The 57671-nt window shown below is 37.8% G+C and carries 57 protein-coding genes (2 of these 57 cut by a window edge); 24 read left to right on the top strand and 33 right to left on the bottom strand.

Annotated elements, in window-relative coordinates:
- Positions 1-453, top strand: partial view of a hypothetical protein gene (locus tag ACTJIV_RS18815; RefSeq protein WP_146897151.1) — the 3' portion only. 222 nt of this gene lie to the left of the window's left edge; only the last 453 of its 675 coding nucleotides appear in the window; its start codon lies off the left edge, out of view; it ends in the stop codon at positions 451-453.
- An 87-nt stretch (positions 454-540) separates the two neighbouring features.
- Entirely contained in the window at positions 541-2649 is a 2109-nt protein-coding gene (locus tag ACTJIV_RS18810) for a prolyl oligopeptidase family serine peptidase (RefSeq protein ID WP_440629122.1), read from the top strand.
- Between the two features lie 57 nt (positions 2650-2706).
- Here ACTJIV_RS18810 and ACTJIV_RS18805 read toward each other — a convergent pair whose 3' ends face one another.
- The 5 genes from ACTJIV_RS18805 to ACTJIV_RS18785 form a co-directional block, all read right to left on the bottom strand.
- Positions 2707-3627, bottom strand: a complete 921-nt coding sequence (locus ACTJIV_RS18805; protein ID WP_440629121.1) for a hypothetical protein — start codon at positions 3625-3627, stop codon at positions 2707-2709.
- Between the two features lie 213 nt (positions 3628-3840).
- On the bottom strand, positions 3841-4176 hold the full coding sequence (locus ACTJIV_RS18800; protein ID WP_223557762.1) for a helix-turn-helix domain-containing protein: 336 nt from the start codon (positions 4174-4176) through the stop codon (positions 3841-3843).
- Complete coding sequence (locus ACTJIV_RS18795) at positions 4152-4580, bottom strand: helix-turn-helix domain-containing protein (RefSeq protein WP_440629120.1); 429 nt, start codon at positions 4578-4580, stop codon at positions 4152-4154. The genes ACTJIV_RS18800 and ACTJIV_RS18795 overlap by 25 nt, the downstream gene beginning before the upstream one ends.
- Positions 4581-4597: 17 nt before the next feature.
- Positions 4598-4834, bottom strand: coding sequence for a hypothetical protein (locus ACTJIV_RS18790; RefSeq protein WP_440629119.1), 237 nt, complete (start codon positions 4832-4834; stop codon positions 4598-4600).
- 146 nt (positions 4835-4980) lie between these two features.
- On the bottom strand, positions 4981-6594 hold the full coding sequence (locus ACTJIV_RS18785; RefSeq protein ID WP_440629118.1) for a helix-turn-helix domain-containing protein: 1614 nt from the start codon (positions 6592-6594) through the stop codon (positions 4981-4983).
- A gap of 332 nt (positions 6595-6926) precedes the next feature.
- On the opposite strand from ACTJIV_RS18785, the gene scpA reads away from it, so the two are divergent.
- From scpA to ACTJIV_RS18745, 8 genes are all read left to right on the top strand, one after another.
- A complete protein-coding gene (gene scpA / locus ACTJIV_RS18780; protein WP_111958441.1) occupies positions 6927-9044 on the top strand; it encodes a methylmalonyl-CoA mutase in 2118 nt (705 codons plus the stop codon).
- Between the two features lie 56 nt (positions 9045-9100).
- On the top strand, positions 9101-9601 hold the full coding sequence (locus tag ACTJIV_RS18775; RefSeq protein WP_336378105.1) for a hypothetical protein: 501 nt from the start codon (positions 9101-9103) through the stop codon (positions 9599-9601).
- A gap of 457 nt (positions 9602-10058) precedes the next feature.
- Positions 10059-10793: a hypothetical protein gene (locus ACTJIV_RS18770; protein ID WP_223557758.1), complete on the top strand. Its 735-nt coding sequence runs from the start codon at positions 10059-10061 to the stop codon at positions 10791-10793.
- A gap of 25 nt (positions 10794-10818) precedes the next feature.
- Entirely contained in the window at positions 10819-12210 is a 1392-nt protein-coding gene (locus tag ACTJIV_RS18765) for an RtcB family protein (protein ID WP_440629117.1), read from the top strand.
- Between the two features lie 195 nt (positions 12211-12405).
- On the top strand, positions 12406-12954 hold the full coding sequence (locus tag ACTJIV_RS18760) for a hypothetical protein (RefSeq protein WP_440629116.1): 549 nt from the start codon (positions 12406-12408) through the stop codon (positions 12952-12954).
- Position 12955: 1 nt separating this feature from the next.
- On the top strand, positions 12956-13654 hold the full coding sequence (gene prfH, locus ACTJIV_RS18755) for a peptide chain release factor H (RefSeq protein ID WP_440629115.1): 699 nt from the start codon (positions 12956-12958) through the stop codon (positions 13652-13654).
- On the top strand, positions 13641-14144 hold the full coding sequence (locus tag ACTJIV_RS18750) for a hypothetical protein (RefSeq protein WP_440629114.1): 504 nt from the start codon (positions 13641-13643) through the stop codon (positions 14142-14144). The genes prfH and ACTJIV_RS18750 overlap by 14 nt, the downstream gene beginning before the upstream one ends.
- Before the next feature lie 72 nt (positions 14145-14216).
- Positions 14217-15206: an enolase C-terminal domain-like protein gene (locus ACTJIV_RS18745; RefSeq protein ID WP_440629113.1), complete on the top strand. Its 990-nt coding sequence runs from the start codon at positions 14217-14219 to the stop codon at positions 15204-15206.
- Positions 15207-15358: 152 nt separating this feature from the next.
- Here the strand turns inward: ACTJIV_RS18745 and ACTJIV_RS18740 are convergent, their stop codons facing one another.
- The gene (locus tag ACTJIV_RS18740) at positions 15359-15646 is read right to left on the bottom strand and encodes a cytochrome C (RefSeq protein ID WP_111958717.1); all 288 of its coding nucleotides are present in this window, start codon (positions 15644-15646) and stop codon (positions 15359-15361) included.
- Positions 15647-15667: 21 nt separating this feature from the next.
- Positions 15668-15958, bottom strand: coding sequence for a c-type cytochrome (locus ACTJIV_RS18735; RefSeq protein ID WP_223557752.1), 291 nt, complete (start codon positions 15956-15958; stop codon positions 15668-15670).
- Between the two features lie 141 nt (positions 15959-16099).
- Between ACTJIV_RS18735 and meaB the strand changes: the two genes are divergently transcribed.
- Complete coding sequence (gene meaB / locus ACTJIV_RS18730; protein ID WP_336378112.1) at positions 16100-17083, top strand: methylmalonyl Co-A mutase-associated GTPase MeaB; 984 nt, start codon at positions 16100-16102, stop codon at positions 17081-17083.
- On the opposite strand, the gene ACTJIV_RS18725 is transcribed toward meaB, so the two are convergent.
- Positions 17080-17631, bottom strand: a complete 552-nt coding sequence (locus ACTJIV_RS18725) for a DUF4251 domain-containing protein (protein WP_440629112.1) — start codon at positions 17629-17631, stop codon at positions 17080-17082. The genes meaB and ACTJIV_RS18725 overlap by 4 nt on opposite strands.
- 108 nt (positions 17632-17739) lie before the next feature.
- Here ACTJIV_RS18725 and ACTJIV_RS18720 point away from each other — a divergent pair, with 108 nt between their 5' ends.
- Together ACTJIV_RS18720 and ACTJIV_RS18715 are read left to right on the top strand one after the other, a co-directional pair.
- The gene (locus tag ACTJIV_RS18720; protein WP_111958463.1) at positions 17740-18546 is read left to right on the top strand and encodes a M48 family metallopeptidase; all 807 of its coding nucleotides are present in this window, start codon (positions 17740-17742) and stop codon (positions 18544-18546) included.
- Positions 18547-18640: 94 nt separating this feature from the next.
- Positions 18641-18949 carry a hypothetical protein gene (locus ACTJIV_RS18715; protein WP_111958465.1) on the top strand — a complete coding sequence of 103 codons (309 nt, stop codon included), beginning with the start codon at positions 18641-18643 and terminating at the stop codon, positions 18947-18949.
- Between the two features lie 33 nt (positions 18950-18982).
- Here the strand turns inward: ACTJIV_RS18715 and ACTJIV_RS18710 are convergent, their stop codons facing one another.
- The 12 genes from ACTJIV_RS18710 to ACTJIV_RS18655 all read right to left on the bottom strand — a co-directional run bounded on the left by ACTJIV_RS18710 (position 18983) and on the right by ACTJIV_RS18655 (position 30097).
- On the bottom strand, positions 18983-19597 hold the full coding sequence (locus ACTJIV_RS18710) for an outer membrane beta-barrel protein (RefSeq protein ID WP_111958467.1): 615 nt from the start codon (positions 19595-19597) through the stop codon (positions 18983-18985).
- Positions 19581-20396, bottom strand: a complete 816-nt coding sequence (locus ACTJIV_RS18705; protein ID WP_111958469.1) for an ABC transporter ATP-binding protein — start codon at positions 20394-20396, stop codon at positions 19581-19583. Before ACTJIV_RS18705 ends, ACTJIV_RS18710 begins: the two co-directional genes overlap by 17 nt.
- The gene (locus ACTJIV_RS18700; RefSeq protein WP_111958471.1) at positions 20396-21148 is read right to left on the bottom strand and encodes an MlaE family ABC transporter permease; all 753 of its coding nucleotides are present in this window, start codon (positions 21146-21148) and stop codon (positions 20396-20398) included. Before ACTJIV_RS18700 ends, ACTJIV_RS18705 begins: the two co-directional genes overlap by 1 nt.
- A gap of 118 nt (positions 21149-21266) precedes the next feature.
- Positions 21267-22637, bottom strand: a complete 1371-nt coding sequence (locus ACTJIV_RS18695) for an exopolysaccharide biosynthesis polyprenyl glycosylphosphotransferase (protein ID WP_223557749.1) — start codon at positions 22635-22637, stop codon at positions 21267-21269.
- A gap of 178 nt (positions 22638-22815) precedes the next feature.
- The gene (locus ACTJIV_RS18690; RefSeq protein WP_223557748.1) at positions 22816-23445 is read right to left on the bottom strand and encodes a 7-carboxy-7-deazaguanine synthase QueE; all 630 of its coding nucleotides are present in this window, start codon (positions 23443-23445) and stop codon (positions 22816-22818) included.
- 7 nt (positions 23446-23452) lie between these two features.
- Positions 23453-24337 carry a bifunctional 5,10-methylenetetrahydrofolate dehydrogenase/5,10-methenyltetrahydrofolate cyclohydrolase gene (locus ACTJIV_RS18685; protein ID WP_260541710.1) on the bottom strand — a complete coding sequence of 295 codons (885 nt, stop codon included), beginning with the start codon at positions 24335-24337 and terminating at the stop codon, positions 23453-23455.
- A 22-nt stretch (positions 24338-24359) separates the two neighbouring features.
- Positions 24360-25184, bottom strand: coding sequence for a class I SAM-dependent methyltransferase (locus ACTJIV_RS18680; protein ID WP_440629111.1), 825 nt, complete (start codon positions 25182-25184; stop codon positions 24360-24362).
- A gap of 3 nt (positions 25185-25187) precedes the next feature.
- The gene (gene pgi / locus ACTJIV_RS18675) at positions 25188-26828 is read right to left on the bottom strand and encodes a glucose-6-phosphate isomerase (protein ID WP_440629110.1); all 1641 of its coding nucleotides are present in this window, start codon (positions 26826-26828) and stop codon (positions 25188-25190) included.
- 206 nt (positions 26829-27034) lie between these two features.
- Positions 27035-27643, bottom strand: coding sequence for a hypothetical protein (locus ACTJIV_RS18670; RefSeq protein ID WP_440629109.1), 609 nt, complete (start codon positions 27641-27643; stop codon positions 27035-27037).
- Entirely contained in the window at positions 27633-28142 is a 510-nt protein-coding gene (locus tag ACTJIV_RS18665) for an RNA polymerase sigma factor (protein ID WP_111958485.1), read from the bottom strand. Before ACTJIV_RS18665 ends, ACTJIV_RS18670 begins: the two co-directional genes overlap by 11 nt.
- Before the next feature lie 25 nt (positions 28143-28167).
- Positions 28168-29037, bottom strand: a complete 870-nt coding sequence (locus ACTJIV_RS18660) for a TraB/GumN family protein (RefSeq protein WP_440629108.1) — start codon at positions 29035-29037, stop codon at positions 28168-28170.
- A gap of 157 nt (positions 29038-29194) precedes the next feature.
- Complete coding sequence (locus tag ACTJIV_RS18655; protein ID WP_440629107.1) at positions 29195-30097, bottom strand: DUF4349 domain-containing protein; 903 nt, start codon at positions 30095-30097, stop codon at positions 29195-29197.
- 208 nt (positions 30098-30305) lie between these two features.
- Here ACTJIV_RS18655 and ACTJIV_RS18650 point away from each other — a divergent pair, with 208 nt between their 5' ends.
- Positions 30306-31664, top strand: a complete 1359-nt coding sequence (locus ACTJIV_RS18650; protein WP_440629106.1) for an acyl-CoA dehydrogenase family protein — start codon at positions 30306-30308, stop codon at positions 31662-31664.
- Positions 31665-31760: 96 nt separating this feature from the next.
- Here ACTJIV_RS18650 and ACTJIV_RS18645 read toward each other — a convergent pair whose 3' ends face one another.
- Positions 31761-32138: a DoxX family protein gene (locus ACTJIV_RS18645; RefSeq protein ID WP_440629105.1), complete on the bottom strand. Its 378-nt coding sequence runs from the start codon at positions 32136-32138 to the stop codon at positions 31761-31763.
- A gap of 157 nt (positions 32139-32295) precedes the next feature.
- Here ACTJIV_RS18645 and ACTJIV_RS18640 point away from each other — a divergent pair, with 157 nt between their 5' ends.
- Entirely contained in the window at positions 32296-32535 is a 240-nt protein-coding gene (locus ACTJIV_RS18640) for a bacteriocin-like protein (RefSeq protein WP_111958495.1), read from the top strand.
- Positions 32536-32601: 66 nt separating this feature from the next.
- Here the strand turns inward: ACTJIV_RS18640 and ACTJIV_RS18635 are convergent, their stop codons facing one another.
- Positions 32602-33714 (bottom strand): AI-2E family transporter, encoded by a 1113-nt coding sequence (locus ACTJIV_RS18635; RefSeq protein WP_440629104.1) that lies wholly within the window; start codon positions 33712-33714, stop codon positions 32602-32604.
- 240 nt (positions 33715-33954) lie between these two features.
- Positions 33955-36360 (bottom strand): endopeptidase La, encoded by a 2406-nt coding sequence (gene lon, locus ACTJIV_RS18630; RefSeq protein WP_111958499.1) that lies wholly within the window; start codon positions 36358-36360, stop codon positions 33955-33957.
- Between the two features lie 260 nt (positions 36361-36620).
- On the opposite strand from lon, the gene ACTJIV_RS18625 reads away from it, so the two are divergent.
- The 9 genes from ACTJIV_RS18625 (at position 36621) to serS (ending at position 47275) form a co-directional block, all read left to right on the top strand.
- On the top strand, positions 36621-38774 hold the full coding sequence (locus tag ACTJIV_RS18625) for a peptidylprolyl isomerase (protein WP_336378120.1): 2154 nt from the start codon (positions 36621-36623) through the stop codon (positions 38772-38774).
- A 126-nt stretch (positions 38775-38900) separates the two neighbouring features.
- Positions 38901-39851, top strand: coding sequence for an MlaD family protein (locus ACTJIV_RS18620; protein WP_111958719.1), 951 nt, complete (start codon positions 38901-38903; stop codon positions 39849-39851).
- 7 nt (positions 39852-39858) lie between these two features.
- The gene (locus tag ACTJIV_RS18615) at positions 39859-41202 is read left to right on the top strand and encodes a 4Fe-4S dicluster domain-containing protein (protein ID WP_440629103.1); all 1344 of its coding nucleotides are present in this window, start codon (positions 39859-39861) and stop codon (positions 41200-41202) included.
- A gap of 71 nt (positions 41203-41273) precedes the next feature.
- A complete protein-coding gene (locus ACTJIV_RS18610) occupies positions 41274-42059 on the top strand; it encodes a (Fe-S)-binding protein (protein ID WP_111958505.1) in 786 nt (261 codons plus the stop codon).
- 101 nt (positions 42060-42160) lie between these two features.
- Positions 42161-42649: a hypothetical protein gene (locus tag ACTJIV_RS18605; RefSeq protein ID WP_440629102.1), complete on the top strand. Its 489-nt coding sequence runs from the start codon at positions 42161-42163 to the stop codon at positions 42647-42649.
- A 377-nt stretch (positions 42650-43026) separates the two neighbouring features.
- On the top strand, positions 43027-44163 hold the full coding sequence (locus ACTJIV_RS18600) for a glycosyltransferase family 4 protein (RefSeq protein WP_440629101.1): 1137 nt from the start codon (positions 43027-43029) through the stop codon (positions 44161-44163).
- A complete protein-coding gene (locus ACTJIV_RS18595; RefSeq protein WP_336378124.1) occupies positions 44160-45404 on the top strand; it encodes an oligosaccharide flippase family protein in 1245 nt (414 codons plus the stop codon). The genes ACTJIV_RS18600 and ACTJIV_RS18595 overlap by 4 nt, the downstream gene beginning before the upstream one ends.
- A 26-nt stretch (positions 45405-45430) precedes the next feature.
- Complete coding sequence (locus ACTJIV_RS18590) at positions 45431-45940, top strand: hypothetical protein (protein WP_440629100.1); 510 nt, start codon at positions 45431-45433, stop codon at positions 45938-45940.
- A 66-nt stretch (positions 45941-46006) separates the two neighbouring features.
- Entirely contained in the window at positions 46007-47275 is a 1269-nt protein-coding gene (serS, locus tag ACTJIV_RS18585; protein WP_440629099.1) for a serine--tRNA ligase, read from the top strand.
- An 80-nt stretch (positions 47276-47355) separates the two neighbouring features.
- On the opposite strand, the gene ACTJIV_RS18580 is transcribed toward serS, so the two are convergent.
- The 10 genes from ACTJIV_RS18580 to ACTJIV_RS18535 form a co-directional block, all read right to left on the bottom strand.
- The gene (locus tag ACTJIV_RS18580; RefSeq protein WP_223557733.1) at positions 47356-48132 is read right to left on the bottom strand and encodes a hypothetical protein; all 777 of its coding nucleotides are present in this window, start codon (positions 48130-48132) and stop codon (positions 47356-47358) included.
- A 78-nt stretch (positions 48133-48210) separates the two neighbouring features.
- Positions 48211-48951 (bottom strand): hypothetical protein, encoded by a 741-nt coding sequence (locus tag ACTJIV_RS18575; protein WP_440629098.1) that lies wholly within the window; start codon positions 48949-48951, stop codon positions 48211-48213.
- Positions 48952-48967: 16 nt separating this feature from the next.
- Complete coding sequence (locus ACTJIV_RS18570) at positions 48968-49723, bottom strand: sulfite exporter TauE/SafE family protein (protein ID WP_111958521.1); 756 nt, start codon at positions 49721-49723, stop codon at positions 48968-48970.
- Entirely contained in the window at positions 49714-50166 is a 453-nt protein-coding gene (locus ACTJIV_RS18565; RefSeq protein WP_336378126.1) for a FixH family protein, read from the bottom strand. Before ACTJIV_RS18565 ends, ACTJIV_RS18570 begins: the two co-directional genes overlap by 10 nt.
- 50 nt (positions 50167-50216) lie before the next feature.
- On the bottom strand, positions 50217-51671 hold the full coding sequence (gene ccoG / locus ACTJIV_RS18560) for a cytochrome c oxidase accessory protein CcoG (protein WP_223557730.1): 1455 nt from the start codon (positions 51669-51671) through the stop codon (positions 50217-50219).
- 98 nt (positions 51672-51769) lie between these two features.
- Positions 51770-52651, bottom strand: a complete 882-nt coding sequence (locus ACTJIV_RS18555) for a cbb3-type cytochrome c oxidase N-terminal domain-containing protein (RefSeq protein ID WP_111958527.1) — start codon at positions 52649-52651, stop codon at positions 51770-51772.
- A gap of 10 nt (positions 52652-52661) precedes the next feature.
- The gene (locus tag ACTJIV_RS18550; RefSeq protein ID WP_111958529.1) at positions 52662-52862 is read right to left on the bottom strand and encodes a cbb3-type cytochrome oxidase subunit 3; all 201 of its coding nucleotides are present in this window, start codon (positions 52860-52862) and stop codon (positions 52662-52664) included.
- Between the two features lie 16 nt (positions 52863-52878).
- Complete coding sequence (ccoN, locus tag ACTJIV_RS18545) at positions 52879-55140, bottom strand: cytochrome-c oxidase, cbb3-type subunit I (RefSeq protein ID WP_111958531.1); 2262 nt, start codon at positions 55138-55140, stop codon at positions 52879-52881.
- A gap of 5 nt (positions 55141-55145) precedes the next feature.
- Entirely contained in the window at positions 55146-55373 is a 228-nt protein-coding gene (gene ccoS, locus ACTJIV_RS18540; protein WP_111958533.1) for a cbb3-type cytochrome oxidase assembly protein CcoS, read from the bottom strand.
- A 109-nt stretch (positions 55374-55482) separates the two neighbouring features.
- Positions 55483-57671: the 3' portion of a heavy metal translocating P-type ATPase gene (locus ACTJIV_RS18535; protein WP_440629097.1), read on the bottom strand. The gene runs 187 nt beyond the window's last position; the window shows 2189 of its 2376 coding nt (coding positions 188-2376); the start codon falls outside the window, past its right edge; the stop codon is at positions 55483-55485.

The following is a 57671-nucleotide window of genomic DNA, read 5'->3' as shown; positions in this document are numbered from 1 at the left end:
ATGATGAAAGAAACCACCGACAACTTTTTATCTGCTTTTTCCAAAACCACGGCAGATGCCTGCAGAAAAGAAGCCGAAGATTATTTCACTGCTATGATGGAAAATTTTAAAAATGGAAAACTTTCCGTTAAAGACGTAAAAATTGTCCAGAATGAATATATAGAGGATCAGAAAATTGCTGAGGTTAATTATTCAGTCAGCTTCAAGGTTCCGGCTAAATTTTCTGATATTCCAACAGGGGATATGAAAAACGTTAAGCCTGAAGACCTTAAAAAATACCTTGTTCAAAGTGTACAGGCTTTTAAAAATGCTGATAAAACAGTGATAACGGAGCAAAAGTTCAGTTTGTACCAGCTAAACGAAGGTGGAAAAACATACTACTGGAACGGCAGCCCTGATGAAATTGTTGCAGGATTGACAGATTTCTATTTTGATAGTTTCGGATCTAAATAATGATCTTTGAAAAATAGTAATAAAGCTCTGGTTTCAGGGCTTTTTTTATTTCGTATACTTTACGTATTTTTGAGAAAACCCTTGATTATGAATTTTAAGCCTATGTTATTAACTGCTGGAGTTTTGTTTTCAGCAACTATTTATTCTCAAAAAATGAATTATCCTAAAGCAGAAAAAGGAAGTCAGACAGATACCTATTTTGGTAATGCAGTTGCAGACCCTTTCAGAGATCTTGAAAATGATTCCGACGCCACAAAGAAATGGGTAGATGATGAAGTAGCCTATAGCCAGAATTATCTTTCAAAGATCCCGTTCAGAAATACAATCAAGGATCAGCTAACCGAGATCTGGAATTATGAGAAAATTTCAGCACCTTTCAAAGAAGGAGATTATACGTACTATTATAAAAATAATGGCCTTCAGGCGCAGTCTATCTTATACAGAACAGATAATAAGACCAAAACAACGGAGATATTTTTAGATCCTAATAAATTTTCAGAAAAAGGAACAACCTCTCTTTCCAATCTGTCATTCAATAAAAAAGGAAACCTGGCAGCATACTCCATTTCTGAAGGCGGGAGCGACTGGAATAAGATCATTATCATAGACGCCATTACCAAAAAACAGATTGATGAAACATTGGTAGATGTAAAATTCAGCGGAATTTCCTGGCAGGGTGATGAAGGATTCTACTATTCGAGCTATGATAAACCGAAAGAAGGAACGGTCCTTTCGGGAATGACAGATAAGCACAAAGTGTATTTCCATAAATTAGGAACAAAGCAATCTGAAGACAAATTGATCTTCGGAGGAGATAAAACACCCAGAAGATATCTTGGAGCAGGGGTTTCTGAAGACCAAAGGTACCTGATTATTTCTGCAGCCAATGCAACCAATGGGAACGAATTGTATATCAAAGACTTAAAAAAAGGCGGTGACTTTGTACAGATTAATAAAGGTTTTGATATTAATGCCAGTATTGTAGACACTCAGGGGGATGATCTTTTCATCTTTACAGATAAAGATGCCCCGAACATGCGTCTTGTAAAAACCAGCATTACCAATCCTTCACCGGAAACCTGGAAAGATGTTATCCCACAGACAGGAAACGTTTTAGGGATATCTACTGGAGGCGGATACTTCTTTGCAACTTATATGGTTGATGCCATTGATCAGGTAAAGCAATATGATAAAAACGGGAAACTGATCAGGGAAATTGCTCTTCCAGGAAAAGGAAACGTAGGAGGTTTCGGAGGAAAAGAAGAGGAAAAAGAACTTTATTTCTCTTTCAGCAACTATATTACACCGGGAACGACCTACAAATTCAATGCAGATTCAGGGAAATCAGAAGTTTATCAGAAGCCTAAAGTAAAATTCAATCCGGAAGATTATATTTCAGAGCAAGTGTTCTACACTTCAAAAGACGGAACCAAGATTCCTATGATGATCAACTATAAAAAAGGAACAAAGCTGGACGGTAAAAACCCTACGATCCTGTATTCTTACGGAGGTTTCAATATCAGCCTTCAGCCTTCATTCTCTGTAGTGAATGCGATCTGGATGGAAAACGGAGGAATCTACGCAGTGCCAAATATCCGCGGTGGTGGTGAATATGGTAAAAAATGGCACGATGCAGGAACAAAAACACAAAAGAAAAACGTTTTTGAAGATTTCATTGCAGCAGGAGAATATCTGCAAAGCAAAGGTTATACTTCAAAAGAATATATGGCATTATCCGGAAGATCAAACGGAGGGCTGCTTGTAGGAGCAACAATGACCATGCGTCCTGATCTTGCAAAAGTAGCGTTCCCAGGAGTAGGAGTGTTGGATATGCTGAGGTACAATAAATTCACAGCAGGAGCAGGCTGGTCTTATGATTATGGAACTGCGGAAGACAGCAAAGAAATGTTTGAATATCTTAAATCATACTCTCCGGTGCACAATGTGAAAAAAGGAACATGCTATCCTTCCACAATGATCATTACAAGTGATCATGATGATAGGGTGGTTCCGGCACACTCTTTCAAATTCGGAGCAGAACTTCAGGATAAGCAAGGCTGTAAAAATCCAATTTTATTAAGAATTGAGAAAAATGCAGGTCACGGAGCCGGAAGGGCAACCGATCAGGTGATCAGCGAAAATGCAGATCTTATTTCTTTTGCCCTGTACGAAATGGGAGTAACAAAATTGAAATAATATAATGTAAATAATAAGTTTCGGCCGCTCTCTGAGCGGCCGAAACTATTGTATATTTTACTTTGTGCTTTTAGTTTTATTCTTTTGTATCAGCTGATTTCTGATCTCATTCATTTGCTTTTGTATTTCTTCAATCTGCTTTTTCTGCTCTTCCATTATTTTTTCCGGACTGGTTGTAGTACGCGTGTTGTTTCCGCTGGCCATTCTTGAAGTATTGGAATAAGTGGCGGGATTATATGGGTCTACCATACAGTCCGCATCCGGGGTTGTTCCCAGAACTCCGGCATCGGTTACGGTAATTTTATAGCAATTGCCTCCGGGAGATTTTAAAACAATAAGATCAGCTACATCCCTCCACACCAGATCATTTGGCGTTCCCGCAACATTTCCAGGAGCAGTTGATTTACCATGGGTTACAAGGACTTGCCCCCTTAGTCCGTAATTTCTGGGAAGGTAATATTCACCGGTAGTAGTTCCTGTATTGTCCTTGTACATAAAATAAGGACCTAGATATATGCTATTGGGAACAGAAAAAGAGGTAAACGATCCCGTAGAGGTATCCTGTGAACTCATAGAAAAGCCACCCTGACTTGCAGTCATATTTGAATTTAGACTTCCATTTGAATTTGTAAGCATGGCTACGCTATACCCCGGAATATTAATCAAGTCTAATGCTGCTCCACCGTCGGAGGTACCTGTATTAAAAGAGGAAATGTTTTTAGTCTGTGCAAATATGCTCCCTGTTCCATCTGAAGGATTGATAACTCCGGCTATATTATATTCTGGGGGCAAGGTGGTGTTGGTTTCCAGTAAATATTGGGTATTAGTGGAGGTATCTGTTTTGGAAGATCTGAAATCACCGTTTACATCCAGCGTTTTTTCAGGAGTTGAGGTATTGATTCCTACATTCCCGGTTCCTACTTGAGCCGATACGCTCGCCATGCATAAAACAAGGCAGGGTAAAAAAATTCTTTTCATCTGTTTCTGATTTTGGAAGCAAAAGTAGTAGTCTCTTAAACAGAAAGAAAGCTTTTTATCTGTAAAATTCAGAATTTTACAGATAAATACTTCATTATAACTGTTTGATAATTAATTATTTGATTGCTCTTTCTTGTTCCTGTATAGTAAGCTCTTTTTGATACATTTTGTAAGCACTGGAATAGGTATAAAGAGTTGAATTTTATAAATAAATTATTTTTTGCTGAATTTTTCTTTCCATTTTTTTACCGTGTTTCTGCTGAGGCTATAATGATTGGCTAACTCAGAATCATTCATCCTGTTCGTTTTTTGGTAATCCAGTATGGCTATTATTGTCGAATGATCGTAGGAACGGTATTTTTGATTAGTATATACCTTTCCGAAAATAATCTCATTCAGTTTGATGACCTCCAGGGTAGATAGCTTTTTTTTGGAAAGATAATACTGGCATTCCTCTATTTTTTCAGGATGCTTCATGATGATGAGGTCAGAATATATTTTAATATAATCGGGAAAATCTGTATCTATCTCTGATGTTTTTTTATCCATTTGTATAAGGTGGTTTTTGGTATTTTATATTCTTCAATGATCTGTGTTTTGCTTTTTTCTCCGGAAGCAACAAGGTGGAGGATAAAATCTATAATCTCTTTTGTGTAGACGCTCTTCCGGAATTCTGCAGGTTTGAGACTGCCTGAATTTCTTCTTTGATTGAAGTTTTGACTTTTGGGTGGGGAATAAAGAACCAGATGTTGGGAATATATCCTGAAAAAATCATATTTCAGTAATTTGCTCCACTTCAGAAGAATATCCGTATCAAGGGTTTTGGATTTATACATGGCTTCTATTTCTCTTTCAGAACATTTGAAAAAATCACACGCTCGGGATATTTCTATGTTACATTTCGCTATATGCTGGCGGATTAAATTTCCAATATGGATATCTTTAAAATTCATTTTTGCTGATCTTTATTTTAGAATGATGAAGAAATTTTTTCAGGCCTTGTATACTGATTGGGAGTGTACAATGCATCTTTTGCTTTGAACTCGTTACCTGTTATCCTTGGAGCAATCAGTCCATCAGTCTTAGTAATATCAGAAGGAGCTGCTACAACATCTAAGGCTGCGTTGGGAGTGGATGTATTTATCCCTACCTGAGCAAAATAAACTACCGAAGCCAAAATAGCGACAGTAAATAATGCTTTTTTCATAAATATGTTTTTTCTGTTAGAATAATTTTATTGGAACAAAACTATCCCGACTATTTATGAAACCCTATTTATATACCTGTCAATTTCGGAATCTTACAGCATAAAAAAATTAAGTAACTGGTTTATTATCAGGCATTTGTTTGATCTTAATCTTTTGTTTGTATTTTATTTTCATTAGTTGCATTTTCAATAAAAACAGAAGGCGAAATTCCCGTGATTTTTTTAAAAATTTTTGAGAAATTTTCTGCGGAAGAGAAACCGGAGATTTCAGCAAGGGCACCTACCTTATATTTTCTATACTTAGAATCTTCCAGTATATTTCTGCATATGTATTCTATACGAAGTTCATTGATGTAAGTATTGAAGTTTTTGCCATAATGTTGGCTGATGATTTCTGAAAGATAGCGTGGATTGGTCTTAAGGTCAGATGCCAGGGAAGATAAACTGAGATTGGGATTAATAAATTTTTCGGATTGCTCAAATTTTTTCAATTTCTGCAATATTTTTTTTTCTACAGCTTCCGGAATAGTACGGTCTTTTTGTGATTCTGTAGTATCTATCACCGATTCCAGAGGATTTTCCTTAGGAATAAAAGTACTGTTATTGTTTTCTTTTAACTTTTGTTCAAGCCTGGAAATTATGTTTTGGAAGAGTTGCTTTTGTTTTGCTTTCTTACGCTGATAATAAAAAATAATTCCTGCCAGACTCAGAACTGTAAAAATGCCAAGTGCCATCAAAAAATTATACGTACGTTTTCTTTTGTCGGCCTCTTCTTTTATAATACTATCCAAAATCTGTACAGATTTGTTGACCGCTTTTTGGTTTTCTGCGGAAAGACTGCTTCTCGCGGTTTGGTATAGTTCATTATACTTTTTATACTCCTTTAAATTATTTTCAGCCAGATAGTTTTGGGCTAAATAATGATATAATTCTACTCTTTTGGGATCCTTAGGCTCAGTAAGTTTTTCGGCACTTATCAATGTATCAATAGCTTTCTGATACTCTTTCCGGTTGGTATAAATAACAGAAAGGTATATTTGGGCAGAAGAAATATGATATTGCTCCCACTCTGTACCTTTCGCAGAAATAATTGCTTTTTCCAGCATAGCTTCTGCTTTCTCCCATTGTTTGGCAAAAACATAATTCACTCCAGCTCCCAAATACGTAACCGTATACTGAAATTTTACCTTATCGGATGTTTTCATATGGGAAAGTGCATCTAAAGATTTTGTGATGTAAATACTTGCGGAATCGTATTTTTTTTCTTCAGTAAGGGCTTTTGAATATTCTGTGAGAAGAAGGGATTTCACCCAGTTGCTTTCCTGTGGATCATGAATTTTTTCAGCATCGTTCAACCCTTCTTTCAAGGAAGATTTTGCTTTCGGAATAAGCCCGATATCTCTGTATCTGTTTGCTAAAAGCCCGCAAATTCGTACTCTTTGATTATAATTTTCGCCAAGATATGAAACGTCTTTAGCTTTTTGGGCAAATGAGAGTGCTTCATTGTTTTTTCCTAAAAAATAATAACAGGTGCTTATTTCCAGGTAAAGTTCTGCCAAAGAATTATGATCTTTAAATGTGGGCAGATAAGAATTAGCGATTGCCAAAGCAGAGTCTGGGTTTTTATCTTGCGCCTGCTGAATTCTCCTCATAGCCTTTACGAGTTCCGTTTGTGATATTTTTTTTGAATCGTCAACGGAATTTTGTGAGAAAATTAATGTAGAAAAGAATAGAAAGGGAAAAAATAAAAAATTTTTCATTAAATACCTGCTTTCTTACAAAAGTATTAAAAAAATAAGCTTGTAAATAATCAAATACTAAGCATCTCGAATTCCAAACTGTAATTTATGCATATGTTTCACTGTGCCGGAAGAGCAACTGATCAGGTAAAATACGGATCTTATAGCATTTGCTTTATATGAAATGGGAATAAAGAAATTGAAATAATATAATAATAAGTAAGTATTTCAATAACAGAGACCGGGCATTTGTCCAGTCTTTTTTATGCTTAAAGCTAAGGAAAACTGTACGTTAACATAAGTTTCATGTTTCGCTCAAAAAAATTAACTTTACGGAGACAAAAATTATTGGAATGCGAAAGACAATTTCTGTGAAAACTCCGGATTTTAGCATAGAGCCTCAGCAAAGAGAGATCTATAACTTTGAAAAAGACGGATTAGAATTAAAATCATCTTACACCTCAGAAGATGTTAAAAATAAATCTTTAACACAGACTTCTCCAGGAATTGCACCCTATCTCAGAGGCCCATATTCTACCATGTACGTACAGAAACCATGGACGGTAAGGCAGTATGCAGGTTTCTCTACTGCAGAAGAATCAAACGCATTTTACAGAAGAAATCTGGCAGCAGGACAGAAAGGATTATCAGTTGCTTTTGATCTCGCAACACACAGAGGATATGATTCCGATCACTCAAGAGTAGTAGGAGATGTAGGTAAAGCAGGTGTCGCCATTGATTCTGTGGAAGATATGAAGATCCTTTTCAATGAAATTCCATTAGATCAGATTTCTGTATCCATGACCATGAACGGTGCTGTACTTCCAATTTTGTCCTTCTACATTGTGGCTGCTGAAGAGCAGGGTGTAAAGCAGGAATTGCTTTCGGGAACCATTCAGAACGACATTTTGAAAGAGTTCATGGTGAGGAATACCTATATTTATCCACCGGCGCCTTCCATGAAAATTATTGCAGATATTTTTGAATATACTGCTCAAAATATTCCCAAATTCAATTCTATTTCCATTTCAGGATACCATATGCAGGAAGCAGGCGCCACTCCGGTACTGGAAATGGCCTATACCTTGGCAGACGGTCTTGAATATGTAAGAACAGGAATTAAAGCCGGAATGAACGTTGATGATTTTGCCCCAAGGCTTTCATTTTTCTGGGCAATCGGGATGAATCATTTCATGGAAATTGCAAAAATGCGTGCTGCAAGATACATCTGGGCAACTCTTTTAAAGCAGTTCAACCCGCAGAATGCAAAATCTTTAGCATTAAGAACCCACTCACAGACCTCTGGTTGGTCTCTTACAGAACAGGAACCCTTTAACAATATTACAAGAACAGCTATTGAGGCTCTTTCTTCAGCTTTAGGAGGAACCCAGTCGCTGCATACCAACGCTCTGGATGAAGCCATCGCACTTCCAACAGATTATTCAGCGAAAATTGCAAGAAATACCCAGATTATCCTCCAGCAGGAAAGCGGGATCTGTGACGTTGTAGACCCTATGGGTGGAAGTAACCTTGTGGAAAGCCTTACCCAGCAAATGATCGAGGAAGCGATGAAATACATCGATGAGGTAGAGCAGGAAGGAGGAATGACGAAAGCCATTGAAGCCGGAATTCCAAAAATGAGGATTGAAGAAGCAGCCGCTAAAAAGCAGGCTAAAATCGACAGTGGTGAAGAATTTATTATTGGCGTAAATTCATTCAGAACAGTCTTAAAACAGGACGGAATAGAGATCCTGGATATCGATAATACAGAAGTCCGCAGAAAACAGATCGAAAGACTTGAAAAAATAAAAGCAGAAAGAAATCCTCAAGCCGTTACAGAAATCCTGAACGAGATCCGTGAAAGTGCAAAGACAGGGAAAGGAAATCTTCTGGCATTATGTATAGAAGCAGCAAGAAGAAGAGTGACTCTTGGTGAAATGAGCGATGCCATGGAAGAAACCTTCGGTAGATATAAAGCCAATATTAGAACAATCTCTGGAGTATACGCTATGAATGCCGGAAAAAACGAATATTTTGAAAAAGCCCTTCATCTGACTCAGAAATTCGAAGAAGAAGAAGGCCGTCGGCCAAGATTGATGGTTGCGAAAATGGGACAGGACGGACATGACAGAGGTGCCAAAGTAGTAGCTACTGCATTCGCAGATATGGGATTTGATGTCGATGTGGCACCATTGTTTCAGACTCCTGAAGAAGTAGCCAAACAGGCTGTAGAAAACGATATCCACATTCTTGGAGTTTCCTCACTGGCAGCTGGGCACAAAACCCTTGTCCCTCAGGTAGTCGAAGAGCTCAAAAAACTGGGAGCTGATGATGTGACCATTGTGGTAGGTGGCGTTATTCCACAGCAGGACTACGAATTTCTGTATGCCAACGGTGCCGATTTTATTTTCGGTCCGGGAACCAATCTTCCTAAATGTGCGGTGGAAATCTTAGAAAGATTTTTAAATTAACATTTTTTATAGAATAACTGCACAGCTTTTGTATAGTTTAAGTGAAAAATTTCATTATGGCTTATACAGTAGTTTCAGTATTTCCGGTGACTGTAGATACAGAGGAAATTAAAAAGAATTTAAAAGAAAAAGGTTTTGATGAAGCAAATATTATTGTTTCAAAATCTAAGGTAGAAAGCGGATTGTCAGCTGATCATTATCAGGAGGATGAACAAACAAAAGAATTTTTTGAATACGTTTTTGCTCACGATGCAGAAATGCTCGAGGCTTACCGCAAGCACAGTATTGGCAGAAGCAATGTTATTGTGTATGCGGATGACTTGCAGCAGGCTAAGGTGGCCAAGACTGTTTTAAATGAAAACGGTGCACTTGAGGTTTACCGTAAACCGTCAGAAGCACGGGACAGCATTCCTGAAGGTATGTCGGAGCAGGAATACAACGGAATCATTGCCAAAGCAAGGCATAATATCTATTTTCTGGGATCAGAAAGAGTTTACCATTCCAATGAAGCTAAAGGGATGGACGACGAGATGGATAGCTTAGGATCAAAAGATTAATCATCCCAATAAAGCAAAGCCTGGATATAAAATTATTCAGGCTTTTTTATTTAAAAAATTTGAATATTCAGAAAAATTAATATATTTGCACCTGAAAATCAAGTTTAACCCATTAAAAAACAACGAAGCAATGTTCAAAACGAATCAAAATTCTTTAGCTGGAGTACCGCTTATGGTGGTAAGGCTTCGTGGTTTGGTATACTCTTAGAATAATAGTACAACGAAATATCAAAACCCGAAGTCGTAAAGATTTCGGGTTTTTTATTGCGCAATATTTAAACTCCAGTTTCCCCGAAATTTTTTAGTGTCATTAAGAACAAAGTGAAAAGATCTTTATGATCTATTTTATGCTGTTCATTATCGTAAAATCAATCAACTTATATTTTAGTTGAGTAAGAAAAGATGTGTACAAAGCCAAAATCTGGATATTGTAACGGCATCTTGTTTCTTATAATTTATGGAAAATTATAATCTTCTGTTTCTTCGGCTGAGAAGTGCAAGAAGCAGAAAAAGAGCAGGTAGAAAAGATGTAGAAAAACAGATAAGAAAAAAATATAATCGTAGTGAAAAGCTGTGGGATATCAGAAGGAAAATTCCCTGGATTCCGCTGGAAAATCCTTATCAGAGGGGATTTGTAAGATTCTTTGTTCTCCGGGATGATGTGAAAAGATCCAAAGATGCAGATTTTTTCGAAGGGATTTTGAACAAAATCAACACCTACATGTATTCTGAAAGCCGACAATTCCTGAAAAAAAAGAAAAAGTCTGGAAGAAGAATATATGTGGAAAGAGAACAGAAACTCAAAAGGATTTCTTCATTGGGATGGAATGATCCAAAGTTAGGATTCACGCAGAGAGAAAGACAGTACTTTCTTAAAAAAGAAGAATACAATCCATTCCGGAAAAGAAACGATATCTACTACGAATTTATTGAACCCTGGAGATTTATCCTCCGAGTAAGACCCAATATGATCACCCATTATAAACCATTGGATTCTGAACTGGAAAAAGAATGTGATGAACTGGGATCCTATTTAAGGCAATATAAAGTGGCGGGAATTATCCGGAAAAAAATTTATGGTAGACCAAAACCATGGAAAGCAGATTATGAAACTGATCTTATCAAAAGCAGAAAATATACTGCTTGTATCATGTCTGCAACAGAGCTTGCAGATTATTTTGAGGACTTATAAGTCCAATTATTTAAAACAAAAAACAATGGGAAATTTAAAACTAAAAGGAAAAGATATATTAAAACTCGGTTATCCGAACAATCAAAGCGTCAATGTGGCTTTGGAGGTTATGAAAAGAAATTTTGCAACGAAGAATATTCACCATGTAAAATCTATTTTAAAAGAAATCCTCCTCAACCCGGAGAACTTTGAAAAAGACCTGACTTTCGGGCAGATTGCAGAATCGCTGCTTTCATCCAGAAAAACAGAAAAAAGGATGCTCAATACACAGCGTGCTTCCTTTCAGATCTTTGGAAACAATATCTCTGAAGAAGCCAAAAACCAGCTGTACACAGCTTTAAAACTGCCGATTTCAACGCAGGGCGCTTTAATGCCCGATGCACACAGCGGTTACGGACTTCCGATAGGCGGTGTTCTTGCGGTAGAAAACGCAGTGATCCCTTACGGAGTAGGCATGGATATTGGCTGCAGGATGAGTCTCAGTATTTTGGATATACCGATTTCATATCTTGACGGAGCAAGAGATAAATATGAAAAAGCTCTTGCCGAACACACCAAATTCGGGATGTACGAAATCCATAAATCTCATATAGATCATGAAATCTTTGAGAGAGATACCTTCGATATGATTCCGGTTTTAAGGAGATTAAAAGGAAAAGCCATTAAACAAATGGGTTCTTCCGGCGGAGGGAATCACTTTGTGGAATTCGGAGAAGTTGAAATCACTGAAGAAGATGACCAGATCGGCCTTCCAAAAGGAAAATATCTGGGAATACTTTCACACAGCGGTTCCAGAGGTTTAGGAGCTGAGATTGCACAATACTATTCAAGAGTTGCTGCAGATCAGTGTCCGTTGCCAAAAGAAGCCCAACAGTTCGCCTGGCTGGATCTGAATACCCATCTCGGCCTGGAATACTGGACCGCAATGAACCTTGCCGGAGATTATGCCTCTGCCTGTCATGATGACATCCATAGAAGACTGGTAAAAGCTGTCGGTGGAAGGGTAAGAGCAAAAATAGAGAACCATCACAATTTCGCATGGAAAGAAATCCATAATGGAAAAGAAGTGATTGTCCACAGAAAAGGCGCAACTCCGGCTAACGTAAATGAACTGGGAATGATTCCCGGATCCATGACGGCAAAAGGTTTTATTGTCCGTGGAAAAGGAAATCCGGATGCTTTGAATTCAGCGTCACACGGAGCGGGTAGAGCTCATTCGAGAGGAGAATGCAGAAGCCTTTTTACTCAGAATGATATCAAAAAAGAGCTTAAGCTGAAGAAAGTCACTTTGATAGGCGGAAATACTGAAGAAGCACCGATGGCTTATAAAGACATCCATGAAGTAATGAATGCACAAAGTGAATTGGTCGATATTCTCGGAATATTTCAACCCCGAATTGTGAGAATGGATAAATAAGTAAGTTGCTGGTTTATAGTTATCAGTTGAGAGAATTTCACTATTAGTTATAAACCTGCAGTATTCCAACCTTATAGGTTTTCAAAACTTATAAGGTTTAAAAAAAAATAATAATAAGGTTGGTGTTTATAGTTGGCAGATCAAAAAAATTGTACTGTCCATTATAAACCATCAACTCTCAACAAAAAACAAAAAATGGGAGCACCTCATAATATAAAAAGATACGGAGAAGTCTGGCCGGAATTTAGAATTCTGCACGGGCTTGAAATTTTAAATAAACTAAAAGATAAAGTCATCATATCGGGAGGCTGGGCCTGGCATTTCATGTCAGAAACAGGACATACGGAATACAAGCATGCCCATGACCATAAGGATATTGATGTTTTTGTAAAGAAAGAAAACACAGCAGAAACAGTTATGATTCTTCAGCAGGAAGGTTTTCAGAAAGTATGGACCCGCTATGATCATTTACAGAGCGAAGAGAATTTCCGCAGATATGAAAAGACAATGGAACTCGAAAACGGAAAATCTCACAGAATTACTATAGATTTCTTCGAAAGGAATGACTTGGAGACGATTGAAATCAATGGCTTTACCGTTGTCAAACCTGAACTTTTACTGACGTTTTACAGAAACATCCATTCCAGTGATAAATGCTGGGCTGTAATGGCTGCTAAAGATTTACTGCAGAAAGGGATCGACCCTATTGGTCATCCAAAATTAAGTGAAATCCCTAAAAAGTAAAATGGAAAAACTTATACAAATAACCTCAGGAAGAGGGCCTTTAGAGTGCCAGTGGGTCACCGCTAAAATTCTGAAGGTCTTCCTTGAGGAAATTAAAAACAATACAATAGATTACGAAATCATTCATCGTGAAAACGGGGATGAAAACCTGACTTTAAAATCTGTAACCATTCTTCTAAAAGCAAAAGATCTGGATCCATTTTTAAAAACATGGTTAGGAAGCATATGTTGGACCGGTAAAAGCACATTCAGGAAACTCCATAAAAGAAGCAACTGGTTTATCGGTGTTTTCGAGCTGGAGGGGCTGGAGAAAATCAATTTTAATGAAAAAGATATTCAGTTCCAGACTACAAGAAGCCAGGGAAGTGGCGGACAAAATGTAAATAAAGTCAACACGGCTGTTCGGGCCGTTCATATACCCACCGGAGAAAGTGTATTTGCACAGGATTCCCGGTCACAGCTGGAGAATAAAAAGCTGGCCATTATGCGGCTGAAAGAAAAAGTAACCGGATTGTATATCAAACAGCTTGAAAAAAGAATGCAGGATACATGGAACAATCATCTGCAGGTGCAGAGAGGAAATCCGGTCCGTACATTTTCCGGAGCGGATTTTAAAAAGAACTATCAGGATAAATCATTTAAGAAACAGAGGAATATCCTGAAAAAAGAATTAAAAAACAACAGAAATGACCTTAACTAAAAGTAAATATTATTTTGAAGCCCTGGATAATTATCCATACAGCCTTCCGGACTGCCTGGAAGCTTTGAACTATGCCCTGTCCTATGATCCTGAAGATGCGGATAGCCTCTGCCTGATGGGGAGAATATACAGTGAAATGCTGACCGATTACGAAAGGGCAAAAATGTATTTCGAAGAAGCCATGCAGTGTAATGTAGCCAATCTCGACACACCACAGCATTATATCAAATGTCTTTTAGACAATGAAGACCTCGATGAAGCAGAAAAACTGATCCATTATGCTTTAAGAATCAAAGGAATAGACAAAGCAAGAATATTGATACAGAAATCGCTGTTGTTTGAAATCAGGTTGGAATATAAAAAAGCATTGGAACCTTTAAAAGAAGCAAGAAAATACAGCTATAACCAGGCTATGATTGATTTTTTGAAAAGCAGGGAGAAATTTATTAAAAGCAAAATGACAGAAACTAAAAAGAAAGGAAAAAAGTAATTACTTTCTTAAATGACGTCTCACTCATTACAGAAGGATCTTTTTAAGGTCCTTTTTTTGTAGCTTTAATATATGGAACTTAATTATGAACTTAAAAAGCTTCAGCTAAAGGAAACTTTCTCGATTGCCTATGGTAATTATGACACAAGAGAAGCATTACTGATAGAATTATCTTATTTAAACTGTAAAGGATATGGTGAATGTGTTGCCATAGATTATTATCATATTGATCTGAAAAATTTTATCATCAGATTAAATGAGATACAGCCGCTACTTGAAAAACGGACTGTTGTTCATCCCAAAGATTTTTTTCACTTTCTTTCAACGCTGGATCTGCATCCGTTTTTAATGTCCGCCTTAGATTGCGCCTATTGGGATCTTTTCGGAAAACTTGAAAACAGAAGCTTTACAGAACTAAATCATATTCCTTCCGGGAACTTGGCAGAAAGCTCCATTACCATTTCAGTAGCAGATATTGAAAATCAGATCCGAAAAATAGAAAAAAGCAGCTGGAACAGATTTAAAGTAAAATGTAAAGGGCTGCATAAAGACAATATCGAAAAGCTGCTGAGATTAAACCGTAATATTGCTTTGGATTCCAATGCCAGTTTTACAGATCAGGACTGTCTCTGGCTTCAGGAAAATAAAGATGTCCTACAATTCTCCTATTTGGAACAGCCAAGACCGGTTGACCAGTATAAAGTTTTGAAAAAAGAAGGTTTTGCCAATTGGATGGCAGATGAAGATTCCCAGGATCTTAATTCCCTGGAAGAGCTTCTGCCTTATTATAAAAGTGTCAATATCAAACTGATGAAATGCGGTGGACTCACTCCGGCATTGGAGATGATTATAAAAGCAAAAGAACTGGGTTATAAAACTATGATAGGCTGCATGACGGAATCCACAGTTGGGATCTCCGCTGGCTGTGTATTGGCAGGCCTTACTGATTTTGCCGACCTTGATGGCGCCAATCTTATTTCCAATGACTATTCCTCCGGAAATTTTGTAAAAAACGGAAACATTATCCTGTCGGGAAAACCGGGACTTGGGATAGAATTATAATTTATTTATTGTGAATAGTGAATAGTGAATAGTGAATAGTGAATAGTGAATAGTGAATAGTGAATAACATTGCTTAAACACTGATACGCTCCAACTCTCCAACTCTCAAACCCTATTTTCCTCCAACTCTTTCACTCTCCAACTCTAAAATGCTATTTCTTATTCACAGAAATCAGGTAATCATATACCATTTGGTGCTGCTCATCGCTTAATTTTGCTTTCGGAGCCATTCTGCTTAATGTTTTAATCCATCCTTGGTCATCATGCTTAGCAGGATCCGGAAGCTTGTGGCATTTGGAGCATGAATTTTCAAAAATAGTTTTTCCCTGAACCAGCTGCTCAGATGCGGTGTACTTTGGCCCTGTTACGGCAACGCTTTTAGGTCCGCATGATACCATAAACGCAGCACCTGCGGTCATACTTAAGATTACTTTTTTCATATCCATATTCTGATTTGGTGATTATTTTTTCACAGAAACAATATAGTCGTATACCCACTGATGCTGCTCGTCATTCAGTTTAGCTTTCGGAGCCATTGAATTCATAATTCCTACCCACTGTACAGAGGTGTGTGCTGTAGGATCCGGAAGCTTATGGCATCTGCCACAGGAATTTTCAAAGATTGTTTTTCCCTGAGCTATTTGTTCTGCAGTAGAAACGGCGGGTCCTATAGGTCCGGCTGTAGAAGCTTTTGGTGTACAGGAAGCCAGTAATAGGCAGGTAAATAATGCAGCAGCGGATATTTTTTTCATGTTTCTTGAATTTTGATTCGTAACAAATGTAGGAATTTCCCCTTCCAGATGATGAGGCAGTATCTAGTTTTAATTTAGAAGAAATAAAATTAATACCCGTTTATATGGGAGTTTGAAGGTTATTTTTATATTTTTGAATCAATGAAATTTTCTACAGAAGAACTAATGGAAGGAATACAGTCAGGAAATAAACGCCTGATCGCAAAAGCTATTACATTAGTCGAAAGCAAGAAAGCCGAGCACAGGACCCAGGCAGAAGAGCTTCTGAAGAAAATAATGCCTTTCACAGGAAATTCCATACGGGTAGGAATCACCGGAGTTCCCGGTGCAGGAAAGTCTACATTCATTGAAAATTTCGGAAGACTTGCTATTGCTAACGGCAAAAAAGTTGCTGTTCTTGCCATCGATCCCAGTTCTTCCATTAACAAAGGAAGCATTTTGGGAGATAAAACCAGAATGGAAGAATTGGCAAAAGAAGAAAATGCCTTTATCCGCCCTTCCCCAAGTTCCGGATTTCTTGGCGGTGTTGCAAATACCACCTTTGAGACCATGATGATCTGCGAAGCGGCAGGATATGATTATATTTTGATCGAAACAGTTGGAGTAGGGCAGTCTGAAGTACTTGTAGCTGATATTACGGATGTATTTCTTTTCCTGAAAATTATTGGCGGTGGAGATGAGCTTCAGGGTATCAAAAGGGGTATTATGGAAATGGTAGATCTTATCTTTATCAATAAAGTAGAAAAGGAAAACCTTCAGAAAGCCAAAAATACCAGGCTGGAATTGAAACGGGCACTGGATTTTATCCCTCCCAAAGAAAAAGGCTGGAAAATCCCGGTATTATTAGGCTCTGCCCTTTACAATGAAGGCTTGGAAGAAATATACACCAAAATTGATGAATTCATAGATCTGAAAAAGAAAACCTCACGTTTTAACGAAGTCCGCACCCAGCAGGCAGAAAAACGTTTTGAATATTGGGTTCAGGAATATATTCTGGCTATGATGAAAAGGAGCGATTCTGTAGAAGCAGCTTACATACAGCACAAAAAAAATGCTTCAGAAATGGTTTCTAATCCCAGCACTGAAGCAAAACTGTTTGTTGAAAAATTTCTATCTAAAGACTAAAGCTTCTCCTTATCTTTTGGCATTTCCTCATTTTTAGAAACATAACCGTCATAGGTAATAGGCTGTCTGTCATTACTTCTCATAGAAACAAATGCTTTACCGCTTTTAAAAATTTCTATAATAATCTCATCAACATTTCTTGTATCATTGGGCTTAATCTTTAAGATCCAGTTTCCTTTTTTATTCTGAGCCTTATTGACAGTGAAGTCCTTGGATGTAAAACGATATCCATTGTCAGATGTATTGTAAGAGGGATTATATTGTCTTCCAAAATAGGGAAGAACTACTTCCATAGTATTTTTTTTAAGCTCTATTGTATAGTTTCCACCGTCTAGCTGAAGCATTCTTGTTGCCGGTGCGTTTTGGATAGCTCCCATTACATTGATAACATCATAATTCATAGGATTTGCTCTTTGTGCATGAAAAGTAAATTCCTGGGAACTTACAAGTGCATCAACTGTTTTGGAATCTAATGAAGCCTGTGAGGAGCAGCTTTGAAAGAAAAAAAGAAATCCAAAAATAAATATAAGTGAAATATACTTTTTCATAACCGTAATAATTGTAAATTTAAATAGCAAAATGTATGCAAATATATTCCTTCTGAATCATTTTGGAATAAAAATTGTAAATGTTGAATTATTAACACTCAAACAACTATGAAATTTACACATCTATTAGGAATAGGAGCAGTTGCCTTGTCAACTGTAGCATGTACTACTAATCCAATTACGGGCAGGTCTTCATTACAGATTGCAAATAATTCGGAAATATTAACAATGTCTGCTCAGGAATATAAAACGACATTGTCTAAATCTAAAATTATCACAGGAACTGCAGATGCAAAAAGAATAACGAGTGTAGGAAGCAGAATAAAAAGTGCAGCAGAAAGATATTACCAGAGTATAGGAAGATCTGCAGATCTTGCTAATTATAACTGGGAATTCAATCTTATACAAAGCAATGAGCTGAACGCCTGGTGTATGCCTGGCGGTAAAGTTGCCGTTTATACAGGAATTCTTCCTGTTACAAAAAATGACAATGGTCTTGCTGTTGTGATGGGACACGAAGTTTCACACGCTTTGGCAGGGCATGGCAATGAAAGAATTTCCCAGGCTATGGTTGCGCAGTATGGAGGTTCTATTCTGGGCGGAACAATTTCCAACTCACAATGGGCCGGTATTTTTGAAAAAGTATATCCTATCGGATCGCAGGTAGCTCTGTTGAAATATGGTAGAAATCAGGAATCAGAAGCAGACCAGATGGGATTATACCTGATGTCTATGGCAGGATATGATCCGAGAGAAGCGATTCCTTTCTGGAACAGAATGGAAGGGGCAGCATCAGGCTCAAGACAGCCGGAATTTTTATCTACCCACCCGAATCCTGAAACAAGGATCTCAGATATCAATAAAAACCTTCCAAAAGCTTTGGAATACTATAAAGCAGCCGGAGGGAAAATATAATTATTCCAGAATTTAATCTTGTATAGAGCCTTATTGAATTTTTCACTAAATTGGGTAAGGCTTTTTTCAATGTAAACCACTAAACACAATATTTATGAAAAGTTTATCAATTACCGGACTTATACTGCTTGCCGTGTCGGCACTGCTTTTTTATCTGACCACTGATTTTACGGTGGGAGGAATTACCATCTCACACATGATGGGTGTAATGGCCGGAGTAGGAATTGGCCTTATTATTGGCGGAATGGTAGGATATGTAAGCAAAGGAAGCGCAATAAAGGCTGAAGAGAAGAAAAGAGAATTCAAAAGATTACAGCAAGAAAAAGAAGATCTTGAAAAACAGGCGGCAGATATTGCCAGACGGGAAGCGGAACTTCAGCAAAATAAAAACCCTCAAATTTAATATTTGAGGGTTTTTTATAGTGTTATTTTCAAATTATTTAAACTTATAACCTACGCCTACCAAAAACAGATTCGGTCTGTTGTCATACCTGATTTCTGATCCGGAGACCTTATTGATGAAGTTTCTTTCATCTTTGCTGAAAGCCCCTTCGTATCGTGCATTAATGATCAGCTTTTTAATTTCAAGCTGCGCGCCGAACTGGTATCCTACTGTGAAATTGTTTTTAACGTTTTCTTTAAAATCATTGTAGGTATCTTCCTTGCTTAAATTGTAGCTTGCTACCGGTCCTACAAAAACTCCCAGCATATCCCCTAAAAGATTATACCCTAAAAGAACCGGCATATCGATACGGTTGCTCTTTACATCAAAAGTAGTATTCTCCGTAGTGAATTCATTTTTGAAATGAGTGTAGTATAATTCCGGCATTACATAAAGTGCAGTCGGAAGTCCTATTTTTAAAGAAAGCCCCACGTTGAAACCTGCATTGTTTTTTCCTGTTCCCTCAATGGCTTCATTTACCGTTCCTTTAATGTTTTTCCATGAAGGAGAGCCTGTCGGGAATATTAAGTTGGCTTTTCCTGCCAGAGAGATCTGCGCAGAAGCGAACATTGAAAACCCAATTAATGCTATACTAAGTACCTTTTTCATTATCATCTATTTTAGAGATTGTATTTTCAATCGTTTTATTATTTTCAAGTAAATATTCTCTCAGTTCTTTAAACAGTTCTGAAGAATAAACGAAGTCAATAAGATTTTTATTGCCCGCAGTAATGAGAATATCCTTGTTTCCTTCCCATTCTTTGATCCCCAGTCTCAGGTATACAATTTTCTCCCCAATTGTCATCACGGAATTCATATCGTGCGTATTGATGATAGTTGTTGTATTATATTCTTTGGTGATTTCAAGAAGAAGATCATCAATGACATTGGAAGTATAGGGATCAAGACCGGAGTTAGGCTCATCGCAGAACAGATATTTAGGATTGTTCACGATTGCTCTCGCAATGGCAACACGCTTTTGCATTCCCCCGGAAATCTCAGACGGAAATTTTCTCCCGGCCTTATCAAGATGTACCCTTCCAATTACTTCAAATACTCTTTTCTTTTTTTCTCTGAAAGTAAGGTTGGTAAACATATCCAGCGGAAACATGATATTCTCTTCCACCGTAAGAGAATCAAAAAGTGCGCTACCCTGGAATACTGTTCCGATCTCTGAACGCAGATGCTGTTTTTCCTCACGTGTCATGACGTTGATATCCCTGCCGTCAAACAGGATCTCTCCTGATGATGGCTGATAAACATTCAATAAGCTTTTCAGGAAAACAGTTTTTCCGGAGCCACTCTGCCCAATGATCAGGTTTACCTTTCCTTTGTCAAAAGAAGTTGAAATTCCCTTCAGTACTTCAACCTCGTCAAAACTCTTCTTAAGATCTTTTACCTCAATCATCAGCTTAATATTAATTGGGTTAAAATTAATTCCGAAATGATAATAAATACCATGGTCCATACTACGGCCTGAGTACTGGCTCTACCTACTTCCAGCGATCCTCCTTTTACATTATATCCGAAGTAAGAAGGTACCGTAGCAATAATAAAAGCAAACACTGTGGTTTTTACAAATGCATAGTATACAAATAAATTTGGCATATACATCTGGATACCTACTATATAATCATTTTCTGTCCAGTTTCCAGTCAGAATACCTGCCAGGTAGCCACCTCCGATACCGAATACAATACTGATGGCAATAAGCAAAGGATTAAAAATCACACAGGCAAAAATTTTGGGCAATATCAGGAAATTCGGAGAGTTTACTCCCATAATGTCCAATGCGTCGATCTGTTCTGAAACCCTCATGGTGCCTATACTTGAGGCAATATATGATCCTACTTTACCTGCCAGGATCAAGCTGATAATTGTCGGTGAAAATTCCAATACCAAAACAGCTTTTGTGGCATATCCCACGAATGAAGGTGGAATAGGAAAAGAAGATGAATCAAAATTATTGAACATCTGGATAGCCACAACGGCTCCCACAAATATAGAAGTGAAGATCACAAGCCCAAAAGAATTGACGCCGAGATCATTGATTTCTCTCATGAACAGCTTCCAAAAAACCCTCATTTTCTGGGGCTTCTGCAAGGATTTACCTAGAAGGATAATGTATTCTCCTATTGCTGTAAAAAACTTTTTTAACATGCTGCTAAATTAGACTTTTTTTATTTAATTCAGGTTAGACCTCAGGTGCTCAACGGAGGATTATTTAACCTAGAAGCAAATATGGTTCCTCAATTTCAGTCTTAGCCTTTTGTTTTATTTATTTTGCGTTTTTATCACCGCCGATCACCAATAAAACGGTCTTTAAAATAATAATAAGATCCAAAACAAAACTCCAGTTTCTTACATAGAATGTGTCTGCAAGAATCCTTTTTTTCATTTCAACCTCCACATCTCCATAATCTCCTCGCAGTCCGCTTACCTGGGCAAGGCCAGTGATACCAGGCGACACCATACTTCTTAAGCTGTATCTTCCTATCTTAGGTTTGTAAAAGTTATCTACAGAAAGCATATGCGGACGTGGTCCCACAATAGACATTTCTCCTTTCAAAACATTGATAAACTGGGGAAGCTCGTCAAGGCTGGTTTTCCTGAGAAAACGTCCGATTTTTGTAATCCTGACATCATTTTCTTCCGTAGTTTTCGTAGCTGATTCATCATTAACGATCATGGTTCTGAATTTGAGACATGAAAATACTTCTTCATGGAAACCATATCTCTTCTGAACAAAGAAAACAGGCCCTTTAGATGTTATTTTTATGAGAATTGCAATCATCGGAAATAACCAGGAACCTAGTAAAACTAATATAAGGATAGAAAAAGCGATATCAAAAATCCTTTTAACCAGGAAATTGGAGTAATAATCCAAAGGGTATTTTGCCTGGCTGAGAATAGGTTGTGTCTGAATGTATCCAAGATCGTACAGGAAAAAATCGCTCTGTGTAATGCTCGGAATTAATGAGACATGGACCTTATGGTCTTCAGCCAGTTTGAAGATCTCAGTTTCAAGATTTTCGGTGAAATGGTTTTCTGTAGATAAAAACAGCGTGTGGATTCCGTTTTTTTTCCAAAATTCAACAAGTTCGGTTGGTTTTATATCAGAAGTTCCGTACTCAAATATTTTATATCCGTAATCTTTTCTGTCCTGAAATATATTCTTCAGAATTTCTGTAGAACCTGTTTCCCCCAAAAACATCACATTTCTATAATTGATCCCCAATGAACGGAAATATTTTATAATAAAATAAATGATCGATTTCGCCAGGAAAATAAAGAAAAAAAGATAGAAGGAAAGCCAGTAAATATCTGAATTGAAAAATACATTTTTGCTTACTTTTCCAATAAGCAGAACGCCGAGTATAAAGAACAGAAAATGGATAAGAAGGCGTTCAAGAAACAAAGTATAGGTGAGATTCCTCTGAATATTATAAATTTTTGTCCTGCCACTTAGAAGCATCCAGAACAAAAAAAGCAATACCAGGGAAAAAATATTCTGGTACCATGTTTCCTTATGATATCTTAAGCTTTCGTTTCTGCTTATGAAAAAGAATATGAAGATAGATGCAATAACCACAAGGTCAAGCAAAATAATAATCGATTTCAGGTATCTAGAGTATCGAATTCTCTGCATCTATCAGTATTTATAACGGATACGAAGATCTAATGTACATAATTTTTGCGGTATATTCCGGGATTCTATGAATATTATAAACTTTCTCTCCTATTATTTAAGTATGTCAGGCAAAAAAAACAATCATATGAATAAAAAATATTCTGATCTAGCATTTCGGTGAATTTAAAAAGTGATCTTATGGAATATTCAGGTATTTATGAGTCTGAACCGAAGCCTGCCATTCCGGATGGGCTAAAATAAAATCGGTGATCTTTGGGTACATTTCATCACGCTTGCTCCATTCGCTCTGCATATACAGTTTGCAATTTTCAGAAACCTTTGCAGCCTGTTCCTGAGCAAAAGTAAAGTCATGCTGATTGAAGATGATCACTTTAAGCTCACTTGCTTTTTCGTAGATCTCTTCTTTCGGAAGTCCTGTTTTCTTAGGCGAAAGGGTAATCCAGTCGATCTGCCCGCTCATTGGATAAGCTCCTGAGGTTTCAATATGGATGGTGCATCCCAGTTCTTTTAGCTTTGACGTTAAGATATCTAAATTCCACATCAACGGTTCACCGCCGGTTAAAACAATTGTTTTACTGTGCTTTGCAGCAGTTTCTGCAATTTCCTCTGCATTCATCAATGGATGAAGGTTCGGATCCCAGCTTTCTTTTACATCACACCAATGACATCCGACGTCACAGCCTCCCAATCTGATGAAATAAGATGCCTTTCCGGTGTGTGCCCCTTCTCCCTGTAAAGTGTAAAAATGCTCCATTACAGGGAGCATTTTACCTTCTTTTAATAAAATATCTTCTTCTTTGTTCATTTTAAAATTAGTCGTTATAGACTGAGGTTTTGTAAGCGATGATGGTATTTTTCATCAGCATGGCTCTGGTCATAGGGCCTACTCCTCCAGGTACGGGTGTAATCCAGCTTGCTTTAGCTGCACAGCTGTCAAAATCTACATCACCTGCAAGGTAGTATCCCTTTGGAGAGTCATCGTCTACTCTTGTAATACCCACATCCACGATTACTGCACCGTCTTTGATCATATCTCCTTTTAAGAAATGAGGATCACCTAATGCGGTAATAACGATGTCTGCTTTTTTTGTGTATTCTTCGATGTCTTTTGTATAAGAGTGTGTTAAAGTCACGGTAGAGTTACCCGGGAAATCTTTTCTTCCCATCAGGATGCTCATAGGTCTTCCTACGATCTTGCTTCTTCCGATAATTACACAGTCTTTTCCTTTGGTTTCAATATTATATCTTTCCAGTAATGTCAGGATCCCAAAAGGAGTAGCAGGCAGGAAAGTGTCCATTTCCAATGCCATTTTCCCAAAATTTTCAGGGTGGAAACCGTCTACGTCTTTTCTTGGATCAATCGCCAAAATGATTTTTTCCTGATCGATCTGGTCCGGTAAAGGAAGCTGTACAATGAAACCGTCTACCTCCTTAGATTTATTTAATTCATCAATTTTCTCCAGCAATTCAGACTCGGAAACGGTGCTTGGGAACTTTAAAAGCGAAGAACGGAATCCTACTTCCTCACAGTCTTTTACTTTGCTGTTCACATAGGCTTTGCTTGCTCCGTTGTTTCCTACAAGAATAGCCACCAGATGGGGTGCTCTTTTCTTGCCTTCAAGGATTTTTTCCACTTCCGCCTTGATTTCTGCCTTTATTTCTTTGGATACTTTAAGTCCGTCAAGAATTTCTGCCATTTTTACTTTTTTTACTTTTTATTTAGATTTTATTGAATACAACAATATCCTGGAATTCATCGGCGCCTTCCTTTTCTACATCGGTTCTCCAGAATCCTCCTTTTATGGTGGTTACTTTTAATCCTGCTTCTGTTGCCATCTTGTTCAGCAATGAGATGCTTACTGCAATATTGGCTGCGGTCACTTTATCATCCATAAGCCTGTAGCCTTCATACTGATGTGGAAATGGCATTGTACCATATTCTTTTTGGGTTTCATCATACAGAAAGAATGTGGCCAGACATTGCCCGTCGTTTTTCAGCACTCTGCTGATTTCACTAAGATACCTTTTGATCTCTGGTATCTGCATATGCGTGAAAACTGAGAACAGAAATACCTTATCAAACCGTGACTCATCATAAGGAAATGTAAAACTCTCTGCTTTTTGGCTGAAAGTATTGTACAGGTCATTATAAATCGGGGTAAACTGAAATTTAAAATTCGGATGTTTTTTTCCGATGTGTTTATTACACCAGTTGATTCCCTTTTCTACGGCATCAAAACCGTCGTATGTTCCTTTATCAATGATGCCGGTAAGGGCTACTGCCGTTCTTCCGATTCCGCATCCCACATCCAGAACATGGTCTGTATTTTGTAAGCCTATATATTTTTTAAGCGCATTTACCTGACGGATCCCATGAGGAATAAAGTCACTGCCTCCTACATAGATGTCTCCTTTTTTAGGTTCATTTTTTGATCTTTTCCCCGTAATTCCTTCATAAAAATCTATCGGAAAATAATAAATTTTCCGCCCCAGAAGCCTGAGGCCGGGAGGAAGCTTATAATAATATGACCGTAATGCAGACATCTGCTACTTGTTTCCTTTATAATAATTAATCAATCCATTCGTAGAACTGTCGTGAGAGCTGATTGCTTCATTGTTTTCAAGCTCAGGAAGGATCTTATTAGCTAAAACTTTCCCTAATTCCACCCCGAACTGATCGAAGCTGAAAATATTCCAGATCACCCCCTGAACAAAGATCTTATGCTCATACATGGCAATTAACTGGCCTAATGAAAAAGGGGTTAATTCTTTGAATAATATAGAGTTAGTAGGTGTGTTTCCGTGGAAGACTTTATAGTTTAATAACTTATCAATTTCTTCATCGGATTTTCCAGCGCTTCTTAATTCTTCCTCTACTTCCTCTTCAGATTTTCCGAAGGCAAGTGCTTCAGTCTGTGCAAAAAAGTTAGCCAAAAGCTTGGGCTGATGATCAGAAACTAAATTGCTGCTTTTTACATAAGCGATAAAATCTGCAGGAATAAGTTCGGTTCCTTGGTGAATTAGCTGGTAAAAAGCATGCTGGCCGTTTGTTCCGGGCTCACCCCAGATAATAGGTCCTGTTTCATATTCTACGAACTCTCCGTTTCTATCTACGCATTTTCCATTGCTTTCCATATCTCCCTGCTGAAGATAAGCTGCAAATCTGTCCAGATATTGAGAATAAGGAAGTATTGCGTAGCTTGTCGCTGCGTAGAAATTACGGTACCAGATACCCAAAAGTCCCATTAATACCGGGACGTTTTCAGAGAAATCTGCAGTCTGGAAATGCTGATCGGTATCATTTGCACCTTTTAAAAGCTGCTCGAAATTGTCATAGCCAACTGCCAGAACAATACTCAGGCCGATAGCGCTCCAAAGAGAATATCTTCCGCCTACCCAGTCCCAGAATTCGAAAATGTTTTCTTCTGCAATTCCGAAATTTTTAACTGCTTCAACATTAGTGGATAAGGCAACGAAATGCTTAGCAACATCTTCTTCTTTTCCTGCTTTCAGGAACCAGTCTTTTGCAGAATTGGCATTCGTCATTGTTTCCTGAGTGGTAAAAGTCTTGGAAGCAATGATGAACAATGTAGTTTCAGGATTCAAGGTTTTAACAGTTTCAGCGATGTGATTACCATCAACATTGGAAACAAAATGAACATTTAATCTTGTTTTAAAATGTTTTAAAGCTGAACAAACCATTACCGGCCCAAGATCTGAGCCTCCGATTCCGATATTGACCACATCGGTAATTTCTTTTCCGCTGAAGCCTTTGTGTTCCCCTGAAATAATTTTTTCAGAAAAAGCTTTCATATGGTCAAGAACTCTTCTGATCTGAGGTTTAATATTTTCTCCATCTACAATGATGTCTTTATCTGAGAAATCCCTTAAAGCTGTATGCAATACTGCTCTTCCTTCTGTTTCATTGATCTTATCACCAGAAAACATCTTAGAAATAGCATCTTTCAGCTGGCATTCATCTGCCAATTGAAGTAAAAGTTCCTTCGTTCTTGTATCGATAAGGTTTTTAGAATAATCAAAAAGGAAATTGTCTTTCTGTAGAGAAAATTCTTTAAAACGGTCAGGATTATACTGGAAAAGGCTTCTCAAATCAAAGTCGTTGCCTGCAAAATGGTCATCAAGAGCTTTCCAGCTGGTAGTTTGTATAGGATTTATTTTTGATAGCATATCTTAGAAATTATATGGGTTCAGAAAGTAAGAGGCAGGATCAAATGTTTAAAATCCTTATCATTTTATTTCTGATGTGCAAATTTAAGGAAAAATAAAACCTCAGATAAATTTGAACGCGATAAATAACAATTTTTTAAAAAGAAAACCTCAGAACAGGTCTGAGGTTTCATGGTTATTGTTTTGTAAAAGATGGATCAGAAAAACTATTCGTCCGTTTCGTTAAGTATATTTTCCAAACGTTTGGCGTGGCGTCCGTAAAAGTATTGAGTCCATAAAACAATGCTGGCTACAATCGCTATGGTTCCGAGAAGTACAATCAGGATAAAAGCCTGCTGATAAGAATCTGCAAAACTTTCTAAAGGCATTCCTTTTTTCTGAAATATATTGTAAAACTCCAATCCTAAAGTGATCATAAAGTGGGGAAGAAGGAGAAATCCGAAAGACTGGTATCTTTCCATGTTCAGTTTCAGCTCGTGGTATATTTTCCAGAGGCTGTTTTTTGTATTTCCGGTATACAGTTCGGTTTGCTTATAAAATTTATAGAATCCGAACAGATAGTAAGAGGATATGACCACAAGCATCGCATAGGATGTATAATAAATAACATACTGCGATGAAGGGAAATCCAGCTGTTGCGGAAAGAATGCAATAAGAATAACGGCAATGATCTGCATGGGAAATTCCGATTTCATGCTTTTCTGGATCTTTTCGATAGGATGCTTGCTTTTCTTTAACTGTTCTATGGTGTTGGGAATGTTGACGTTTTCACCGTCTTCATTATTCCACTGTTCTTTTAATTGATCAAAATTCATAGCCTGATTTTTTTATGATTTGCTGTATTTTTTCTTTGGTTCTGTTGAGTTTTACACGGGCATTACCTTCGCTTAGGCCAAGGTTATCACCAATTTCTTTATGAGACATGCCTTCCATGAAATAGAATATAATAGCTTTTTCAAGTGCTTTAAGTTCCTGGACCGCAGTGTAGAAAACTTCCAGCTGCCGGTCCTTCGAAGGGTTATAGTCTTCATTCTGGACTTCAAAATGATGGGGTACATCCGTTTGGTTATCCGTCCGTTTTTTTTCTTTTTTTAAATAAGTAATAGCGGTATTAATTGCGACCCGGTACATCCACGTAGAGAACTCACTGTTGCCTTTGAAGTTTTGGTAAGATTTCCAGAGCTGGATAAGGATTTCCTGCTGGAGGTCTTCCCGGTCTTCCAAAGAATCCGCATAGATCCGGGAGGCCTTATATAAAATACCTTTATGCTGATTGACGAGCTTTAAAAAATCGGTTTCAGTCTGACTGCTCACAATAATTTCATGGTTTGGTTAGATGTTATAGGCTTGATACAGGTTTTACAGTATATCCTTTGGATCTTAAAAGCTGGATAATTCCGTTTTCTCCCATCAGATGAGCACCTCCTACTGCAAAGAAAGCACTTTCTTTTTTCATCACCTCAGGCATTTTTTCTGCCCAGTTTTTATTTCTGTCTGTAAGCATGGTTTTTTCCTGTTCGGCATTCATCATTTTATCATCTTTAAAAAGGGTATAAAGGGACTGTACATCTTCTTTTTTAAAGGCAGTGATCATTTTCTTAAGCAGGATTTCATATTCCTTTCCCATTTTTAACTGTTGAATGACTGCTTTCAGATCGTAGGCTTTATTGATTGAAGTCATCTGGTCCTCTACTTTTTCCAGCCCGAAGACTTTCTTTTTACTTTTCAGCGCATTTTTGAGGAGTTCTATTTCATACAGCTTTACTTCAGTTTGTGGACACGGTATAGCTTTCATCGAAATTAGTGCATACAATGCCTGTGAGCTGGAATTGTCCATCTTCTTCAAATCTGTTCCGTAGTCCGCGAGGATTTTATCCAGCTCTTTTGCTTCTTCAGGACTAAGCTGATCCGATAGTTTTTTATCCGTCTGATACATTTTCTGCATGGCTGTCATTTCAGCGGGATCTGTATAATTGATTTCCATCACAAGATTATCAGATTTTTCAAGGGCTTTCATCACTTTCGGTTTGATCTCAAAATCCTGGCTGCACATAATATGACAGGTTCCTGCAATATAAGAAGGTTGGGTAAGACCGTTTCCAGAAACTTCCCAAAGTGTACTGTTTTCCGCGTTGGTATTTTGAGCTTTTACTGTCATAACGGTTGCCGATAATAACGTTGCGAACCCAAGTTTTACTAAATTTTTCATATGATTAAAGTTTTTTTATTATTCATTCTTTAAACAGTAGGTAAGGGCAGGATAATGATCGTTACAGTTTTTTTTGAAAAAAATAAAAAACCTCCCGTGAAGGAGGTCTGTAAAATCTAAAATTATGATGATAACCAGCTGGTTAGGATTGCTTTTGTTATTCCTGAATTTTTGTGCGTTCCGGTTTTGTTAGTTTTCTTTTTCTTAAAAAGTATACAACGGTGACTAAGATTAATAAAAGTGGCCATATGGTGATAAGTCCCACTGCGATCTTTTGAATCAGGTAAAATCCTTCTACAAAAGCATTTTTAGCGTCATATATGAAGTTAAACTTATATTTATTATCAATATTTCTGGTATTGGTTACTGCAATTTCTGCAATACGGAGCTTAGGCTCTTTAATGTAAATATCTATCGTGCTGTATTTAATGTTGTCGGTGGTATCCATATTGGCAAGCTGCTGCAGATTTCCTTCCGCCATATTGTCGTTGTCCAGCTGTACTTTGTCTTTATTTGTTTTCAGCTGATCGATATTTTCGCCTGTCTTTTTAATTCTTTTGCCTTCCATTTCTGCATATTTGATGTTGGAGGTTACATCTTCTGCATTGATCGTTCTGGAGTTCAGGAAAAGTTTTTTATCATTAATTTTCACAAGCAATTCACCAAGTTTTTCCGTCGGAACGCGTACCTGCATCATATTTTCTGTCTGGTACTTTTTGATTAGCATCGCGTCATTATCGGAAGTATTATAGGTCTCCTGTGAGATCACATTGCTCTGAAGATTGCTGTGGGCTACAAATCCTCCGAGATCCTGAACTGTCTTTTCAATGGAAACGGTTGCTTCATAGACATCCTTGACTTCCATATTTACGTCAGCTGTTTTAATGAACTGTTTGTCCTTTACCGTCATAGTGGCTACAGAAGAAACGCTGTCTGTAACTACGGCAACAGCAGAATCTGTAGCATAGCTTTCAGTGGAGACCGCTTCTCCTTTTTTACATGAATAGATTCCTGATAAAAGAATTGCTGACAGGGATAATTTAATGTAGGTCGTTTTCATAGCGTTGATTTTTGTGGGTTTTCTTAGGTCAAAGTTCTGTCAGGATCTTTTGTAATATTTGAAAATCAATCGCAAAAAGTTTGTAAAGAAATATTTCAGTTTTAATTTGCTGTGAATGAGTGTTTTGTAAAATGAGACCTCATAGAATGACTTGTTTTCGGAGCAGTTTTTGCTTAACTTTTACAAATCAATCCCACAAAACATTACTATGTCAAATACTTTTTCCAAAATCAGAAACGCTATAGAATTATTCAGATCCATAGATTTTGATCAGCTGAGTGCTATTTCTCAAAAAGTTGATCTGCCTAAGCTAATGCAGAATTTCTCCAAGCTGGATGATAAACAGCTGAACGGAATGATGAAAATGCTTGATCCCAATAAGAAAAAACGGGAGCTTCCTCCCATTGATGGTGATTTTTACGACATCTACCATACGCTTACTCCGGAACAACGGGAGATTCAACTTAAAGTAAGAGCGTTTATGGAAAAAGAAGTGAAACCTTTGGTCAATCATTATTGGCTGAGGGATGAATTTCCTTTTGAACTCATTCCGAAATTTCAGAAACTGAATATCTGTGGTGTAACCTATGAAGGGTATGGCTGTCCGGGAATGCCCTTTCTGATGGAAGGTGTCATTGCCATGGAAATGGCGAGAATTGATGCCTCTATTGCTACATTTTTTGGTGTGCAGTCAGGGCTGGCGATGGGATCTATTTACATCTGCGGATCAGAGGAACAGAAACAGAAATGGCTCCCCCAGATGCAGAAATTCGAAAAAATAGGTGCTTTTGGCCTCACCGAGCCTGAAGTAGGGTCCGGAGCAGCAGGCGGTCTTACTGTTACCTGTAAAAAAACAGAGCGGGGTTGGATTCTCAATGGACAAAAGAAATGGATCGGGAATGCAACATTTGCTGATCTTGTCATTATCTGGGCAAGAGATCTGGACAGCGGTGAAGTGAAGGGCTTCATTGTGGAAAAAGATAATCCGGGCTATTCCGTAGAAAAGATAAAAGGGAAAATGGCATTAAGGATTGTTCAAAACGGATTAATCACTTTAACTGATTGCCTGGTTACCGAAGAAAACCGTCTCCAGAATGCAAATTCATTTAAAGATACCGGAAAAGTTCTGCGTATGACCAGGGCAGGAGTGGCATGGATGGCTACAGGCTGTGCAAGAGGGGCCTATGAAAGTGCACTACAGTATACCAGAACCAGAGAACAGTTCGGAAAACCTATTGCTTCATTCCAGATGATCCAGGGACATCTTGTGGAAATGCTTTCCAACCTTACTGCCATGCAGACTATGGTCTTCCGGCTTTCGGAAATGCAGGATGAAGGAATTTTAAAGGATGAACATGCGTCCCTGGCCAAAGTTTTCTGTACTTTGAGAACCAGAGATATTGTTTCCAGGGCGAGAGAAGTGATGGGTGGAAACGGTATTCTTCTTGAGTATGACGTGGCAAGATTTGTGGCAGATGCCGAAGCTATTTATTCTTACGAAGGAACAAAAGAAATCAATTCACTGATTGTAGGAAGATCAATTACAGGATTCAGTGCATTTGTATAGATTCTTAATGTGAATGGTGAATTGTCATTACTGAGTATCGCAGGATATAAATTGACAGCGAAGCTAATTGACAATTCACCATTCATCAATAATTTCCTAGCTAATCAAAGCCTTATATTTCTCCCTGTTATCAATAATCATCCAAAGATTAATCAGGAACAGAGCTCCTGCGATGGACATTCCCATGGTAGATTTGTCTATTGTAAATACGTGAACCACAATTCCCATCATTACGGGTAAAATGACAATGGCTCCTAATGCTCTTGTTTTTGGGAAAATAAATAATAGCCCGCCAACAACTTCTACAATTCCCACCAGAGGCATCAGCCAGTGAATTTCTCCAAATGCGGCAAAAAGTTTCATTTGCTCAGGCGTTGGCTTTTCCATTGGCATATAATTAAAGAATTTGTTTAATCCAGCATTGATAAACATAAGCCCGAAAAGAAGGGCAAAGATAAATTTTACGATTTTCATAATTGTTGATTTTATATCAAATGTAAAACAAAAATGCTATTCGTAAGTCTGTTTTTATTAAAATTTGTTAATATTTCATATTTATCCCTATGTTTGGAATAATTTCTAATTTCATTTAATATATTTGTTATACAAATCAAAACTAAACAATCGTATTATGCTGAAAAATCTTCAAAAATTAAATCGTGAGAGTTTAAAGAAAGTTCATGGCGGAGGAAAACCTCCTATCTGTGATATAGGACCGGAAGGCTGCCCGTGTATTATTCCGCCGGGAGACCCGTGTTTAGGTGGTCCAGGTGGTGGTGGCGACGATTTGGGATATTGTCCTGATAGCCATGCATATATTCCGTGTAACCAGACCTGTCCAAGCGGAATGAGCCCATTGTGCGCACTATAAGATCAACTATAGGAGCTGTCTCAATGGAGGCAGCTTTTTTTATTTGTAATAACTCATTGTCAATGGTCAATCCATTTCCTTCAATGTGATATTCTTAGAAATCTTGTAGCTCTTTTTCTTTTTATTCGGCTTTTCTTCTTCCCCGAGCAACTTGCCCCATGGCTTTAAGCCGTCTACTCTTTCAAAAATAATTTTAATGATTGCAATAGCCGGAATACACAGAAACATTCCTGCGATCCCCCAAAGATGTTCGCCTAAAATAATTCCGATGAAGGAAAACAGAGCATTGATCTTTACTTTTGAACCTACAACAAACGGAAGGACAATATTTCCGTCAATGATATGTATGGCAATATACCCGATTGCTACGTATACACAGGTAGAAGGGGCGCCTGTTGCAAAGGCAATAAAACATGATATTAAGAGGGAGATACATATTCCCAGATAAGGAATTACATTTAATAAGCCTGTCAGAATAGCCAGAAGTATGGCATATTTTATTCCTAAAACAGTAAGAAGGATGGTGCAGAGAATTGAAACAATCAAAACCTGCAGACAAAGCCCGAAAATATATTTTTTCGTCATGACTCTGATCTCGTTAACCACTTCCTGCACACTTGCTTTATGTTTTTCGTTAAAAACGGTTACAATGAAATTATTAAGAACCCTTCTGTAATTTAAAATAAAAATAAAGAATAAGGTGAAAAATACGATAAAGCCAAAACCGCTTGAAAATATTCCGAAAGTAAAGCCAAGGATTACTCCCGAGGAGGAAAGCAGCTTATTCAAGCCCTGGTTAATATAATCCAGCTGCTCATCTATCTTTACATTGAAGGTTTTTGAAATCCAGTGCTGCAGATTACTGAAAACAGTCGTCACCTGATCCCTTAGGTGGGGAATGTCTTTGCTGAAATCAGAAAGTTGTGATCCGAAAAAATAAATAAGCCCGGATAAGATAGCCAGCATCACAAAAACCGAAGTCATTGTTGATATGGATCTTGGAAATCTTAATTTTCTTTCCATGAAAGTGGCGGCGGGAAGAAAGAGCATGGCCATTAAAAAAGCTAAGAAGAAAGGGGCTAATATGCTCTGCCCGAGTGCCAGCAGGTAACCCAAGCCAATGATGGAAATAACTACAAGCGTAAGGTTAACAAGAAAAGGAAGTCGAAGAAAATTCATAATTTTTCAAATCTGTTGCATAAAAATAAGAAAACCCGTCTAATTAAAGACGTGTTTTGGTTTAATTAACATAATTCTTTTTGAAAGAGAAGCCATAGGACAGTGTCGTGTGGTACGTGTTTTTTTTAAAATTAATCTCAATTATTTTTTTGTGCTTTTGCAACTGAACTTAATGACAAAAAACGCACCTCAAATATAATCTGAGATGCGTTTCCTTATTGAGAGTTGATATGTTCTGAATTATTTTTCGATCGCAAAGTCGACTACTTCCTCCATTCTGTTCACATAATGTACAGTCAGGTTTTTCAGATAATCTTTTTTGATCTCTTCCACATCTTTTCTGTTCGCTTCACAAAGAATTACCTCTTTTATTCCTGCTCTCGTGGCTGCAAGAAGCTTTTCTTTGATTCCGCCTACAGGAAGTACTTTTCCTCTTAACGTAATTTCACCCGTCATCGCAAGATGAGGTTTTACTTTCTTATTTTTGAATGAAGAAACCATTGACGTTAGCATAGCAATACCTGCAGACGGCCCGTCTTTCGGTGTTGCCCCTTCCGGAACGTGAACGTGGATGTTTTTCTTATCCAGCTCTTCCTGCGCTATTCCAAGCTCGTCATGTTTAGCTTTGATATATTCCAAGGCGATGGTTGCAGATTCTTTCATAACGGTACCCAGATTTCCGGTCATGGTAAGACCTCCTTTTCCATTACTTAAAATACTTTCAATGTATAAAATATCTCCACCCACACTGGTCCATGCAAGACCTGTAACTACACCAGGCACCCCGGTGATTTCAGACAGGCTTTTCGGTCTTGGAACACCAAGAATCTCATCTATTTTTTCAATAGTGATCCTTGGGTCATATTCTTTCATTAAAGCAGTCTGAAGGGCAACCCATCTTGCAATGGATGCAATCCTTTTTTCCAGGGTTCTTACACCGCTTTCTGAAGTGTGTGCTTCAATGATATGTTTAAGTTCAGAATTTCCGAGTTTGAATGATTTCGCATCCAAACCGTTTTCTTCCTGTTGTTTTTTGATCAAATGTCTCTTTGCAATCTCTGTTTTTTCCTCCATCGTATATCCGGCGATCTGAATGATCTCCGTTCTGTCTAACAATGGCGTCTGGATCGTAGACAGTGAATTTGCCGTAGCGATAAACATCACTTTGGACAAATCGTAGCCCATTTCCAGGAAATTGTCATAGAAAGATTTATTCTGTTCAGGATCAAGAACTTCCAAAAGGGCAGAGCTTGGGTCACCGTGAAGCCCCTGAGCGATTTTGTCAATTTCATCAAGAACGATTACCGGATTGGAAGTGCCTGCTTTTTTGATAGATTGCAGGATTCTTCCTGCCATGGCTCCAATATATGTTTTTCTGTGTCCACGGATTTCACTTTCGTCATGAAGTCCGCCCAGAGATAATCTTACATATTTTCTTCCCAGGGCATCAGCAACCGATTTTCCTAAAGATGTTTTTCCTACTCCCGGAGGCCCTACAAGTAAAAGAATGGGGGATTTCATGTTGTTTTTTAGCTTTAAAACAGCCATGTGCTCCAGAATTCTTTTCTTAATATCTTCCAGTCCGAAATGAGCCTTGTCTAAAGTTTTTTCAGCCTTGGCAATATCAAAAACATCTTTTGTATAGGTTTCCCACGGAAGATCTGTGAAGAAATCAAGATAATTTCTCTGAACGTTATAGTCAGGAGAATTCGGGTTCTGGCGCTGCAGTCTGCTGATCTCTTTCTGGAAATGATCTTCCACTTCCTGATTCCACTTTTTTCTTCTTGCCTTATTGATAAGATCCTCGACATCGCTTTCCGGGCCGCCTCCCAGCTCATCCTGAATGGTTCTGATCTGCTGATTCAGAAAATATTCTCTCTGCTGTTTGTCAAGATCCTTTGATGTTTTCTGATGAATCTGGTTTCTCAGTTCCAGTTTTCTGAAATCCTCATGCATCATCTCATAGCACTTGTTAGCCCTTTCCATAAGGCTTTTCTCCTCAAGCAGCTTTTGTTTTTCCGTAGAAGGAAAGCTTGCATTAGTGCAGATGAAATTCAGAAGATCATCATTATTATTGATGTTTTTGATGGCGAAATTGGCCGCATTTGGAATATTAGGGTCCAGCTCGATTATTTTCAAGGCTAAATCTTTGATATTCTCAAGTAAAGCCTCATATTCTTCCTTATTTTTTGGCCTGGAATCTTTCAGTTTTGTGATTTCAGCTTTGAAATAAGGCCGGCTTTCTACGATTCTTTTTATTTTAAATCTGTGGAAACCTTTAGTAATAGCTGTAATATTGCCTTCAGGAAGTTTGATGATTTTGATGATTTTTGCCAATGTACCGGTCTGGTACATATCTTTCTCGGCTGGCTGCTCCAAATCTGAGTTTTTCTGGCTCACGATTCCAATGAACTCACCATTTTTCTGTGCTTCTTCAAGAAGCTGTATCGATGTTTTTCTTCCTGCAGTAATAGGAATTACCACATTCGGAAACATGACCATATTTCTTACGGGAAGTATAGGGAATATTCTCTGTTCGGAATTTTTATCAGTCTCCGAAAAGTCTGAAAGATTGATCTCCTCGGCTACAATGTCAAACCCATCGCTGATCATTTCCTCTAAACTAATATCTTCAAATTCTGTCATAGTTAATCAAATGACAAATTGTCATCTTCGTTTTAAATCGTTAAAATGATATTTTACAATATGCGCTGAAAACGTGCAGCGTATTATAGTTCTCTAAATTGCACAATACCTATGCCATTTGTTTTTTACTAAAAAATATGGTCAAAATTTCCTTTTTTTAGTAATCTTTCATTTTAAAAATTAAAATAAAGGAGTTCTGCTTCTCTAATTTCTTAAAAATGTGTATTTTCGCAAACTGATAAAAAACTATAATATATAAAATGGCAATTTTAGGACAGATTAGGAGTAAGCCTTGGCTTTTGATGGGAGTGATCGCATTGGCGCTTTTAGCGTTTCTGGTAAATCCCGACAGCATCGACAAGGTTTTTGGAAAAAATCCTGATGTTTTAGGAAAAGTAAACGGTGAGAAAGTCACCCGCGAAGAGTTCAATGATCAGCTTTTCGTACTGCAGCAGCAGGCTGAGCAACAGGGCCGTCCAAAAACGGGACTTGAAGAGCAGGCTTGGCAGTTACTTGTACAGTCTAAACTTATCAAACAACAGTTTGAGAAATTGGGCTTTGAAATGACTGATGATTATTTCTGGAATCAGATCCAGTATGATCAGATGTTCGCTCAAAACCAACAGTTCTTTGATGAGAAAGGTAATTTTAAAACTCAAGAGCTTAAAAAAGAAATTGAAACATTAAAGAACACCAATCCGGAAGGCTACAACCAATGGCTGAAGACCAGAAAAACTGTGGAATACAGACTGATGGCAAGACAGGTGTTTACTAATATTTCAGCGGGAATCACTACTGGCAAAAAAGAAGCTGAAGAGCTTATGAAGCAGAGAGACCAGCTGGCTGATATCGATTTTGTAAAGATCGACTATGCAGCATACCTTCAAAAAACGAAAATTAACGTTACTACGGCAGACCTTGAAAACTATATCAAGCAACACCCTGTCATGTTTAAAGCGGAGCCAAGCAGAAACATCGGAATTGTATATTTCCCTTCTAAGCCTAGCCCGGCAGATGATGCAGCGGCTCAGAAAGAGATCAATAAGCTTTTCTCTGGTGGTACGGATGCAAGCGGAGGAACAGAGAACTTCCAGAATACAAAGAACGACTCTATGTTTGTGATGGCTAATTCTGATATGCCTTTCAACAATCAATATTCAGCGCCTGCCCAATTGCCTCAGACAATTCAGGGACAAATTGCAACTGCAGCTATCGGACAGACTTTTGGACCCTACAAAGAACAAAATTTCTATGTAGTGTCGAAACTTTTGGATAAAAAGACTTCAGATTCTACATTGTCAAGACATATTCTCATCGCTTTCAAAGGAAGCCCTGCAGGACAAGGTGTAACAAGATCTAAGGAGCAGGCTAAGAAATTGGCAGACTCTATCGGAGCTATTGTGAAGGCTACTCCTGCTAAATTTACGGAATTCCTGAAACTTTCTAACGATCCTAACTCTGCAGCACAAGGTGGAAGTTTAGGCTGGACAACCCCGGAAACACCTTTCGTTCCTGAGTTCCTTACCTATCTGGCAAATAACCCTAAAGGCGCTACAGGAGTGGTAGAAACACAGTTCGGATACCATATCATCAATATTGAAGATAAAAAAGCCGGAGCAATGAGCTATAAGGTAGCTAACCTTGTAAAAGAAGTTAAACCTTCAGATGCTACAGAAGCCGAATCTGATAAAAAAGCAAGAAGATTCATTCAGCAGGTTCAGGGGAAATCTTTCAACGATTTCGTGAATATTGCTAAAAAAGGAAACTATCAGTTCTCTAATCCTAAAGCCGCTAAAAGATTCGACGGGCAGCTTCAGGGACTTGGGACAGATAAAGACGGAGAAATCCTGGCATGGGCATTCGATAAGAAAAGAACTAAAGGAGATACAGAATTCTTTACTGTAGAAGGTACAGGAGATAAAATCGTAGCATATCTTAACGGAAAACAGGAAGCAGGTCTTGCAGATCCTGAATCTGTAAGAGATCAGATCGAGGTGGTTGTTAAAAATAAATTGGCGGCTAAACAGATCTCTGATAAAATTGCCGGAGCTAAAGCTTCAAGCTTAGACCAGATCGCAAAACTGTTTGCTTCAACAAAACAATCTGCTCAGGTTAATATGCTTAACCCTTCAGTAGCCGGTGCTATGGAACCTAAAGTTGCAGGTGCTGCTTTTGGAGTTGCAAAAGGTAAACTTTCTAACCCGATTGAAGGGGGAACAGGAGTTTATGTATTGATCAAAAAATCAGAAACAGTGAACAAGCAGCCGGGTGATCTTAAGCAGTTTACAGAATCTATTACCCAGAGAAGTGCAAGTATGTTCGGACAGGCTTGGATGAAGAGTCTTCAGGATAATGCAGATATCAAAGATTACAGAATTGAAATCTGGAACAAGCTGGGAAATCAGCAGCAGTAAGATTTTAAATTTACAGATATAAAAGCGGCAGAATTTTCTGCCGCTTTTTTGTATTTAACGCAGAACAATAAAGAAAAAGATTAATTTAAAATGTGTTATATTTGCTCATTAGAAAAAATTTAGCAAGTGAAGTTCAGTAAAGAATTAAAAGCTGGTGTGATTGCACTTATAGCTATTGTAGGCTTTGTGGTGTTGTTTCAATTCATGAAAGGCAGAAGTCTTTTTACTACCGATAATATATTTTACGCAAAATACGATAATGTGGAAGGACTTGCGCAGTCATCTGCGGTTTCCATTAATGGTTTGAAAGTAGGTCAGGTTGATAAGATCATTCCTAGAACAGCAAAAGATGGAAAGATCAGTTTTGTGGTGAAAATTACGGTAGATGACAAATTCGAATTTTCCAAAAATTCAACCCTTGAAATCTTTGAACCAGGCCTGATGTCAGGAAAAGAAATGAGAGTAAACCTGATGTATGGAGGTCCAACTGCAAAAGACGGTGATACGCTTCAGGGATCTTTCAAACTGGGAACATTAGGAAGCCTTTCTTCTCAGGTAGGCCCTGTTAAAGATCAGTTGCAGACTGTTCTGTACAGAGTAGACTCTTTGATGGCGAATGCAAACCAAGTGGTCAATGCACAAAACAGAGAAGAAATCAGGGCGCTGCTTGCCAATCTTAATAAGACGGTAGGCGCTTTGCAGACTACAGCAGGAAGTGTAAATACTCTTGTGGGACATAACGATCCTAAACTTCAAAAAGTACTTGACGATGCAAGCCTTACCATGCAAAGCGGGAAGGTGACATTAGATAAATACGGGAACCTTGCAGAAAGCATTGATACTAAAAGGCTGAATGCGACAATTGCTAATTTGGACGCTACCGTAGGAAAACTTAACCAGGTAATAGCAGGTGTCGATAACGGACAGGGAAGCTTAGGGAAATTAATGAAGGACGAGCAGCTTTACAATAACCTGAACTCTGCTTCCACTAACCTGAATTCATTGATTGAAGACATGAAGGCAAACCCTAAGAGATACATCAATTTCTCAGTTTTCGGTAAGAATAATAAAGACTAATCACCTTATGCAGTACATTGATAACATTATTTTTCTGATCTTATTAATTGCAGGATTCGGGCTGTTTGCAAAAAGCCTGCAAAAGATTTATAGAAATATCAGGTTAGGAAGGGAAATCAATAGAAGTGACAGAAAAGCTGAGCGCTGGGAAACCATGGCCAGAGTGGCGATGGGCCAGAGCAAAATGGTAAAACGTCCTGTAGCGGGTATCCTCCATCTTTTTGTATATGTGGGTTTTGTTATTATCAACATTGAATTGATAGAAATTATTGTTGATGGGATCTTTGGAACTCACAGGTTTTTGGCTTCCATTTTCGGAAATAGTTTCTACAGCTTCTTTACGGCAACATTAGAAGTACTGGCTCTTTTAGTAATCATCGGAGTAGTTATTTTCTTTATCAGAAGAAATTTCTATGGCGTTAAAAGACTTAATATGAAAGAGCTTTTTGGCTGGCCTAAAAACGATGCCAACTGGATTCTGATCATAGAGTTTGCTCTAATGGTAGCTTTCTTCAGTATGAATGCCTCAGAATCTGTTTTGCAGGCTAGAAATGCAGAAGGTTTTCATCATATAGGTTCTTTCCCGATTAGCCAGATGCTTTTTGTTCCATTCTTAGAAGTATTTAGTTTTGACAATGGCTTCTTGGTTTTTGTTGAAAGATTTGCATGGTGGTTCCACTTTGTGGGGATTCTTTTCTTCATGAACTATCTTTATTACTCAAAACATCTTCATATTATTTTGGCTTTTCCAAGCACATGGTTTGCGAACCTTGAGAAAAAAGGAAAATTCAATAACCTGGATTCTGTCACCAAGGAGATCAAACTGATGATGGACCCTAACTCAGATCCTTATGCTGCACCGGCTGAAGGCGAAACAGCAGATGTTCCGTCTAAATTTGGAGCAGAAGATATATTTGATCTTAACCAGGTGCAGTTGCTTAATGCATACTCCTGTACAGAATGCGGAAGATGTACTGCCGTATGTCCGGCTAATATTACAGGTAAAAAACTTTCTCCGAGACTGATTCTGATGAAAACAAGAGACAGGATCGAAGAAGTAGGACGAAATATAGACAAGAACGGAAAATTCGAAGACGACGGTAAGAAGCTTCTGAATGATTATATTACCAAAGAAGAGCTTTGGGCCTGTACCACATGTAATGCATGTACAGAAGCATGTCCGGTATTGCTGGATCCGCTTTCTATCATTTTCGAAATGAGAAGATTCCTTGTGATGGAGCAGTCCGCTGCCCCTCAGGAACTGAATCTGATGATGACAAATGTAGAAAACAATGCTGCTCCTTGGCAGTATAACCAGGCAGACCGTCTGAATTGGGCAAATGAGAATTAATGTAAAATAATGTAACAATGTAGCAATTCATTGGTAAACTGGTACATTGGCATATTCGTAAATTTGAGAAAATGGATTTCAATATAAAAACAATGGCAGAATATGCTGCCGAAGGAAAGGCCCCGGAAGTTTTATTTTGGGTTGGATGTGCCGGAAGTTTTGACGACCGCGCCAAAAAAATTACAAAAGCATTTTGCAAGATATTAAACAAAATAGGAGTTGAATTTGCAGTTCTCGGACAGGAAGAAAGCTGTACCGGGGATCCCGCAAAAAGAGCAGGAAACGAATTTGTTTTTCAGATGATGGCCCTTACTAATATTGAGGTCCTGAACGCTTATGAAGTGAAAAAGATCGTCACTGCCTGCCCTCACTGTTTCAATACCCTGAAAAATGAATATCCAAGCCTTGGAGGGCACTTTGAAGTCGTTCACCATACTCAGTTCCTTAAAACTTTGATGGAGGAAGGAAGGCTGAAGATAGAAGGAGGTGCCTTTAAAGGGAAAAAAATCACTTTCCATGATCCTTGCTACCTTGGAAGAGCCAACGGCGAATATGAAGCTCCAAGAATGCTCCTTGAAAAACTGGATGCAGAACTTGTTGAAATGAAACGCTGCAAAACCAATGGTTTATGTTGTGGAGCAGGAGGTGCACAGATGTTTAAAGAACCAGAAAAAGGAAATAAAGACATCAATATCGAAAGAACGGAAGAAGCTTTGTCTTTCGAGCCAAAAGTCATTGCTACAGGATGCCCTTTCTGTAACACAATGATGACGGACGGTGTAAAACATTTTAATAAAAATACAGAAGTAGCTGTAAAAGATATTGTAGAACTTCTTGCAGAAGCTGAAGATCTGTAAGAACAGCAGAAAATAAGAAAAAACTCAGGCTTAGGTCTGGGTTTTTCTTTATCATAAAATCAGGAATATTTCTTAATTTTATACTTTAAAATTGACAGGATATGAAAATTGAAGAATCCAACATAGTAGAAACCAGCGACTACAGAGTTATTATATACCCGGCATCTAGACCTTTTGAAACCAAAGAAGCTAAGGCCATTACCGAAAAGCTTTTCGATTTCCTGGCGACCTGGGCGGCACACGGAAAACCGCTTTCTTCATCCTTTAAAATTGAAAAAAATCAATTTATCGTGGTTTGCGTGGATGAAGAGAAAGAAATGGCTTCAGGCTGCAGTATTGACGCCTTAGGGAAGATCATGCGCGAAATTGATGAAGAATATCAGCTTGGACTTTTCGACAGGATGAAAGCCAGCTTTGTACAAGACGGGGAGGTAAAAACATTGAAGCTTCAGGATTTTAAATCTCAGCTGAGAAGCGGTGAATTGCCAAAAGACATCCAGGTTTTTGACTTCTCTAAAAATACATACCTGGACTTTTTAAGTCACTTTTTACTGCCATTGGAAAAAAGCTGGGCTGCAGGTATAGCTTAAGCGAATATAAAATCAATCGATCAGAACTTTAGATTGAAGCCTTAGGCAGTTTTCTGTTGAAAACAGTCTTATAAAGTCTTCAATGTAAGGTTCTTTTGTTTAGTACCTCTGCTGGGGGCTACTGCAATAGAAACAGCTCTTATTCCACATTATCCTTGATTTGCATACCCGAAAGGATTACAGAATTTGCTCCTGCGGAAGTATTTAATCTATCATTAATGAATTATTATACGTTGAAAATTAATGGTATGCTAACTTCCTTTAATTATGCTGATATTTTTGGGAATTATTCGGATTAAAGATAGGAATTCACTAATTTTAACCATTATTTGAAGGTCGATTAATGACTTTACGTGAATATACATCTAGATAAAATTTTGGAAAGGAAAAAAATACTGTTTATCTCATCATGGTTTCCCAATAAAATAGAGCCTACGAATGGAAATTTTGTTCAGCGCCACGCTGAGGCTGTGGCAAAAATACATGATGTTGAAATAGTTCATGCCATTGGTGATTTTAATCAAAAGCAAAAGTTTCTGGAGGATGATCGGGTGATAAACGGTATCAGGACCTGTATTATTTATTATAAAAACTCAAAAAATCCTGTTCAGAATTTTTTACGAAGAATGCAGGCGTATAAAAAAGGCTATCATAAAATGCAGAAACCGGATTTGGTGCATGCCAATGTAATGCATAATTCTATGCTTTTTGCTGTTTATCTAAAGAAGAAATTTAAAATTCCGTTTGTAATTACTGAACATTGGACAGCGTTGAGGGAAGTAAATCGTAATCGCACTCCTTTTATTACAAAATTGATTGCCAAAATCATTGGAAACGCTGCAGAGAAGATATTGCCTGTGAGCGGTGATTTAGAAAAAGGACTAAAGAAAATTGGTATAACCACTGAAATGAAAGTTATTCCCAATGTAGTTAATACTAACCTTTTTAAACCGGTAATGAAATCAGGTTCTGATTTTACATTTATCCATGTCTCCAATTTGATTCCCAGAAAGAACTCAGATAAAATATTAAAGGTGGCATTAAAGCTCTTGTCAAAAGGATATCGGTTTAATTTACAGTTGGGAGGTGATGGGAATATTGACACTTTGAAAGACGAAGTAAGAAATGCAAAAGCTGAAGATAGAATAGAAATTTTTGGAATACAAACTATAGCCCAAGTTGCTGAGCGAATGCAAAAATCCGATTGTTTCATTCTTTTTAGCGATGACGAAAATCAGCCTTGTGTAATTGCAGAGGCATTTGCCTGTGGTCTTAAGGTGATATCAACAAATGTTGGTGGAATCAGCGAATTTTTTCCTGAAAATGCGGGCATTTTACTTCCAAAGGTAGATGAAGAACAGTTGTTTTCTGCAATGAGTCTAATTTTAGAAGAACCTAAAAATGAAAGTGTTTCTTTACTGTCTCAATATGCAAAAGATACTTTTTCAGAAGAAATTATTGGCCGGAAGTTTTCTGAAGTTTATGAAAATATTTGTAAAAATAAGAATCCATGAAAAGCTTAAAAGATTTTTTGAGAAGCTTTTTTAATAATCAAGGGCATTACGTTTTTTTATCTTTCCTGATTGCTAAAATTTGTGGATTTGCAGGAAATTTATTGGTAATCAGGTTGCTTTCTGAAAATGAATTTGGAGTATTAAGTATTGCTCTTTCGGTACTTACCATTTTTATGCCGTTTACAGGTTTTGGAAGCGGACAGAGTTTAATGCGGTTCGGATCAATTTCAACTGACGAGACTGAAAAACGGAAAATTTCCTCCTACTTTTTTTTCAAAGGGCTGTTCTTTGAAATCTTGTTGATCATTTTATTTTTATGTGTTTCTCTTTTTTATTATAAAAAGTATGAAAATATCTTTATTATTTTCTGTTTTGGTGTGGTAAGATTGGCGGGATATTATTTTGTGAGCCATATTCAGGTTTTTTACCGGATTACGGGTAAGAACCGGATATTTGCAAAAGTTAATAATGTGGTTAATATCGGAGGATTGGTTTTAATTCTTATTCTCACTTATTTCTTTAAGTTTTATGGCTACCTGATTGCCATTGCCATCACACCATATCTTTCATTGTTTTGGCTGAACAAAGAGATTTATTCATTTCATCAGTTCATTCCTAAAAATTACAGGGAAATGTGGAGGTATGGTGCATTTACAGCGGCAACATCTCTTATTTCCGACACTATGTTCTCTCTAGACATTCTTTTACTCGGGTTTTTAATGAATGAAACTGCTGTTGCCAATTACCGTGTTGCCATTCTGATACCATCCAATATCACCTTTTTAGCCATTAGTTTTTTGCAAAGTGATTTACCATTGCTCTCTAAAAACTATCAGAATAAAACATTTTTAAAATCTTATGTAATTAATTTCCATAAAGTATTTATACCTGTTTGTATTGGTATATTTATTTTCTTTATGTTTTTTGATCGCTACATCTTAAAATATTTTTTCGGAACTGCATATATTGATAATTCGGAGTTACTGATGGTTTTATTAATAGGATTCAATATAGGAATGTTAACCAGAAATCTTTATGGGAATCTTCTTCCGGCAGTGGGTAAAGTAGAAATCAATACCTGGGTGGGTATAGCTTCTCTTATTTTCCTTGCAGTAGCTGCATATTTATTAATACCTGTATATGGAACTTTAGGGATGGGTATTGCCATGACATCAACAATACTTATATCCGGTTTGTTTTATCTTATTTTTTTCTTTTTGTATCTGAAGAAACTTCCTTAATTACAAATCTTTATTACCTTTGTCTTATGAAGAATTCGGGTTTTCGATTATTGTTTGTGCTTTTTGCGTTCGTTAGTTGCGGAAGCGATGACGATTCTTTACAGAGAATTGATCAGATTCTGAACATTTATGTAAAAAACACTGCGGGACAGGATCTGCTGAATGCAAAAAAGACAGGTTCCTATTCTTCCTATGCGGTTAATGATGCTTTTGGTGTTGCGGACGTGGCTCCGGTATCTGTACCCCTTAAAGTAACTACAGACTCCATATACTACTTTGAATATTTAAGGGGAGCAAAAAGAAGAACACTGGACTCATTAAGCCCCGATAACAGAACATATCATTCCAAATTGGCATTCGCATTGAGCAGAACAGAGAACAATGTGGTGATAACTACTGTTGATTCAATGGAGATTAAATATCGTTGGACACCGTCGGTATTTCAGGTCTCGGAAGTTCGTTACAATAACCAAGTCGTATTTACCAAGACTGCAGATGCACCCAATGCTATAAATACCATTACTATCATAAAATAATTTAAATTTGCAAAACTGTTAGCTTAGCTTTTTAAGTTAACATCTAATATTTAACATCTCAATAAAATGTTACAAGTCAATTTTTTGCGCGACAATAAAGAACGCGTTTTAGAAGGTCTTAAAAAAAGACAATTCAAGAATCTTGGGTTGGTAGACGACGCTGTTGCTGCCGACGACGAAAGAAAAAGAATACAGTTTGAATTAGATTCCCAGCTTGCCGAGATCAACAAAATTTCCAAAGAAATTGGACTTTTGATGAAAGAAGGAAAAAAAGAAGAAGCGGAGTCTGCAAAATCTAAAACAGCACAATTCAAAGAGTCGAGTAAAGAACTGCAATCCCAATTAGATGCAACTGAAAAAGCTTTACTGGATATTTTATACCAGATTCCCAATATTCCGTTTGAATTAGTGAAAAGTGGAGCATCTGCAGAAGACAACGAGAATATTTTCCAGTCTCACGATGTAGAAGGACTTGGAGAAGGAGCGATCCCTCACTGGGAGCTTGCCAAAAAATATAATCTGATTGATTTTGAACTTGGAGTAAAAATCGCTGGAGCAGGTTTTCCTGTTTATTTAGGAAAAGGGGCAAGGCTTCAGAGAGCTTTGGTTCAGTATTTCCTGGATAAGAATGTGGAAAAAGGCTATATGGAGGTTAATCCTCCTCATGTGGTTAATGAGGCTTCAGGATACGGAACAGGACAGCTTCCTGACAAAGAAGGACAGATGTACCACATTGGTTTGGATGATCTTTATCTTATCCCAACAGCTGAAGTTCCTGTAACGAACCTTTACCGTGACGTATTGCTTGAAGAAAAGGATCTTCCTATCAAAAATACAGCTTTCTCTCAGTGCTACAGAAGAGAAGCGGGAAGTTACGGAGCTCATGTAAGAGGTCTGAACCGTCTTCACCAGTTCGAAAAAGTAGAGATTGTAAGACTTGAAAAGCCTGAGAACTCTTATGCTGCACTGGAAGAAATGGTGGAGCACATCAAGGAAATTCTTACAGATCTTGAGCTTCCGTTCAGGGTGTTGAGACTTTGTGGTGGTGATATGGGATTCACATCAGCAATGACCTATGACTTTGAAGTTTGGAGTGCTGCACAGGAAATGTGGCTTGAAGTAAGCTCTGTATCTAATTTTGAAACTTTCCAGGCAAACCGTCTGAAATGCCGTTTCAAAACAGAAGGGAAATCTCAGTTGGTTCATACACTGAATGGCTCTGCAATGGCCCTTCCAAGGATTATGGCTGCGTTGCTTGAAAACAACCAGACAACTGAAGGAATCAGAATTCCTAAGAAAATTGCAGAATATGCGAGATTCGATCTGATTAACTAAAATTATATTTCAATTTCAGTATAATAATAATCCCCTTTCATTTTTTGGAAGGGGATTTTATATTAGGTTTTAAAGGTCAATTATTCAGTAGTAATAACCACTTTCTTATCCTTATTGACAAGGTTTTTGCCGTCCACAAGATCATTGGATCTTACAACAATTTCAACTGTTTTGTTATCGATCTGTTTTACGAAATCGTGCTTGCCTTCAATACTTTTGATGGGTTTCTGAAATTTAAGCCTGTTGGAAAATGTAAGATTGAACATTCTCAGCATTCCTGCCATTCCGGAAGCCATTTGTTTGCCATAGGCCTCAATGGAATCACTTTTGGTTTTAGGAACTGTTTTTTCTTCCGTTTCCTTTTCTTCAAGCATTTTGAGAATTCCATCAGAATTAAATTTATCAGTATTAATAATCAGAGATTTACCATTCCAGACTGCAATGTCCTGTAAGGGGATCTTTTTCAGACGTTTGTCGCTGGCCAGAAGCTGAGTAATTTCTGCGGGCATAAGTTTATCATACTTCAAGGAAAGGCCTATGATCTCGTTTTTATCTTTATCCACTTTCATATAGACTTTTTTCAGCACCTTCACCGAATCCTCATTAAGAGTTATTTTTCCATGCTTCTGAACATTATAAAGACTTGTCCAGTCGGTAGGCAATTTATCCAGGTCGCTCAGTTTCTTTGGATCAGAACCCATCATGCTCATCATTCCCATTACACTTTTATCCATCAGGATATTAGACTGCATGCTGGTAGCAGAATCTTTGTAATAGGTAGTTTCTGTATTGATGGAGCAGGACTGGAGAACTATGACAAGGATGGCAGCCCATAAAAAATTTATCTGTTTAATCATTACTGAAATTTTTTGTGTTCTCTTATGTATTACAAAACAGATACCAACCAAAAACGGACTGAAATTTCAGCCCGTTTTTTATTCTGTAACGATAACAATTTTTTTATCGGCATTCCTGAGTTTGGCCTCTTTATCATACATCGCTTTAAGATCGTAATCAATTTTAACGGTATAATTATCGGTTTGTTTTACCCAATCATGTTTTCCGGTGATAGATTTTATTTTGTTTTCAAATTTCAGGGTTGTTTCTATATTTTTAAAAAACATGGTAACCATTCCTTCCACTTTTTCAGCCTCGTCTTTAGAAGCTTTGCTTTTAAGAGTTTCTTCAATGTTTTTAAGATTAAAATTTTCCGTGTTGATCGTTAATGTTTGTCCGTCCCAGTTATTGAAAATATTCTGGTCCAGCGGAAGTTTTTCCTTCTTGTTATAGCTTTTCAACATCTGATAGTCCGCTTGGGTAAAGCGATCCATTTTTAAGGAAAGTCCGGCCGGCTCATTATTTTCCTTGTTCATTTTCATGAAGATCTTTTTCATGAGTCTTATCGAATCGGGATCTGTAGTCTGCGGCTTGCCACTTTGCTTCTGAACATCCAGAAAACTTGTCCAAATCGTTGGCAACTTGTCCATTTCTCCGAATTCTTTCTGCTGCTTCAGAGAATCGGGAGTCATAGCTTTCATTTCAGAAATAAATTGTCTCATATCGATATCTGTAATCGAAGTGGAGGCAGCATCTTTGTGATAGACAATTTCAGAGTTAATAGTACATGATTGCAGAACAAAAAGACCTGCAATGAATAAAAAAAGGATATTTTTCATGGAATTAGTTAGCTATTTAATGACAGTTGCTTGAGCTATGGTCGTGGCCTTCAATGTGGCAATTGCCGTTATGATCTTTAGAAATCGTCATAGCTTCGGCTCTCGGTGAAATATAAGGAATTCCCAGTTCAAGGCCTCTCAGAATAAATAATCCTCCTAAAATAATCATAATAACAGGAACTGCTTTTAAAATTTTAATTCTAAAAGCCTGATTCATGAGATTGCCGGCAAGAACTACAGCAAACATGAATGGGAGTGTCCCGAGTCCGAATAAAGCCATATATGAAGCTCCCTGCCATATTCCTCCGGCTGCCAGGCTGGCTGTAAGAGCCATATAAACCATCCCGCACGGAAGGAAGCCATTAAGAAGCCCGGTTGTAAACCTTGAGCGGTAATCTGCTTTCTGAAGCAGCTTTCCTAAATTTGATTTTACTGAAAAGAGAAATTTAGAAAGAAAAGGAATCTTAGAGGCAAAATCTTTTCCTCCAAATGAAAACAAAGCCATGATAATCAGAAGAATTCCTGCAACGATCGTAAGATATTGCTGGAAGCCAGCCATTTCAAAACCTTCTCCTACAATTCCCAATATGGCACCTAATAAAGAATAAGTGAAAATCCTGCCGAACTGATAGGTTAAATTTTGAAGATAGAAATTAGTAGCCTGTTTCTTAGTCAACCCCATCGATAAAGCAATAGGCCCGCACATTCCGATACAGTGAAAACCGGAAGCAAATCCTAATGCAATTGCCGATAAAATAAGTCCTATTTCCATATCACATCATAATCCATTCTATAGTCTGTTTTGTTTTTCGTCCACATAAGTCTCAGGGTATAATTTCCTGCTTTTAATACCTGTCCCGGTATAAAAAAAGACTGAGCGGCATCAAGCTGTACAGATTTTTTTATGTCTAAATTCTGATCGTCGGTTCTGTTTAAAACAAACTTTACCGTAGTATTGGTATTATTGTATTCTTTTGGAAAAGTAATCTTAATTCCGTTTTTTTCCTGACTGTATACCGGCTTTTCCTGCAGGTCGTCAGCTCTTTTCTTGGCATCAATGACATCCTGGTACTTAAGTTCCTCTTCATAATAATTATCGGTTACCATTTCAGAATTTTTCTGCCCGTTCGGGAAAAGAAATAGCATCGATAATATAAAAACAATGAATGCAAATAATGCAATGACTACACCGTGTCCCCAGCTAAAGTTTTTCATTTCTTCCGGTTTTTTTATCTGTTTTGAACCTCATTATTGAGGCTTTTTAATTAAAATTGTAATTTAAATGGTCCCTCGAAATACGTCTGATAAGAATCTATAAGCTTCCCTTTCATATCATATACACCGATGGTTATGTTTTGTTTTGAAAGCTTCATGTCATTTTCCGGGAAGCTGATATTGATTGTTCCTTTCGAAATTTTATCTCTGTCTACCTGGATCTTGCTGGATGCACTGTACGTGATCTCACCGTGTGCAGGCTCAAGAACTTTTATCGTCACAATCTTTTTGTCGTTGGTTTTATTGAGGAATGTATAATTATAGGTATTGGTAATCTTACCGTCTCTTACAAAGAATGTACTTCCAGCGGGCTTAATGAATTTCGCTTCCATTTCTCCTCTGTTATAAAGAAGAAACCCTAAGAACCCAACCAATAAAACAAGAACCACTGCAAAACCTTTCATCCTTCCTGTGAATTTGAACTCGGTCTGGTTTTCAATTTCATTTTCCGATGCATATCGGATCAATCCTTTTGGAAGTCCTACCTTTTCCATTACTTCATCACACGCGTCAATACATGCGGTACAGTTTACACACTCCAGCTGCTGTCCGTCCCTGATATCAATTCCTGTAGGACAAACAACCACACACTGATGGCAGTCGATACAGTCTCCTTTTCCTGCAGCCTTACGGTCTTCACCTTTTCTCCATTTCGATCTGTTTTCTCCTCTTTTAAAGTCGTAGAAAACATTAATCGTGTCTTTATCAATCAAAACACCCTGAAGTCTGCCGTATGGACAAACTAAAGTACAGACCTGTTCTCTGAACCATGCAAATACAAAGTAAAATGCTGCTGAAAACAGGACCATTATAATAAAGTTGGTAGGATGAGCAAACGGTCCTTCTGATATAATTCTGAAGATCTCTTTATACCCTACAATATACATCAGCATAAAGTGAGTGATGATCAGGGAGATGATAACATAAACCGACCACTTCAGGCTTCGCTTCCAGATTTTTTCGCTGTTCCATTCCTGTCTGTCCAGCTTCATCTGCTTGTTTCGGTCCCCTTCAATAAGATATTCAATTTTACGGAAGATAGATTCCATAAAAATTGTCTGAGGACATATCCATCCGCAGAAAATTCTTCCGAACGCAATCGTAAAAATGATGATAAATATTAAGGATGCGATAGCACCTAGAGTAAGGATAAAAAAGTCCTGTGGATAGAAAGGCTGTCCGAAAATGAAAAACTCCCTATCGATAACATTAAACAAAAAGAATGGGTTGCCATTAATTTTGAGAAATGGCACCGTAAAATAAATAATTAATAAAGTATAACTTACAATGTTTCTATAGTTGGTGTATTTTCCTTTGGGTTTTCTCGGAAATACCCATTTTCTTTTACCGGATTGCTCCATTGTCCCGATAGAATCTCTGTAAGTTTCAGGATCCAGAACCTGTCCCTGTCCGCCTCGTACTTCTATTTCTTCTATATCTGACATAGTATACTATATTTTAAAAAAGAAAAAACATAATTCGTTACTATTTTAATCTAATAACAAATTATGTTTTTTTCATATGTTTCTAATTTTTTTTAAAATTATTCTTTTTCCCAATGCGCTTCGGTTCCCTGAGGAGCTGCTCCTCCCTGAGCCTGAGTCACTGGCGGTTGTTCCTGATTAATGTGATATACATAAGCTGCAATCTTTTCAATCTCTGCTCCTGAAACTTCTCCGTTTTTACCGAATGCTCTCATCGCAGGGTTGGTAGGAGAACCATTCCAGTCCATATGGAAAACATTTTTAAATAAAGTTTTCTCCGGCTGGTTGATCCAGTAGTTATCCGTAAGGTTTGGACCAATACCACCGCTACCGTCTTCTTTGTGGCAAGATGCACAGTTGGTTTTGAATAGTTCTTTACCTTCCGCGATATTGTCGGCAGAGTATTTAGCTGTTTCTATTGTTACAGGAGGCTGATTCTTTTCATATTCTGCAATGCTTGCCATCTGCTCCTTATATTCCTGCTCATATTCGCTCAACGGGTGTGCGAAATCTGTGAAAGAATATGCTGCGATATATACAATACAAAAAGCAGTCCCAAAATAGAATAATCCTACCCACCATTTCGGAAGCTGGTTATCCAATTCCATGATCCCATCGAAACCATGATCGATAAGGATATCTTTTTCTTCTGTAGCAGACTGTTTTTTGAATGCACTGTCGTACATCCTTCTTAAGAAAGGCACTTTTTTTTCTGCCAGATAAGCTGCTTTTTCTTCCGGAGATAGTTTTTTGAACTTATTATTTTCAATCAAATCTCCAATAGCACTGTGGATGTATGCTAAAATAGCACTGATCACAACAGTTCCCCAGAAGTAAGGTGAAGCTAGGAACGAGTAGCTCTGTACAAACAAATAATAAAAAACTATTAAAAGTCCAGTTATTATTAAGATGTTTACAACAACAGGTGTTCTTTGTTTCATAATAAATAGTTTAATTTTTTAAATTAAAATCGTCATCCTCATCATCCCCAAGTGGAGCTTCTTCTTCCTCTTTGTAATATTTTTTAGGTCTGCTAAAAACATAGATTACCAGAGCTATGAAGAACAGCATAAAGAAAATCAGAGCCAGCGTCTGGTAGAGACCAGCGTTTTCTGTATTGGATAATATATCTTTAAAGTTCTGAGGAATCATGTGAACCTTTTAATGTTTAGTTAGTACTTGCTGTTTTTATTTCTGTAGTCTTGATATCTGTTCCTAATCTCTGAAGGTAAGAAATAAGAGCTACGATCTCTTTTTTCTCCAATTCTCCCTGAGGTCTCTTAGCATAAGCTACCTTAAGGTCATTAGCTTCAGAGAAGATGTCTTTTACGATTTTTGATGCCTGGTTGTCTGCCCAGTTGTTGGCAGAATCTATTTCAGCTTTCGTATAAGGAACTTCAAATGTATTCTTCATCAGCTTCATTTTGTCTACCATCTTGGATCTGTCCAGGTTGGTAGCAATTAACCAAGGATAACGAGGCATGATAGAACCTGCAGAGGTAGATCTTGGGTTATACATGTGCTTGTAATGCCAAGAACTTGGGTTTTTCCCTCCTTCTCTGTGTAAATCCGGTCCTGTTCTCTTAGAACCCCATAGGAATGGTCTGTCATATACAAATTCTCCCGCTTTAGAATACTGTCCGTTTTTACCATTAAATCTTGTAATCTCATCCCTGAAAGGTCTGATCATCTGGGAGTGACAGGCATTACATCCTTCACGGATATAAATATCTCTACCTTCCAGTTCAAGTGGTGAATAGGGTTTTACTGCTGATATCGTAGGAACACTTTTCTTAAGGGATAGTGTAGGGATAATTTCAATTGAACTACCGATGGAAATCGTGAAGAAAGATAAAATACCTAATAATACAGGCATTCTTTCAAGCCATAAGTGAGTACCTTCACCTTCTTTACGTTTGTTTCCGATGTTGGCCAATGCAGGTGCTTCAGCAGGAACATCTTTCTGGAATGAACCTTTTCTTACGGTAGCGATTACGTTAACAATCATTAGGATAGCCCCGGAAATATAGAATATACCTCCTAAGAATCTCATCTTGAAGTAAGGAATGATTGCGGTTACCGTATCAAGCCAGTTTTTGTACATCAAAGTACCATCAGGGTTGAACTGTTTCCACATCAAACCTTGTGTAAATCCTGAAATATACATTGGTACTGCATAGAAAATAATTCCTAATGTTCCTAACCAGAAATGCCAGTTAGCTAGTTTTACAGACCAAATTTTTGTTCTCCACATAATGGGTACCAAGTAATAGATAACCCCGAATGCCATGAAACCATTCCATCCTAGAGCTCCTAAGTGTACGTGACCGATAACCCAGTCTGTAAAGTGACCAATTTTGTTGATATTTTTAGTTGCCAAAAGCGGACCTTCAAATGTTGCCATACCGTAGCATGTAACAGCTACTACGAAGAACTTAAGGATAGGGTTTTCCCTTACTTTATCCCAAGCTCCTCTCAGCGTAAGAAGTCCATTTAGCATCCCTCCCCATGACGGTGCGATAAGCATGATAGAGAAACCTGTTCCCACTGCCTGCGCCCATGCAGGAAGAGCAGTATACTGAAGGTGGTGAGGACCAGCCCAGATATATACGAAAATTAATGACCAGAAGTGAATAATAGACAGTTTATAAGAGAAAACCGGTCTGTCTGCTGCCTTCGGAAGGAAGTAATACATTAAACCAAGAACCGGAGTTGTCAGTACGAAAGCTACGGCATTGTGACCGTACCACCACTGTACAATAGCATCCTTTACCCCTGCATATGCTGAATAAGATTTCCAGCCGGAGAAAGATAACGGAACTTCAAGATTGTTGAAAATATGAAGCATAGCCACGGCAATCCATGTACCGATATAGAACCAGATAGCTACATAAAGGTGTCTTACTCTTCTTTTTGAAATCGTAAGGAACATGTTGATTCCGAAAACAATCCAGGAGAATGCGATCAATATGTCGATCGGCCATTCATGTTCAGCATATTCTTTTGAAGTATTGATCCCCATAAAGAACGTAACGAACGTAGCAACGATCATAAACTGCCAGGTCCAGAAATGTAACCAGGATAATGTATCACTGTACATTCTTGTTTTTAATAATCTCTGTAATGAGTAATAAATACCGGTATAAACGATATTACATACAAATGCCCAAATTACAGTATTGGTATGAAGCATTCTGATTCTTCCAAAACCAAATGCACCATGAGTGTTTATTAACCCTTGAATATTGCCTGATGCAAGACTTTTGATGGTTGTATCATCTGTACCGAATATAAATTCCGGCAATTCCGGGTAGAAAAGCATTAATGCCGCCGTAAGCCCGAACGTAAATCCTATAAGACCGAAAACTAAGGTCGCATAAAGGAACGCACGGACAATACTGTTGTCATAACTAAACTTTTGTGTTTCCATATCAACTATTCACTTTTTTCTTCAATTTTATTATTCTCTCCTATTTTTTTCTCGTCTTTATCTTTGTCGCCTTTTTCATCCTTTTCCTTGATTTCTCCATTATCAAAAAGGATTCTGACAGCCGGAGATTCATCATCTTCAAACTGTCCTTTTCGGGCATACACTATAAATACGACCAAGAAAATCGCAGCTAAAGAAACACTGCAGAGGATCATTAAATATAGAATATCCATTGGACAACAAAATTAACCTATTTTCGGGGTTCAAATTTAGTGAAAAATAATGACATTCATCACGAAATGCGGATTTCAGCTAATTTAAAATCAGTCTAAATAAGGGCTTCTACGCCTGTTTTTTGAAATATTTGCGGCCCAAAATCCAGGTGGAAAGAGTAGTGAATGTAACCACAGTGATGGAACTGATTGGCATGATGATTGCTGCGAAGAGCGGATGCATCTGACCTGTAACTGCGTAACTTAAACCAACGATATTGTAGAGAAAACTGATTATGAATGTCATTTTTACAATAGTAATAGATCCTTTGCAAACATTCAGGTAGTTATCTAATGTGACTACCTTATCACCGTTCATGATCACGTCGGAAGATGGGGTAAAGCTGTTTGTGTCATCTGCGATGGCGATTCCTACATTACTTTGCTTCAGTGCACCGGCATCATTCAGTCCGTCTCCCAGCATAGCCACTTTCATGTTCTGATCCTGAAGATTTTTGATGTAGTTCAGCTTGTCTTCCGGGCTCTGGTTGAAGGCCATTCCCTGATATGTAGGGATAAGTTCCTTAAGCTGGTTTTCCTCTGAAGAGTTGTCACCGCTCAGGATGAATATTTTGTAGCTGGTAAGCTTCGTGAATAGCTCCTTTAATCTCGGACGGTATTCATTTTTGAAGATGAATTTACCTAAAAGTTTGCCATTTTTGCTGATGTATACAGCTGTTTCAAGGTTTTTAGGCTCCTGATCATTATAACGGGCGGAGCCAATTTTATAAACATTTCCTCTTACACTGGCTTCATATCCTTTTCCGGAAATCTCCTGGAAATTTTCAACAGGGAAATAGTCATCACTTACCTCTATAAATTCATACAGAGATTTAGAAAGCGGATGGTTGGAGTTTTTTAATAAAGTTTTGATATTCAGGTTGTCAAATTCATTGATTTCAAAACCTGAATATCTTATGTTTGATTTTTTTCTGTGGGTAATAGTTCCTGTTTTATCAAAAACAATAGTATCAAGTTTTGCAATTTTCTCAATCGTTAAGGTATCTTTCACGTAAAACTTATTACGTCCTAAGATTCTCATGATGTGTCCGAAAGTAAACGGAGCAGATAAGGCTAGTGCACAAGGACATGCAATGATAAGAATGGCTGAAATAACCTGGAACATGATTTTAAGGTCAATAAATGACCAGTAAATTCCTGAGATTAATGCAATACCTAAAATAATGAATGTGAAGTACTTGCTGACGTTGTTGGTGAGTGTGTCAAGACCAGTTTCATGCTTCTTAAAAGCTTCCTTATTCCAAAGCTGTGTCAGGTAACTTTGATCCACATCTTTAATTACTTCTAGCTCTAATGATGAACCTATCTGCTTTCCTCCTGCAAAAATTTTATCACCCGGCTGCTTGCTGATGCTTTCGCTTTCTCCCGTGATAAAGCTGTTGTCTATATTTCCTTCCCCGTTGATCAGAATGGCATCCACCGGAATGATCTCCTGGTTTCTTACCAGAATTCTGTCCCCCACCTTAATCTCAGAAAGAAGGATGTTGTTCTGTTTTCCTTCAAAATCTACTTTGGTAACTGCAATAGGGTAGAATGATTTATAATCTCTGTCGTAGGATAAAGCGCTATACGTTCTTTTCTGGAAAATTTTCCCCATTAGCATAAAGAACAGCAATCCACACAATGTGTCAAAATATCCAGGACCGTAATCTGTAACCACTTCGTAAATACTTCGGCCAAAAAGAACAAAAATTCCCAGGACAATCGGAACATCGATGTTGACGATCTTGTTTTTCAACCCATACCAGGCAGATTTGTAATAATCCGAAGCGGAATAAAATACAACAGGACAGGCCAAAAGGAACATCAGTGTTCTGAAGAGTCCTTTATAATGCTCCATCCAGTAATCCTCACCCCCTACATATTCAGGGAAGGCAAGGAACATCCCGTTTCCGAATGCGAATCCCGCAATGGCAAATTTTATAAGAAGAGATTTGTCAAGGTGATCTACGTTTTTATCGGCGGTTTCAAGGCTGATAACGGGTTTGTAGCCGAGATTGGTTAAGAAATTAGCTAGTTCGCTTAATTTGAGATCGTTATGATTGAATGAGATCTGTAAAGTCTTTCTGGTGAAGTTTACCTGAGAATAGTTGATGTGCTTATTCAGGGTATGTAAGCTTTCCAGAAGCCATATGCATGAAGAGCAGTGTATTACAGGGATTTTAAACGTAACGAGACTTGTTTTTCCTTCTGAGAAATCAGTGATTTTTTCGAAGATTTCAGGGGTGTCAAGATATT

It is taken from the genome of Chryseobacterium sp. 22532 (assembly GCF_052044665.1).
In the GTDB taxonomy this organism is placed as follows: Bacteria; Bacteroidota; Bacteroidia; order Flavobacteriales; family Weeksellaceae; genus Chryseobacterium; species Chryseobacterium lathyri.
Note: the sequence above shows the minus strand (reverse complement) of the source record. Positions and strands in the feature narration are given on the sequence as shown.

Coding starts and splice junctions, on each gene's coding strand:
- ACTJIV_RS18550 (WP_111958529.1), bottom strand. CDS start 52,862: ATGATTCCTCAGAACTTTAAAGATATATTATCCAATACAGAAAACGCT.
- ACTJIV_RS18785 (WP_440629118.1), bottom strand. CDS start 6,594: ATGAAAAATTTTTTATTTTTTCCCTTTCTATTCTTTTCTACATTAATT.
- ACTJIV_RS18580 (WP_223557733.1), bottom strand. CDS start 48,132: ATGATTAAACAGATAAATTTTTTATGGGCTGCCATCCTTGTCATAGTT.
- ACTJIV_RS18670 (WP_440629109.1), bottom strand. CDS start 27,643: ATGAATTTTGATCAATTAAAAGAACAGTGGAATAATGAAGACGGTGAA.
- scpA (WP_111958441.1), top strand. CDS start 6,927: ATGCGAAAGACAATTTCTGTGAAAACTCCGGATTTTAGCATAGAGCCT.
- ACTJIV_RS18790 (WP_440629119.1), bottom strand. CDS start 4,834: ATGAAAAAAGCATTATTTACTGTCGCTATTTTGGCTTCGGTAGTTTAT.
- ACTJIV_RS18575 (WP_440629098.1), bottom strand. CDS start 48,951: ATGAAAAATATCCTTTTTTTATTCATTGCAGGTCTTTTTGTTCTGCAA.
- lon (WP_111958499.1), bottom strand. CDS start 36,360: ATGACAGAATTTGAAGATATTAGTTTAGAGGAAATGATCAGCGATGGG.
- ACTJIV_RS18615 (WP_440629103.1), top strand. CDS start 39,859: ATGCAGTACATTGATAACATTATTTTTCTGATCTTATTAATTGCAGGA.
- ACTJIV_RS18740 (WP_111958717.1), bottom strand. CDS start 15,646: ATGAAAAAAGTAATCTTAAGTATGACCGCAGGTGCTGCGTTTATGGTA.
- ACTJIV_RS18690 (WP_223557748.1), bottom strand. CDS start 23,445: ATGAACAAAGAAGAAGATATTTTATTAAAAGAAGGTAAAATGCTCCCT.
- ACTJIV_RS18810 (WP_440629122.1), top strand. CDS start 541: ATGAATTTTAAGCCTATGTTATTAACTGCTGGAGTTTTGTTTTCAGCA.
- ACTJIV_RS18725 (WP_440629112.1), bottom strand. CDS start 17,631: ATGAAAAAGTATATTTCACTTATATTTATTTTTGGATTTCTTTTTTTC.
- ACTJIV_RS18800 (WP_223557762.1), bottom strand. CDS start 4,176: ATGGATAAAAAAACATCAGAGATAGATACAGATTTTCCCGATTATATT.
- meaB (WP_336378112.1), top strand. CDS start 16,100: ATGAAATTTTCTACAGAAGAACTAATGGAAGGAATACAGTCAGGAAAT.
- ACTJIV_RS18565 (WP_336378126.1), bottom strand. CDS start 50,166: ATGAAAAACTTTAGCTGGGGACACGGTGTAGTCATTGCATTATTTGCA.
- ccoN (WP_111958531.1), bottom strand. CDS start 55,140: ATGGAAACACAAAAGTTTAGTTATGACAACAGTATTGTCCGTGCGTTC.
- ACTJIV_RS18635 (WP_440629104.1), bottom strand. CDS start 33,714: ATGAATTTTCTTCGACTTCCTTTTCTTGTTAACCTTACGCTTGTAGTT.
- ACTJIV_RS18775 (WP_336378105.1), top strand. CDS start 9,101: ATGGCTTATACAGTAGTTTCAGTATTTCCGGTGACTGTAGATACAGAG.
- ccoG (WP_223557730.1), bottom strand. CDS start 51,671: ATGTCAGATATAGAAGAAATAGAAGTACGAGGCGGACAGGGACAGGTT.
- ACTJIV_RS18750 (WP_440629114.1), top strand. CDS start 13,641: ATGACCTTAACTAAAAGTAAATATTATTTTGAAGCCCTGGATAATTAT.
- ACTJIV_RS18710 (WP_111958467.1), bottom strand. CDS start 19,597: ATGAAAAAGGTACTTAGTATAGCATTAATTGGGTTTTCAATGTTCGCT.
- ACTJIV_RS18760 (WP_440629116.1), top strand. CDS start 12,406: ATGGGAGCACCTCATAATATAAAAAGATACGGAGAAGTCTGGCCGGAA.
- ACTJIV_RS18735 (WP_223557752.1), bottom strand. CDS start 15,958: ATGAAAAAAATATCCGCTGCTGCATTATTTACCTGCCTATTACTGGCT.
- ACTJIV_RS18680 (WP_440629111.1), bottom strand. CDS start 25,184: ATGTCTGCATTACGGTCATATTATTATAAGCTTCCTCCCGGCCTCAGG.
- ACTJIV_RS18625 (WP_336378120.1), top strand. CDS start 36,621: ATGGCAATTTTAGGACAGATTAGGAGTAAGCCTTGGCTTTTGATGGGA.
- ACTJIV_RS18570 (WP_111958521.1), bottom strand. CDS start 49,723: ATGGAAATAGGACTTATTTTATCGGCAATTGCATTAGGATTTGCTTCC.
- ACTJIV_RS18795 (WP_440629120.1), bottom strand. CDS start 4,580: ATGAATTTTAAAGATATCCATATTGGAAATTTAATCCGCCAGCATATA.
- serS (WP_440629099.1), top strand. CDS start 46,007: ATGTTACAAGTCAATTTTTTGCGCGACAATAAAGAACGCGTTTTAGAA.
- ACTJIV_RS18640 (WP_111958495.1), top strand. CDS start 32,296: ATGCTGAAAAATCTTCAAAAATTAAATCGTGAGAGTTTAAAGAAAGTT.
- ACTJIV_RS18705 (WP_111958469.1), bottom strand. CDS start 20,396: ATGATTGAGGTAAAAGATCTTAAGAAGAGTTTTGACGAGGTTGAAGTA.
- ACTJIV_RS18805 (WP_440629121.1), bottom strand. CDS start 3,627: ATGAAAAGAATTTTTTTACCCTGCCTTGTTTTATGCATGGCGAGCGTA.
- ACTJIV_RS18745 (WP_440629113.1), top strand. CDS start 14,217: ATGGAACTTAATTATGAACTTAAAAAGCTTCAGCTAAAGGAAACTTTC.
- ACTJIV_RS18715 (WP_111958465.1), top strand. CDS start 18,641: ATGAAAAGTTTATCAATTACCGGACTTATACTGCTTGCCGTGTCGGCA.
- ACTJIV_RS18660 (WP_440629108.1), bottom strand. CDS start 29,037: ATGAAAAATTTAGTAAAACTTGGGTTCGCAACGTTATTATCGGCAACC.
- ACTJIV_RS18765 (WP_440629117.1), top strand. CDS start 10,819: ATGGGAAATTTAAAACTAAAAGGAAAAGATATATTAAAACTCGGTTAT.
- ACTJIV_RS18605 (WP_440629102.1), top strand. CDS start 42,161: ATGAAAATTGAAGAATCCAACATAGTAGAAACCAGCGACTACAGAGTT.
- prfH (WP_440629115.1), top strand. CDS start 12,956: ATGGAAAAACTTATACAAATAACCTCAGGAAGAGGGCCTTTAGAGTGC.
- ACTJIV_RS18650 (WP_440629106.1), top strand. CDS start 30,306: ATGTCAAATACTTTTTCCAAAATCAGAAACGCTATAGAATTATTCAGA.
- ACTJIV_RS18590 (WP_440629100.1), top strand. CDS start 45,431: ATGAAGAATTCGGGTTTTCGATTATTGTTTGTGCTTTTTGCGTTCGTT.
- ACTJIV_RS18655 (WP_440629107.1), bottom strand. CDS start 30,097: ATGAAAACGACCTACATTAAATTATCCCTGTCAGCAATTCTTTTATCA.
- ACTJIV_RS18770 (WP_223557758.1), top strand. CDS start 10,059: ATGGAAAATTATAATCTTCTGTTTCTTCGGCTGAGAAGTGCAAGAAGC.
- ACTJIV_RS18610 (WP_111958505.1), top strand. CDS start 41,274: ATGGATTTCAATATAAAAACAATGGCAGAATATGCTGCCGAAGGAAAG.
- ACTJIV_RS18720 (WP_111958463.1), top strand. CDS start 17,740: ATGAAATTTACACATCTATTAGGAATAGGAGCAGTTGCCTTGTCAACT.
- ACTJIV_RS18695 (WP_223557749.1), bottom strand. CDS start 22,637: ATGCAGAGAATTCGATACTCTAGATACCTGAAATCGATTATTATTTTG.
- ACTJIV_RS18685 (WP_260541710.1), bottom strand. CDS start 24,337: ATGGCAGAAATTCTTGACGGACTTAAAGTATCCAAAGAAATAAAGGCA.
- pgi (WP_440629110.1), bottom strand. CDS start 26,828: ATGCTATCAAAAATAAATCCTATACAAACTACCAGCTGGAAAGCTCTT.
- ACTJIV_RS18700 (WP_111958471.1), bottom strand. CDS start 21,148: ATGTTAAAAAAGTTTTTTACAGCAATAGGAGAATACATTATCCTTCTA.
- ccoS (WP_111958533.1), bottom strand. CDS start 55,373: ATGGATATTCTATATTTAATGATCCTCTGCAGTGTTTCTTTAGCTGCG.
- ACTJIV_RS18645 (WP_440629105.1), bottom strand. CDS start 32,138: ATGAAAATCGTAAAATTTATCTTTGCCCTTCTTTTCGGGCTTATGTTT.
- ACTJIV_RS18555 (WP_111958527.1), bottom strand. CDS start 52,651: ATGAAACAAAGAACACCTGTTGTTGTAAACATCTTAATAATAACTGGA.
- ACTJIV_RS18595 (WP_336378124.1), top strand. CDS start 44,160: ATGAAAAGCTTAAAAGATTTTTTGAGAAGCTTTTTTAATAATCAAGGG.